The organism is Oryzomonas sagensis, from assembly GCF_008802355.1.
Classification (GTDB): domain Bacteria; phylum Desulfobacterota; class Desulfuromonadia; order Geobacterales; family Pseudopelobacteraceae; genus Oryzomonas; species Oryzomonas sagensis.
On record NZ_VZRA01000001.1, the window covers coordinates 1 to 50,000 of the forward strand.

Genomic DNA, 50,000 nt, shown 5'->3' on the forward strand with positions numbered 1-50,000 from the left:
GATCAAACTCTCCAGTTGAATACTGAAATAAGTTCGATTTAAAACTCAAAATATTACTGGTAAAATCTACTTCCACAACTTCCTGCTATTCGGTTTTCAAAGACCAGATGCGCTCCGTGACAGACGAACAAAATACTAAATCAATACCCAACTGTCAACATCTTTTTTCAACTAAAATACGAATCATCGTCACTAAAGATAGTATTCACAAAATCTGCCGCGCGGAAACGGTGGGGGCAAGGATACCCAACAGGGGCTAACATCCCGCCACATAAGCCAGTTTCCCGTTGTCCCCCCTCCTCCGTGCCCGTGGGGCTGTTCGTTTGGGACCGTTTACCCCCGCGGGTGGATTTGTTGATGCAGCCGCTTCAGCCGCTCGCGGGTGACGTGGGTGTAAATCTGGGTGGTGGAGAGATCGGCGTGCCCCAGCATGATCTGTACGCTGCGCAGGTCGGCGCCGTTTTCCAGCAGATGGGTGGCGAAGGAGTGCCGCAGGGTGTGGGGCGAGATGTTCTTGCGGATACCGGCCATCAGAGCCCGCTTTTTGACGATGTTCCAGAACGCCTGACGGCTCATGTCCGCGCCGAGACGGGAAAGGAAGAGAAAGGGGTTCGCGCACCGCGGGTCGAGCTTGGTGCGTACCGCCGCAAGATACGTCCCGACCTTATCCCGGGCCGACTCGCCGATGGGCACCAGACGCTCCTTGTTCCCCTTCCCCACGGTCATCAGGTAACCGGAGTCCAGGTTGACCTCGCGCAGCTTGAGGCCGACCAGTTCCGAAACCCGCAGGCCGGTGGCATAGAGCAACTCCAGCATGGCCAGGTCGCGAACGTTCTCGGCCGACGTGCCGGCGCAGACGGCGAACAGGGCATCCACTTCCTGGGTCGTGAGAAATCCCGGCAGTTTATGCAGGATGCGGGGCGCTTCGATAATCGAGGTCGGATTGGTTTCGGCGTAATTTTCCACCATCAGGAACTTGTGGAACATGCGAATGGCCGACAGGCAGCGCGCCCGACTGCGCGGACCGATCCCCCGGTCTTTCAGCCGTTCCATGAAGAGGGCAACATCCGCGGCTTTGACGCTGTCCGGAGATGTGGCGCCCTGCTTTTCGAGAAAATCGAGGTACCGCGTCAGGTCGCGGCTGTAGGCCTCCTGGGTGTTGGCGGAGAGGCCTTTTTCCACGGCCAGATAGTTTATGAACAGATCGAGGTAGTCGTTCATGGCATCCGCATCTCCCCTGGAGTGGCGCAAATTCGCGGTCGGAACCGATCAGATCACCTACGACTCATCCAGTTTCCACCGCAGATACAGTTCATCGACCTTGTCCCTGGCCCAGGGGGTCTTGCGCAAAAACGTCAAGCTGGACCCCATACTCGGGTCATGGGTGAAGCACCTGATATCGATACGTTTCCCCAACTCCACCCAACCGTAATGATCGACCAGTTCCGTCAGCATCATCTTCAGAGTGACGCCGTGCAGCGGGTCGTTGGCGTGTTTTTCCATCATATGCCTGCCTGATTGCTGAATTGTCTTGCCATGGTTTTCCCTGTTCTTCGCACCATCAGTGAAACACCAGCCGGCCACCGTAAAATCCAAGAACCGTGCAATCAGCGGCACAGGCGGCCAGCAGCAGCAGGTAGCCCCAGCCCGCATCCTGGATGGGATGGAGGAGCAGATCGGGATGAGAGGCACGCAACAGCACCGCCGGCAGGGCCAGGATAACCAGGAGACCCGAGCCGGCCATTTTGATCTTGAACACCCGGGTCATGGCTCCCCGGAAATGGAGCTTCCAATCGATGACCCCGCTCAGGGCAGCCACCGGCACGGAAAGCAGCCCCAAAAGAGCGCACATGTAGGCACCGGCCTCGAATTCCCGGATTCCCAGCGCCAGATAGATCAGTGCCGCGGCAAAGGCAACCGGGAAGAGGGCTTGGGGGAAGTGCACACATATGGGGTGCAGGTAAGGAATCTTCCTTTTCTGGTCGTCGCTCATATTTTCCCCCTTGGTACCATAATATCATACCCACTCGTCGATGGCCCGCATCAGGTACGGGATGATCTCCTGCAACTTCTCTTCGGATACGATCTTCTGACCAAAGATATCCCGTACATAAAAGACGTCGGCAACCTGATCGACCTTGGTGGAAATCTTGGAAACGCCGATGTAGAGCCCCAGGTGGGTCAGGGTGCTGGTGATCAGGTAGAGCAGTCCGACCTTGTCATGGGTGTAGATATCGATGACCGTATAGTCTTCCGACACCTCGTTGTCGATCTCAACCCTGGTCGGGAAACGCGGTATGGGGCGCGCGGTAAGGAGCGAGGGCCGCTGGCGGTTCTCCACCAGCTCCGCCACACTGACGTCACCATGCAGGGCCAGGCGCATGTCGTCCTGGACCTTGTGCCAGCGCTGTTCGTCGGTGATGACCATGCCTTGGGGAGAGTTGACCTGGAGGATGTCCAGAACCTTGCCGTTACGGCTTGTGTTGATCTGAGCACCCAGGATGTTGACGCCATTGGCGGCCATGACGCCGGTAATGCGCGAAAACAGGCCAGGCATGTCGTGGGTGCAGATGGTGAACTCGGAATAGCCGCTCTCCTGCTGATGGACGACCTTCATGAGCAGGTCGCTCGTTTCCAGGCCGAGCAGCAGCCGGGCATGGCCGGAGATCAGGGCCAGGTCATTGGAGAGCAAGAGCCGGACCGGCATGGCCTTGAGTTCTTCCCGGACCGTCGCCACCGGGAAATCGTCCTGCAGCAATTCCGTGACCCTTTTGATAACCCCTTTGACCCGTTCGCTGCTGGCCTCCAGGTGAAAATCGCCCCGTTCCAGAACATTGAAGGCCTTTTCGTACAACTCCTGGAACAAAAGCGCCTTCCAGTTGGTCCAGACATCCGAGCCAACCGCCCTGACGTCGGCAATGGTCAACAGGTACAGCATTTTCAGGTTCTCGCTGGTTTCCATCTGGCGTGCGAACTGGACCACCATCCGTTCGTCGTGCAGGTCGCGGCGCTGGGAGATATGGGCAAACAGCAGGTGCTGGCGCACCAGGAATTCCAGCCGCTCGGTACCTTCCTTGGAAAGCCCCATGCGCCGGGCAATGGTGGGGATCATGGCGGCGCCCTTTTCGGAGTGACCTCCCCCCTCCCCCTTGCCGATGTCGTGAAACAGGACCGCCAGCAGCAGCAGTTCGCGCTTGCCGATCTGGGAGGCGACCTCGCACGGGAAGGGGAGTTGGTCCTTCGATTGGCCGGTCAGCATCTTCTCGGCCTCTTCCACGGCGAACAGGGTATGGATGTCCACCGTATAGATATGGTAGATGTCGTGCTGCACCTTGCAGTAGATATGCTCCAACTCCGGGATGTAACGGTTGAGGAATTCCAGATGGTGCATGCTCCGCAGGGTTTCGGCCACCCCCTTGGGCGAGCGGAGGATCGTCAGAAACGACTGGTTCACCTCACGGTTGCGGCGGAATTTGTCGTTGACCAGATACAGGCTTTTGCGGACCAACGCCTTGACGCGGACGTTCAGGAGGACGCCGTGCTTCTGGGCCAGCTCGAAGATGCGCATCAGGACAACCGGATTTTTCTCCACCACCGCCTCGTCCGGGATGATCAACTCCCCTTTGAGCACGAAACAGCCGTCCCCCACCGGGCGGCGCACGAAATACCCGAGGATTTTCAGGGCTCCTTCATCACGCCAGATACATTGCGAGACCAGGCTTGAGGAAAAGTGTTCGACCCGGTTGGCGTGGCGGTAGTAGTCACGCATGAAATCTTCCACCGCAAGTACCTTGCCGTGATCCTGGTACCCCATGAACCGGGACAGGTGCACCTGAGCGTCGAAGGTGAGCTGGTCGTTCTTGCGGCCGTTGAAATAATGCAGTTCATTGCGGATGCGCCAGAGATAGTCGAGGGCTGCGTAATAGGTGTCCAGATCCTCTTCCGTCAATATCCCCTTGATGATCAATTCCTTGGGACTGGTGAACTTGTATTTGACGCGCGCCGCCCACATGGCGGTCTGCAGGTCGCGCAACCCCCCCTCGCCTTCCTTCAGGTTCGGTTCCAGCAGATAGACGGTCGAGCCGTATTTTTCCCGGCGGCTCTTCATGTCGGCCATCTTTTCCTTGATGAACTTGTCGCTGGATTTGGTCAGGATCTGGGTCAGGATCACCTTGGAGAGGTTGTCGAACAGCTGCCGGGGACCGCTCAGGTAGCGGGCGTCGATCAGAGCGGTCTTGACCGTACTGTCGGAGGCGGCCATCTCGATGCAGTCGGAGATCTGCCGTACGGAATAGCCCACGTCCAGGCGCATATCCCAGAGAAAATACAACATCTTCTGGGCCACGTCCTCCACCCGTTCCGCCGGCATGCTGCCGTCGTGCAGAAACATGATGTCGATATCGGAGTAGGGATTCAGTTCGCCGCGGCCATACCCCCCCACCGCCACCAGACTGATGTGTTCCATCATGCTGCCGCCGTCGACGTCATACAGGATACTCTGGAAGAGCTTGTTGTTCAGTTCGTCCATCATGTCGCAGATCAGATGCGCCACCTCGCTGCCGGAGGCGCCCTCGTTGTGCAGCAATTTGATCTCTTCACGGTAGTGGTCGAGAAAATTCTTGCAGCCGGAAAAATACAACGGCCGTTTCTCTTCGAATCCGGCCATACCTGCGTCGCCAACGGCGTTTATGTCATCGGGAAAATAAGGGTCTATAAAGAATTGCATGGGGCTCCTCTCGGGGGAAACGATGCCGTCCGGCATGACGGTTCATTGATACGGCAGGCATCGTCGGCGACCGTACGGGAGCGATTATACGTCACGCACGCCGGTGAGTCAAAAGCAATAAAAAGGCGGCCGACGCCGCCTGGAAGCGATCTCACTCCACTCGCATCAAACGGCCGACGCCGTTCTCGATCTCGGCGTGGGCCTTGAGGCGTTTCCGCCATCCCGGGGGGATGGCGGAAACGCCCAGAGATGCCCCCAGCCAGGCACCAACCATAGCCGCCCGGCCGGCGCTGTCACCGCCGGCGGCCGCCGTGGCCTTCAGCGCCCCCCCGAAATCGTCGGCATGGTGCAGTGCACAGTGGACGGCCGCGGGAAAGCTGCTGGCCAGGGGGCACGATTGACCGAACCGGGCCGTCGCCGTACGCACCGGCAAGGTGCGGGACGAAAAGGCCTCCGTAATTTTCCCGCTGACTTCGGCGCCCAGAAGTCCCTCCCCATCCATCATCTCCCCAGTCCTTTTGAATGCGTCGTCCAGAGGGCGCCCCAGGAACAACTCGCGCAGGATCATGGCGTGGGCCTTGAGGTAAACCACGGCCCGGTCGTTATTCTGACAGACCCGGGTGGCCCGTTCCACCTGGAGAAGGTAATCGCTGCTGCGGAAATAGCGCGCGGCCAGAGGCGCCAAACGGCTGATGGTGGCCGGCTGGTCGTCGTCGGCCCCTTCCTGGAAGCTGTAGGCCGCATCGGGATGGGCCTCCCGGAATGCCCGGTAGTTGGCCAGCGTCTCCCTGGCGGCATGATCCCGATACCCCTTGTAGGCCGGGCATTCCATTATGGCCACGAAGCGGCTCCCGAAATCGGCGGCATCGAAGCAGTCCCGTTCCAGCAACGAGCGGAGCAGGAGCAGCGCGGCGTCGCCGTAGTGGGTCAGCTCCCCCGGCTCCTTACCGAAGTGATAATGTCCCTCGGCCGGCGGGTCAAAACCTTGCGGCCCTCCGGGGAAGAGCCGTTCCAATTCATCCAGGTCGTAAATCCAGTGGCTTCCGAGACAAAAGGCGTCCCCTACAAACTGCCCCCACACCGCTCCGGCGATACGGCTGGCAAGGGAAATATCCTGACTGTTGAGCGGTTTTTTGCTATCCATACTCGCAACCTCCCCCGACGGCACAAAACACTTACTGTATATTCAGTATACCGCTTTCCCGCCACTATGGGAAAAAATGCTGCCGTGTCGCATGGGGAAGGAAGCAGTCAGTGCAAAAGAAAAGAACGCCCCGCCTCGGAAGTCCGAAACGGGGCGTTTATTTTCACACGTTACTTGTTTCCATCAGCCCATGACGATGACCAAGTCGTCCTTCTCCACCTTCTCCCCCTCTTTGAACTTCACTTCGGCTACCTTGGCGTCGGCCCTGGCCTTGATGTTGGTCTCCATCTTCATGGCTTCGGTCACCATCAGCACGTCGCCGCCCCTGACCAGATCGCCGGCCTTGACGTTGACCTTGAGCACCTTGCCCGGCATGGGGGCGCCTACGTGGTTGGGGTTACCCTTGTCGGCCTTCTCGCGCAACGCCTCGTCGCTCTTGACCGACTGGTCGCGGATGACCACCGAGCGGTTGTTGCCGTTCAGTTCGAAGTACACGGTGCGGGTGCCGTCGGCCTGCACGCGCCCCACGGCGTTGAGCTTGATGATCAGGGTCTTGCCCGGTTCGATCTCGATGGAGGTTTCCTGCCCCGGTTCCAGACCGTAGAAGAAGATCGGCGTGGGAATGACCGAGGTGTCGGAGTACTCCTGGCGGTGGCGGTCGAATTCGGGATACACGTGGGGGTAGAGGATATTGGAGACCAGGGCCTTGTCGCTGACCGCATGCTCCAGCTTCTCCTCCAGCTTGAGCCGCTCCTCGTCGAAGTCCACCGGCTCCAACAACTCGCCGGGGCGGCAGGTAATGGGCTGTTCCCCCTTCAGGATGATCCGCTGCAACTCCTGCGGCCACCCCTGGTAGGGCTGGCCCAGCATCCCCTTGAACATCCCCACCACCGACTCGGGGAAGGCCAACTCGTCTCCCGAGGTGAAGACATCCGCCGGCTCCAGGTTGTTCTTGACCAGGAACATGGCCATGTCGCCCACCACTTTGGATGACGGCGTGACCTTGACGATATCGCCGAACAGGAGGTTGACCTTGTGGTACATCTCCTTGCACTCGTCCCAGCGTTCCAGAAGGCCCAGACCGGCCACCTGGGGTTTGTAGTTGGAATACTGGCCGCCCGGGATCTCGTGGTGGTAGACCTCGGCCGTGCCGGACTTGAGGCCGGACTCGAAGGGGGCGTAGTAGTCGCGCACCGTCTCCCAGTAGTTGGCCAGTTTCTGCAGGCCGGGGGCGTTGACGAAGGGATCGCGCTCGCTCCCCTCCAGGGCCGCCACCAGGGCGTTCAGGTTGGGCTGGGCCGTCAGGCCGGAGAGGGACGACAGGGCTGCATCGACGATGTCCACCCCGGCCTCGCTGGCCTTGAGCAGGATGGCGCTGCCGTTGCTGGAGGTGTCGTGGGTATGGAGATGGACCGGGATGCCGATATTTTCCTTGAGCGCTTTTACCAGCTTGTAGGCGGCCAACGGCTTGAGCAGACCAGCCATGTCCTTGATGGCCAGAATGTGGGCGCCCATGGTTTCCAACTCCTTGGCCATGTTCACATAGTATTCCAGGGGATACTTGTCCCGTTTGGGATCGGTGATGTCGCCGGTATAGCAGATGGCGGCCTCGCAGATCTTGCCGGTCTTGCGCACCGCGTCCATGGCCACCCGCATGCCGGTGGTCCAGTTGAGGGAGTCGAAGATGCGGAAGATGTCGATGCCCGAGTTGGCGGCCTCTTCCACGAACTTCTGCACCACGTTGTCCGGGTAGTTGGTGTAGCCCACGGCATTCGAGCCGCGCAGGAGCATCTGGAACAGGATGTTGGGGATCTGTTCGGAGAGTTTGTGCAATCGCTGCCAGGGGTCCTCCCTGAGGAAGCGCATGGAGACGTCGAAGGTGGCGCCGCCCCAGCATTCGAGGGAGAACAGATCGGCCCCCAGATGGGAGGTCGGCTCGGCGATCCTGAGCAGATCGTAGGTGCGCACGCGGGTGGCCAGGTTGGACTGGTGGGCGTCGCGCATGGTCGTATCGGTCAAAAGCAGTTTGTTCTGTTCCAGGATCCACTTGGAAAGCCCCTCGGCCCCCAGCTTCATGAACAGGTCGCGGGAGCCGGATGGACGAGGTTTGGTCACGTCGGTTTCCGGCACCCGGGCCTCCAGCAGATCGGCGGATTTGAGCGGCTTGGCTATGCCGGGCGAACCGTTGACGACCACCTCGCCCAGGAATTTGAGCACCTTGCTGGCCCGGTCCTTCTTCTCCCGGACCTTGAGCAGTTCCGGGTGTTTCTCGATGAACGAGGTATCGCAATCCCCCTTGAGAAAGACCGGGTGGGCGACGACGTTCTCCAGGAAACCGATGTTGGTCTTGACGCCGCGCACGCGAAACTCCTGCAGGGCGCGGTTCATGATGTTGGCAGCGGCCTGGAAGGTCAGCCCCCAGGAACTGATTTTGACCAGCAGGGAGTCGTAATGGGGGGTGATCTTCGCGCCGGTGAAGGCGTTGCCTGCATCCAGCCGCACCCCGCAACCGGCCGCCGAGCGGTAGGTGGTCAGGGTGCCGAAGTCCGGGGCAAAGTTGTTGGCCGGGTCTTCGGTGGTGATGCGGCACTGGAGGGCGTAGCCGCGCATGTCGATGGCGCTCTGGCTGGAGATGTTGATCTCCGGGTCGGACAGCTTGTGGCCGCAGGCGATCAGGATCTGGTCCTGCACCAGGTTGCGGCCGGTGATCATCTCGGTCACCGTGTGCTCCACCTGGATGCGGGGGTTCATCTCGATGAAGTACCAGTTCCCCTCCTGGTCCAGCAAAAACTCCACGGTCCCGGCATTGCGGTATTTGACCTGGCCGGCGATCTTGAGGGCCGCGTCGCACAACTCCTCGCGGGTCTTCTGGGACAGGGACAGGGAGGGGGCGAATTCCACCACCTTCTGGTGGCGGCGCTGGATGGAGCAGTCACGCTCGTAGAAATGCACCAGATTGCCGAAGTTGTCCCCCAGCACCTGCACCTCGATGTGCTTTGGGTTGGCCAGGTAGCGTTCCAGGAAGACGGCCGGGTTGCCGAAGGCCGCCTTGGCCTCGCTCCCGGCGGCCACCAGCCCCTCCAACAACTCCTTCTTGTTGTGGGCCACGCGCATGCCGCGACCGCCGCCGCCCGCCGCGGCCTTGATGATGATCGGGTAGCCGTGTTCCTTGGCGAACCTGAGCGCTTCCTCCTCTTTCCCGATGGGCTCTTCGGTGCCGGGCACGGTCGGCACCCCAGCGGCAAAGGCCACCTTGCGGGCCGCCACCTTGTCCCCCAGGGCACGTTGCATTTCGGCGGTGGGGCCGATGAAGGCGATCCCGTTTGCCTCGCACTTCTCGGCAAACTCGGCATTCTCGGCCAAAAAGCCGTAACCGGGGTGGATGGCGTCCACATCCGCCTTGAGGGCCAGGGCGATGATCTCGTCAATCCCCAGATAGGCGTCGATGGGCGCCTTCCCCTTGCCGACCAGGTAGGCCTCGTCGGCCTTGTAGCGGTGGAGCGACAGCTTGTCCTCTTCCGAATAGATGGCTACCGTGCCGATACCCAATTCGGTACAGGCCCGAAAGATACGGATGGCGATCTCGCCGCGATTGGCGGCCATGACCTTGCGGAACTTCTGTTTCTGCATGAATGTCCTCCGAAGTGTAGGGGTGCCGTGGAACATTTAACGTGGGTGAAATTCGTGCGCCTGAAACCGCCAAACATTTAGCAAAACTAAATTTATTCAGCTATTTTAAATAGTTATACCGTAAACAATGGCGACACTAAACCAGATTGAGGGGGCTTTGTCAACTACGATTTTTCAGGCCGTGACGGCATCGGTAGGGATACGGGAAAGGTAGGGACGAGCGGAGCGGGGAAAGACGCTTGTTACGCGAAGCGGTGCGGGTGATTCGGGGTCAGAACGAAAAGAAGAACGTGGCGCCTTTGCCCGGCTCCCCCTCGGCCCAGATGCGCCCCTGGTGCTTGTCGATGATGCGCTGCACGGTTGCCAGCCCGATGCCGAATCCTTCGAAATTGCCGTCGGTATGCAGGCGCTGAAAGGTTCCAAACATCCTGTCTGCCTTGTCCATATCGAATCCGACGCCATTATCCCGGACAAAATACACCGGTTTCCCATCGGCGGCGGCCATACCGAATTCTATCTGCGGCTCGTCTTTGAGAGCGGTGTATTTCCAGGCGTTCCCCATGAGGTTGCTCAAAACGATGTGCATCAGGTGTTTATCGGCGCAACAAGAAACACCCTCCTGGATGCAAAATCCGGTCTGCCGCTCCGGCTCCTTCATATGCAATTCAGCCCTGATGCCGGAGGCAATCGCAGTGAGATCCACCGTTTCTTTGTCGATGACCTGCTGCGACAATTTTGAAAATGCGATGAGGGCCGACAGCAGATCCTCCATCTGCTTTGCTTTGTGGCTGATGATCCCGACGATCTTTTCCCCCTGCTCATCCAGGCTTGCGCCGCACTTGTCCAGGAGCAACTGGCTGTAGCTGCTGATGATGGTCAACGGATTCCGCAAATCGTGGGAGACCGTATAATTGAATGCCTCCAGATCCGCATTGGCGGATTCCAGCTCCCGGGCGCGGTCCGCCAGCGCGGCGTTGAGGGCTTCGATCTTTTCTTCGGCACGCTTGCGGGCGGTTATGTCTTCCTTTACGGCAACGTAGTTGGTAATGGTGCCGGTTTCGTCGATGACCGGAGAAATGGCGGCAGATTCCCAATAAAGCTCCCCGTTCTTTTTCCGGTTCAGAAATTCTCCGTACCATTCCTTCCCCGAAGCGATGGTGCGCCACAAGGCGCCATAAAAGGCCGGCGACATGGTCCCTGACTTGAGAATGCGCGGGTTCTTCCCCATGACCTCATCGGGGGAGTAGCCGGTAAGTTCAAAAAACTTGGGGTTTGCATATTCGATCTCCCCGCGCTCATCGGTTATCAATACCGTACTGGGGCTCTGTTCGACGGCACGGGAGAGCTTGCAGATAAAACGGTGTTGAGAGGCCACCTTCCTTTTCAGCGTGATCATGGCGATGTTCTTGTCGATGGCGGCAAAGAGTTTTTCGTAATTCACCGGTTTGAGCACGTAATTGTTTATGCCCAGCTCGATGGAGTCCAGCAGGTATCGCGTTCCGCTGTGGGCCGTCAAGACGATGATGGCCGTTTCCGGGGCGATGTCCCGTATGGAGGCAGCCATTTCAACGCCATCCATAACCGGCATGCTGATGTCCGTAATGACGATATCGTGGTGATGCTGTTTGAAGAGCGCAAGCCCCTGTTCCCCGTTCTCGGCGGCATCGAGGCGCGCGAAACGGTACTTGCTTTCAAATACCGAGCCGAGGATATCCCGGGCGCTCTGTTCATCCTCCACATACAAGACAGAAATTGACGGCTGAGCGGCCCGCATATCAAACCTCGATCGTGAATTCGGCGCCCTCGCCCGTGTTGCGGGCGCTGAGTGTGCCGTTCATATTTTTTTCTATGATGGTTTTGGCCATGAACAAACCGATGCCGGTCCCCATGTCCGGCCCCTTTGTCGTGAAATAAGGTTCAAACATCTTCTCCAGAATATGGGCGGGGATGCCGCCCGCATTGTCGCGTATGGTGACCACGGACGCCCCCGCCCTGCTGAAGCTCCTGATCACGACCCTGGCGTCCTCCATGTCGCGCTCCGCGAAGGCGTCACGCGAGTTCAGCAGGATATTGAGAACCACCTGGGAATATTCATTGGGGAAACCGAGAACCCGCACATCGCCCTCCGTGTCCGCATCGATCTGTATATGATGGGCCTTGAAGCTTTCGTTGATCAGTGAGATGGTTTGAAGGATGGTGGCATGTACGCTGAAGGAACACTTTTCCTTGTCCGGCTTGAAGAAGTTCCTGAAATCATCGATGGTCCGGGACATGTGATAGACGAGTTTCATCGCTTCCTGCGTATTCTCCCGCAGGAAATTGGCGTCGAACTTACCGGAGTTATAAAAAAGCTGCAATCTCTGGATGATGAGTCCGAGGGTATTAAGCGGTTGGCGCCACTGATGGGCGATATTGCCGATCATCTCGCCCATCGCGGCCTGACGGCTCTGGAGCAGCATCAACCGCTCCTTCTCCCGGAGAGCCTGCTCCGTACGCAGACGTTCCGCGGTCTCCGCCAGCAAGTGCTGTTCGGCCAGTTTCCGCTCGGTGATATCGGTGTGGGAACCGGCCATACGGTGGGGATTGCCGTTGCTGTCGCGAAAACAGGCGCCGCGCGTCAATACCCAGCGGTAGCTGCCGTCCTGGTGGCGCAGACGGCATTCCAGACAGAACTCGGGGGTACGCCCATCCAGATAGTTATTCAGAGACTCCAATGCGACCTGATAATCATCGGGATGGATCAAGCTCATCCATTCTTCCATGGCATTCTGTATCTCGCCCTCGCCGTATCCCAGCATCTCCTTCCAGCGGGACGAGACAAAAGCCGTATTGGTCTCCAAGTCCCAGTCCCAGATGCTGTCGCTGGCCCCCTGAACGGCAAGCATGTAACGTTCGTTACTCCTGCGCAGCGCCGATTCCGTCTGTTTGAGGGCGGTAATATCGAACGCGGTGGCCCGGCACATGACGTAGTTGCCGTCCCCGTCCCGGATGGCAACCGCATTGACCATGACCGACACGTGGCGACCGTCTTTACGAACCAACTCGAATTCGGCTCCTTTTACCTGGCCCTCCCGCTTCAACCGGGAAAAGGTCTCTTCAAACGCCTCCTTGCTGCCATCCGCGAGGATGTCGCTGAAGCTCATCTTGCCGATGACCTCATGGCTACGGTAGCCCAACCAATTGAGTTCCGTGTCGTTGATGAGCACGAAGACGCCGTGATCGTTCAGAGAGTGGTAGCCGCAGGGGGCGTTATCGTACAGGTCCCGGATCTCATCAGAGGTCCTGACGAGATATTCCTCCGTCCTCTTCCGTTCCGACGCATCGCGAAAGATGATGCACGCCCTGAGCTGCCCATCCTTGTCGGCAAAGAGCGACGAGCTTATGTCGCAGGGGACCCTGCTGCCATCCTTGCGAATAAACATGACCTCGCCGCGCGCCTTGCCGGTACGCACCCGCTCATCGAGCAGGGCCGTTACCCGCTGATCCGCCACGTCGACGACCTCCTGCCTGCTCCGGCCGCACACCTCCTCTTCGGTCATTCCGAGGATGCGGCAGGCCTCGGGATTGGCCTCCAGCACATCGCCGCCGGAGGTGGCAAGCAGGATGCCGTCGATGCTGTTGTTGAAGAGGGAGCGGTAGCGTTCCTCGTTCTCCCGCAGGGCATCTTCAACCCGCCCGCGCTCGGCGATCTCCATTTTCAGAACCTGGATCGTGTCCGCCAGTTCACAGGTCCGTTCGGCAACCCGCCGTTCGAGTTCTGCATGGGCCCGCTGGAGCTCCTGCTCCCCCCGTTTTCGTTCGGTGATATCGGCAACGATGGAAAAGAGATGATCCCTGCCCCGAAAACTGATGGTGCCGGAAGAAACTTCCACGCTCCGCAGGGAGCCGTCCGCCAGGCGGTGCTGAAACACAAAACGCGCAGAGGCGCCGTTGCCGGCATGTTTCATATTATCCCTGGTTTCGGCCTCATCATTCGTATTGACGTCGAATATGCGCATGGCGGTAAGCTGCTCTTTGGGATAGCCGTAAAACGCGACCGCCGCCGGATTGGCATCCACAATGCTCCCACTGTGGGGCTCAATTATCAGCATCGCCTCGTTGCTGCTGTTGAACAGACTGTCGTAACGCGCCTCGCTTTCCATGCACGACGCCCGCATTCGTGCATGCATTCTCAGGAAAGCGACCGATAGCCACAGGACGATTATCGCCAGGATTCTGTTGAAGAGGGACATTTCGAAATGGGTGGCCGAAGGTGCTGCCAGGAGGTCCACAAGCATCAGCACGGTGCAGGCGCCGGCCAGCCAGGTGACGGGTCCGGCCCCCAGCCACCGGAACAGGAACAGTGGCATGAAGAGGTAACCGATCCAGACCGCAGCACCGGGTGGAGTCATTAGGTCGATAACGAAGATGACGCCACAGAGTGCGACTGCTGCTGCCAATGATACAACATGTTGTCGTGTCTCAGTCATGGTCGGATCAGCTACTCCCGGAAAAGATTGCCACTGCGGCTCGCTCTTCGCCCATTAAGGACCACCTTTATCCTAAAGCCATCATGCAGTATTCATAGCAAAAGATCACAATAATTTCACCTCTATATTTTTTAATGTCGAAGCAGCAGTGAGCGAGGTGGAAATACCATGGGCGCAGACATGGCCGCCGGGGGTCCCGTTCCCACTGAAACATGCCGGTCCGATACCGGGGAACGGCGTCTATGTGTGCAATAAATCCTGCTTATTTATTTCGACAGATATCCTGGCCGATTGAAATGCCGATTGTTTTAATGTAGTATTCGGGAAAAAGCACCTCAACAGCACCGATTTTGGGAAGGACGGCACGCATCATTTGTTCCTGCTACGCGCATCAAGCTGAAAAATCCGACCATATGCGAGTTGACCATGGAAAACAAAAACAACGATAAAACGCCCATCATGATCGTGGATGACGACTCACAGGCCCTGTCACTCCTCGCGTCGTTGCTCTGCCATGACGGATACGAAAACGTCATCCCCTTTGAGGACAGCCGCAGGGCTCTCGATTACTTCAACACCCAGGAGGTACATGCGGTGGTGCTGGATCTCTCCATGCCCAGGCTCCACGGCATGTACCTCCTTGAGCTTTTTACCAAGAACAAGCCGCATGTCCCGGTAATCATCGTGACGGCGGAGAACCAGATTGATTCTGCAATCGAGTGCATCAAGGCCGGAGCGGTCGATTACCTGACCAAGCCCATATCGATCAACCGTTTCATGACCAGCATCAGCCGGGCGCTGGAACTGCGCTCCCTGAACGACGGCCTGAGCTTTCTTCAGGACCCGGAGCAGGCCGTCGGCTTACCCTCGGCCATCGCCTCCCGCCATTCTATTATTACCCACAACAAGAACATGCTCTCCCTCATGCAGTATGTGGAGGTCATATCGAATTCCCATCAGGCGGTCCTGATCAACGGGGAAACCGGCGTAGGCAAGGAGCTCGTTGCCAAGGCGATACACACCATGAGCAAGCGCAAGGGAGAGTTTGTGTCCATCAACATCTCGGGGTTGGACGACCTGATGTTTTCCGATACGCTCTTCGGCCATAAAAAGGGGGCCTACACCGGGGCGAACCAGGACCGGGACGGCCTCATAAAAAAGGCGGCCAACGGCACCATATTCCTCGACGAGATCGGCGACCTGAACGAGCTGTCCCAGGTAAAACTGCTCCGCCTTCTCCAGGAAAACGAATACTACCCCCTGGGGTCGGACAACCCGCTCCAAAGCAATGCGCGCCTTGTGGTCGCTTCAAACCGCAGCTTACGGCACTTGGTAAACGAGGGGAAATTCCGCAAGGACTTTTACTACCGCCTCTGCACTCATCAGGTGACAATCCCCCCCCTCCGGGACCGCCTTGACGACATACCGCTCCTTCTTGACCACTTCATTGATGAGACCGCCAAGATCTTCGGCAAGAAACGTCCCACGTACCGGAAGGAACTGGTAGACCTCCTGTGCAGCTACGATTTTCCCGGCAATGTCCGCGAGCTCAAGGCCATGGTCTTTGATAGCGTGACCAAGGCCGCCTCATCGAAACTGTCGTCCGAGTACTTCAGCGAACTTATCGACCGGGAGCGGGATTCGTTCCCGTTCCAGGGCGCCTCCTCCGCGTCCCAGAATCTCGTGGGGGTCAACGGCGTCACCTTCGACCGGTTCCCGACCCTGAAGCACGCCGAAACGGAACTGATCCGCAGGGCGCTGGAAATCGCCAAGAACAACCAGGGGGTAGCCGCCCGACTGCTGGGCATCACACGGCAAGCCCTCAACAATCGGTTGCAACGGCTCAAGAAGGGCTCCGCCGCATAATTCTGCATTCCGCTGACGGTGCAATGGGACCAGCACAGCGGCCGGCCCCGGGAAGAGCGGACAAAAAAAGCCCGCCTTGTGGGCGGGCCGGGAAACGCCGGATAAACACAAACTATTTTTTATGGCACTGCTGACACTCAACCGGGCCTTTGTCGTAGAGATCGTGGCAGGAAATGCAGATTTTGTGGGCGGTGTCCTTGCCCCAATTATCAATCCTGCCGCTTTCGCGCGTGTGACAGTGAAAGCATTCGTTGTTCAAATCCTTCTGGTGTTTTCTATGCTGGAACGGGAGCACCATGACCCCCATCTTGAGGTTGATGACCTCCGGACCGGGATTCGGAGCAGCCACCGCCGAAACGGCTGAAGACATCCCGTACAGCAACAACGCAATCATCGGCATCACCAATCTTTTCCTCATCAGGTCCATCCTCCTGTGGCTTTGATTCCAGCTACCCGGTCATCACCCCAAAAGAACAGTCGCCTGACGTGAAAGACCGAAGACATCGTATGTATACACCATTGTCATGGTGGAAGCTCCGATTTTAAATGACTTTTCAGAAATGAAAAGCATTTTCTCCTCCGTGGGAAGCTTTTGCGCTCCGGCCGGACAGGGAAGCGCCTCCCACTCCGCCGTTTTTCCCGATCAAACGAGGCCATAAATGATGCGCCCCACAAACACGACAAGGGCGGTTCGCGGTTGAATTTATAGATTTTACAGGTATGATACGTCCCGACACGACTACGATCCCGCAGGCACAGCCATGAAAATACACAACCTTCTCATCCATCTTCACAACAACGTAGACGCCTTTTCCCTCAAACCGCGTCATCTCGACCTGATCCGCGGGATGCTTCCCGCCACCCGTATTACCGTCGCCGAAGGGAATAGTGATTTCCTTGACCGGCTTCCGGCAGCCGATTGCGCATTGACCTGGGTGTTCAAGCCCGATTGGTACGAAGGCGCTCCACGGCTGAAGGCCCTTTTTACGCCCGCCGCCGGGCATGATTGGGTGGCTGCAGACCCGACCGGCCGGGTGAAGACCTTCTACGGCAGCTTCCACGGCCGCATCATGCGTGAAAGCCTCCTCGCCATGATGCTCCACTTCAACCGGCGTGTGGGGAAATCGCTGTCCGACCAGCAGGGCAGGATCTGGGACCGCCCCGGCTACAGCGACTGCGTAGCGCTCTTCAGCCAAAGGGTGCTGATCGTCGGGTTTGGATCGCTGGGCCGGTCCATTGCCGAACTGCTGGCGGCCTTTGGGGCACGCATTACCGCGGTCAAGCGTGATACGAGGGGGTTCGCGGGCGCCCCGCACGTTGACAAGGTAATCCCCTTCGGCAGCCTGGAAGAGGAACTTCCCTCTGCCGATCACGTGGTCCTGGTTTTGCCCGGTGGGGCGGCAACCGACGGCATCTTTACCCCGCGGCATTTCACTGCCATGAAGCCGGGGGCCTACCTGTACAATTTGGGACGCGGCAACTGCTACCGGGAGGAAGATCTTCTCAGCGCCCTCAAAACGGGCCGACTCGCCGGCGCCGGACTGGATGTCTTCGCCGAGGAGCCGCTACCCCCGGCCTCGGCGCTCTGGGATCAGCCCAATGTGGTGATCACGCCCCATTCCAGCGCCATCAGCCGGGAGTATCTCGATCTTTTCATCCATGAGTGGGTAGGGATTTTACGGGAGTTGTGAGAGTGACAGCGCGGAACGGTTTACGGCAGAAAAAAGAGTCCGACAACCGCAAAAGCAGGTAATCGGATGCAATGATGGTTGGTGCGCCCGGCAGGATTCGAACCTGCGGCCCACGGCTTAGAAGGCCGTTGCTCTATCCAACTGAGCTACGGGCGCATACTCTGTTGACGAAGAGGAAGTTGTGATATGTAGCACAAAACTCTGCCGACGGCAACCGTCAATCACGCGCCGGCAGGCAAGCGAAGACGAAAAACGCCGGGGGGAGGCCCGGCGTCCAGTACCCATTATTCCTCTGTCGGCTTCTCGCGAATCGCCGCAACGATCTTGTCGTACAGCCCATCCCCGTCACGGGCGGTGATTTTTTCCTTGTCCACCGTGGCCATGGGCATCTCCCGGCAGGCAGAGCACTGTTTTACGCATTCCTTGATCTTGATGTTGAGATCGGGGAATTCCTCTTTCAGGCGGCGGTATACCTTGCCCTTGCCCTTGTTATGTTCGCAGAAACGGATCTTCACGCTACACCGCGAGGGGGGCGCCGACGGGCTGCACAAACACACGCTGCGCCATGTCGGCATCGATCATCAGAATACCGTGACCATTGTCGCCGACCAGCTTGAGCTTGGCGATCAGATCCCGGTCGTTGTTCTCTTCCTCGACCTGTTCGGTCACAAACCATTGCAGAAAGATCTGGGTGGCATGGTCCTTCGCCTGAACCGCCTGTTCGCTCAGGTCGTTGATACACTTGCTGATAAGCTCCTCATGGGTCAGGGTCCTCTGCATCATCTCCAACAGCGACGTGTAGGTATTCGGCACAGCCTTGCTGGACAGGAGTTCGATATTCATCCCCTGGTCAACGAGGTAGGTATAGAACTTCATGAAATGGACCATCTCCTCGCGGTACTGTACCATGAACCAGTTGGCGGCGCCCTTCAACCCCATCTCGTTGGCGCAGGAGGACATGGAAAGATAGATATGCGCGGAATAGAGCTCAAGGTTCATGTGTTTGTTGAGCGAGTCAGCCACTTTTTTGCTTATCATGGGTGTCGTGCCTCCTGTCGGATATGTAGTGTGTCTAAGTATACCCCTGAATCAGACGATTGAAAGCCCTTTCAGCGACGTCCGGGGGGCGTTCGGATTCAGGCGGCCCGTCGGGAGAGCCTGAATACCATGAAACTGCCCACGAGGAACATGGGCAGGCTCAAAAGCTGCCCCATGGAAAAGAAGTTGAAGAAGAAACCGATCTGGGCATCGGGTTGGCGGAAAAGTTCGACGATAAACCGGAACAGGCCATAGCCGGCGCAGAAGGTCCAAGCCGGGATGCCGGTCACATCCGACCGCCGGGACATGATCCGCACGATGAAGAACAGGACCAGCCCCTCCAGAAAAGCCTCGTAGAGTTGCGAGGGGTGGCGCGGCAGTTCGCCCCCCCCGGGAAAGACCATCCCCCAGGGGACATCCGTCTGCCTGCCGTACAGCTCCCCGTTGATGAAGTTGCCGATCCTGCCGAGCCCCAGGCCGATGGGAGCGCACTGGGCCGCCATGTCGATCAGCGCCCAGAAGGAGATGTTCTTGCGCCGGGCAAACAGGACGAAGGAGAGGATGACCCCCAGAAAACCGCCGTGGAAGGACATGCCCCCCTTCCAGACCGCAAAGACCTGCAACGGATCGGCGAGGTAGACCTTCAGGTCGTAGAAGAGGATATAGCCGAGCCGTCCCCCCAACACCACCCCCATGGCGCCGTAAAAGACCAAGTCCGCCACGTCGTCCTTGGTCAGGGGGTACTGTTTGCGGCGCACCTCGGAGCGGAGGAGGAAATAGGTGGCGGCGAAGGCCAGAACGTACATCAGCCCGTACCAGCGAAACTGGAGCGGGCCGATGCTCAGGAAAACAGGATCGATATGGGGAAACTGCATGGGGCCGGGAGCCTCAGGCGCCGCAGCCGCAACTGCGGGTGCAGGCTCCGACGCGCATGCTCAACGCCCTGATGTAGGAGGCGTCGGCGGCGGCCTTTATCTCCTGGAGGACGTTCTCGGGCACGGCCGTGTCGAGGGAAAGCAACACCATGGCCTCGCCCTTCTTTTCGTGCCGCCCCAGGTTCATGGAACCGATATTGATGTTGTACTGCCCCAGGATGGTGCCGACCTTGCCGATTATGCCGGGGCGGTCGTTGTAGTTCAGGAGCAGCATGTGCTCTTCCGGGCTAAAGTCCATGGAATAGTCGCGCAGCCGCACGATGCGGGGAACCCCTTCGAAGAGCGTGCCCGAAACCAGCCGGCGCTTGCCCTCCCCTTCGATGATCAGGGTGACGACATTGGAAAAGGCGCCGCCCTGGGTCGTCTTGGACTCTTCCACCACGATGCCCATCTGATCGGCGATCAGCGAGGCATTGACCATGTTCACGTCCTGGTCCACCACACGGTTCAACAGGGCGGTCAGGCCGCAGACGGTCAGGGGCGAACAGTCGTAATGGGCGATATTGCCGGCAAAGCCGAAACTGACCTTTTCCAGATTGGTGTCCACCAGCTGGATACCGAAGTCGCACATGACGCTCATCAGGTTGAGGAACGGCCGCATCTGGTCCATGAGGGCAAGGTCGAAGCGGGGGATATTGACGGCGTTTTCCATCGGCTTGTCGTCCAGGTAGTTGATGATCTCGCGGGAGACGTCGATGGCCACATTGATCTGGGCTTCAAAGGTGTTGGCACCCAGGTGCGGGGTTACCACCAGTTTTTTGTTGGCGATCAGTTGTTTGAGCGTCTCCGATGAGGGCGGTTCCTGGCTCCAGACGTCGACGGCGCCGCCGAGCACCTTGCCGGAGACGAGATTGTCCAGCAGTGCCTGCTCGTTGATGATGCCGCCCCGCGCCACGTTGAGGATGATGACGCCGCTCTTCATCAGCCCGAATTCGCGGGGGCCGACCATGTTGCGGGTTTCGTCGGTCAGGGGGGTGTGAACCGTGATGATATCGCAATTCTTATAGATCTCATCGTGGGATACCAGCTTGACCCCCAGGTCGTTGGCGCGCTTGACCGAAACATACGGGTCGCAGGCCAACACCTCGCATTCAAACGCTTTGAGCCGTGCCGCCACCCGGCCTCCCACCTTGCCGAGGCCGATCACGCCGGCGACCCTGCCCTTCAACTCGTGGCCGGTAAAGGGAGCCCGCTTCCATTCCCCCGCTTTCAGGCTGGCGTTGGCAATGGTGACGTTGCGGCAGAAGGAGAGCAAAAGCGCCAGGGTATGCTCTGCGGCGCTGTTGGTGTTGCCGAATGGCGCGTTCACCACGATGACACCCTTGGAGCTGGCGTAGTCCACATCCACGTTGTCGATGCCGACCCCGGCCCGGGCAACGATCTTCAGCTTGGTGGCCGCGTCCAGCAGGGCTTTGTCAACGGTAGTGCCGCTGCGGGTGATGATTGCTTCATAGTCGCCGATGACCGCCAGCAGTTCATCTTTCTTCAACCCCAGCTTCACATCCAGTTGGATGCGCGCATCCTGGGTCAACAGGGCAAGACCTTCCGCAGATACTTCATCAGTTACGATAATCTTCATTGCAACTCCCCAGTATCAATAATTTGTGGCTTCATAGTAGCCTTGCCGGACAAAAATTGCAAGAGTCCGAAGGGTATACGGGGCTGGTTGTGTTGATTTTGGGATGCAAGTGGTCTATGGTTTAAATTTTCACTACAGAGTCGAGGAAGAGTCCGTGCCCCCAAACATACCATTCAACATCGTGCTGGTCGAACCGGAGATCCCTCCCAACACCGGCAATATCGCCCGCCTCTGCGCCGCCACCGGCAGTGTCCTGCACCTGGTGGGGCAACTCGGGTTTTCCATCGACGACAAGCACCTGAAACGGGCCGGGCTCGATTACTGGGAATATGTGACCATGCGTCGCTGGGACACTCTGGAAGAGCTCCAGTCAAGCGCGCCCCAGGGCCGTTTTTTCTATCTCAGCACCAAGGTCGCCCGCAGCTACCTGGAGGCCGCCTTCCAGCCGGGGGATTTTCTGGTCTTCGGCCGCGAGACCAGGGGCTTGCCGGAAGAGTTGCTCAAGGCCAATCCGGACACCTGCATCACGATCCCCATGCCGGCCGGCGCCGTACGGAGCCTGAACCTGTCCACATCGGCGGGGATCGTCCTGTACGAAGCCCTGCGCCAGTCGGGCCAGCTCGACCACACCGAACCGGAGGCGCCATGATCCCCACGCGTCCCTACCTGACCGCTTCCCTCCCCGGCATCGGCGGCACGATCAAGGAATCCTGCGACGACTTTCTGGTGGAGGAGATTCCGGCCTATCAGCCCTGCGGCTCCGGCGACCACGCCTACCTGATCGTGGAAAAGCGCGGCATCACCACCCTGGAGGCCATCCGCCGCATCGCCCGGCATCTCAACGTCGCGGAACGCGCCATAGGCTACGCCGGGATGAAGGATGCCGCCGGCGTCACCCGGCAGACCATCTCCGTGGAGCACGTCAAGCCGGAAGCGGCGGAAGGGGTGGAACTGGATGGCCTGAAGATCGTCTCCGCCACCCGCCACACCAACAAACTCAAACTGGGTCACCTCAAGGGAAACCGTTTCCGTATCGTTGTCCGAGACATTGGGGCGCATGCCGGGGAGGTCGTCCCTGCGATTCTGGAGATCCTGCAACAACGGGGTGTGCCCAACTATTTCGGCTACCAGCGCTACGGCAGCCAGGGAAATTCCCACCTGATCGGCGCCGCCATGCTGCGCCACGACTGGCAGGGTGCGACGGACCGGCTCATGGGCGAACCTGAGGCGGTGCGCGACGAGCAGTGGCGAGCCGGGATCGAGGCCTATCGACGGGGCGATCTGGCCGGAGCGTTGGAGCTGTTTCCCCGCCACTGTCGGAGCGAGCGGGAGGTGCTGCAACGGCTTGCCGCCCGGCCGGACGGGTTCGAGCGGGCCTTTGCCGTCATCCACCCCCGCCTGAAAAAGCTCTACCTCTCGGCCCTGCAATCCTGGCTCTTCGATCAGGTGGTGGAACACCGCATCCAGCAGATCGACGCCCTGCTGCCGGGAGACCTGGCATGGAAGCACATAAACGGCGCCTGCTTTCTGGTGGAGGATGCGGATACTGAGGCGGAACGGGCCCGCACCTTTGAGATATCCGCCACCGGGCCGATCTTCGGCTGCAAGATGAAACAGCCTGCGGGAAAACCGCTTGAAATCGAACAGCAGATTCTCGACAATGAACAGATACGGCCGGCTGATTTCGACATGGGGGGCGGCTTGAGAATGGAAGGGGAGCGGCGGCCGCTGCGGATACCGCTGGAAGCCCCCTCTTTTCGGATCGAAGGCGATAGACTGGAACTGGAGTTCAGCCTGGTCAAGGGAAGCTACGCCACCTCCCTGCTGCGGGAGATCACCAAGAACTTCTGATAGCAGGTTGTTGAAAAACAGTCATCAGGCCTTCGTCCTCGAAAGCCGCCTTGTGCGGCGTAGCGCTGCTACGCCTCCGCGAGGCTTTTTGCGGGTGCGACGATCTGACTTTTTTTGAACAACCTGAGTTTTGCAACAAAAAGGAACTTGATAGATGAATAACAACATCCTGATCGACTCCCACGCCCACATCTACTACCGCGACTATGCCGGCGACTTCGATGCCATGCTGAAACGCGCCGAGGATGCCGGGGTGGGTGCCATGCTGGTGGTCGGCACCGACATAGAATCAAGCCGCGAGTCGGTCGAACTGGCAGAGAAGTATCCCCATATGTACGCGGCGGTCGGGGTCCATCCCCAGGATGCCGGCCGGGTGACGGAACAGTGCTACGACGTTATCCGGGACCTGGCCCGGTCCAGCGCAAAGGTGGTGGCCATCGGAGAGATCGGCCTGGACTTTTACCGTGACTATTGCCCCCGCGACGAGCAGGAGGCGGTGTTCCGCCGTTTCTTGCGCATGGCACACGAACTGGAGCTGCCGGTCGTCATCCACGACCGTGACGCCCATGAGCTCATGCTGACGATCCTGCGGGAGGAGCGGGTACACAAGGGGGTGTTGCACTGTTTCTCCGGCGATGCCGCCATGGCCGCCCAAGCCATCGACATGGGATTATACATCTCCATCACAGGCACGGTCACCTACCCGTCCAACGAGGCGTTGCGCGCTGTGCTGCGTGGCGTCAGCATCGATCGCCTGCTGGTGGAGACGGACTGCCCGTACCTGACGCCGGTTCCCCACCGCGGAAAACGCAACGAGCCGGCCTATGTGCGCCTGACGGCGGAGAAGGTGGCCGAGACCAAGGGGTTGTCCCTGGATGATGTGGCCCGGATCACCACCAAGAACTGCCGCGACCTGTTCGGCATCCGCCTGTGGGACCAGTCCACCAAGATCGCCTACATGATCCGCAACTCCCTCTACCTGAACATCACCAACCGCTGTTCGAACCGGTGCAGCTTCTGCGCGAAGTTCGACGACTTCACCGTCAAGGGACACAACCTGCTTCTGGACGGGGAGCCTTCCTTCGAAGAGATCATGGCGGCTGTCGGCCAACCGGAAGGAATCGATGAAGTGGTCTTCTGCGGCTACGGCGAGTCGCTGATCCGCCTGGACCTGGTCAAACGGGTGGCGGCGGAACTCAAAGGGCGCGGCTACCGCATCCGCATCAACACCGACGGCCAGGCCAACCTGGTTCACCAGCGCAACATCCTGCCCGAACTGGCCGGACTGGTGGACAGCATCTCCGTCAGCCTGAACGCCCCGGACAGCGCCACCTACGGCAGGCTCTGCAACACCCCCTTCGGCGACGCCGGGTTCGAGGGGGTATGCGATTTCATCCGCATGGCGCGGGAGCATATCCCCCAGGTCGTGGCCAGCGCCGTAACCGTGCCGGGGGTCGATATCGACGCCTGCCGCAGGCTGGCCGAATCTCTGGGTGTGGAGTTTCGCGTGCGGGAATATAGCGAGGTGGGGTGAAGTGGACGGTGAACGGGGTTCACCGTTCTACCGACCTTGTTGGGCATTCCGGTGGCAACTTAGTGCATTAACTTAACAACTTGGAAGCCTGACCCCGGCGCCCGTTCATCGTGCATTCCACCGTCGTTTCAACTCTATCCACCGGCTGTCATTCAACAAAGCAGGCTCAGCTTCTACAATTTCTGGAAGAACCTCGCCAATGCCATACGGCCATTTTGTTGCATTATCAGGCAAAACGGCCCACAAAAGAGTCAAAACCTTTTCCGGATACTTTTGGACGATCTCATTTTTTGTCCCTCTAAGATGAGGGAGAATAAAGCCTTCCTGCTCAATTTTGGTGAGCAACGGCAAGATTGAGTCAACGACAACAGGGAAAACGATTTCACTTGAAAAGGTCAGATCACAAAGCTTCGCGGACATTTTTGGGCTCTTAACCTGCTTCTGACGCGGCCACACCTCAGTGAAGAATACGGAAAGGTTTGCTTTCCATGCACCAACTTTCTCATCAATAGCCCATCTCTCTAAATGCCAAACTATTTGCCCCCGGAACTCGTCGTCTGCGTTGAGTAAGATATCGCGCATTTCCTCATTTGTAACAAGGCGTTTTGTCCCCTTTTTACACATCCTCCCCCACCCGGACAAAAGAATCGCCGACAAAACATTCACCTCTCGTCGCCCGGAGACATGTTTCTGTACGGGAAGATCTAATAGCCAAGGTTTCAAGCGAAAGAAAAGTTTTTCTGTCGGATGCTTAGCGCCCCAGAAGAAACCATCCCAAAACGCTTCTTGATTTTCGTCTTTTTTGCCGAGAGCAGAGAGCAGATTCTTGTCGGTCCAAGATGGATCGTAATAAAAGAACCAATTCAGGTTAAAGGCAAAAATTACCAATGCATATCGCCGATGGTCATCCGGTAAGCCCAGCAAATCCTCAACATGGGAAAGCCACGAAACAGGAAATCCTTTCCCAGCTTTCAAACCTTCTTTCTGTGGATCATTCATTAGTCCTTGTGCCAATTTCCCAACCGGAGAGTTCAACGCTTCCGTTACCCATTCTGGTTCCTTACTGCCACGAACCAGAGCAGTTTTGGAAATTTCTGTATCCAATTGTAATGCTGAAATCACCTTTTCCCAAATACGATCAAATTGCTCACGATAGGCAGTGATCAAATTTCTACTAACCTTCGACAACCAGTCAGATACCGGATGAATGACAGTTGTAATCGCTTGAATCGGCATACCGGTAACTCTCTGGGCAATTACTGATGAAAATCTTGGTTTATCCTTCTCCCTTACTTGAGAGTAGAGAAACGTCTGCCAAGCCCATCCCGGCCACTCACCCCGCTTAGCCGCAAATTTTAATGCCGACAGAGCACGGACAGGACGTTCACTAGCCAAACCGGCAAAAGGGTCTTTATTTATCATTCGCTCAATTTCTCGTCCGCTAAGTTCTCTGGCTTTGTCGAGAATTCCGCACAACGGCTCACCAAGAAGCTCTGAATATTCAGTATCAGTTCCAACAAAGCCTCCTCTACTTTCTCTGGAAGACGCGGCCGTAGCAGCATACTGATGCTTCCATTCAGGAGCCAGCCTTTGAAGTTTATCCGTTACTTTCTGGACATCGAAACTAAAGTTACATCCCTTTTCCTTCAGCCAATGGATGAGGTTCAAAGAGTTCCATGCTCTATGTTCAAAATACTTATCATCTTCTTCATTTTCGTATTTTGATCTTCCAGCAACTAGCCGCTTTTCTATCTTTTTTCTGATCGATTGAGGGAAATCGTTCCAGCGGTTGTATAGGACCAATAGAAGGTCCCTTTGATGGTGGCCATCCCAAAAGACCTGGTCATTCAAACTACAAAGCAATTGACCTCCTTCCGTAGCGGTTAACAATTCCTTTCTGCCTGCTACCCATATCCTCAATTGTGCAAAAACTTTGTCGTCTTCCCACCATGATTGGAACTCCTTTTTTGCAGCAGCAGAATCAAATACCACCAACCTCTTGAACAACTCCCAAAATTTAAAAAATAGCCTCGCAATCCCAAAATCCCGATCCGAAGACTCGCCTTCCAAATCTGCGTCTGGTTCTATCGGGGGAAGGCTGAGATACTCGTAGCTATCCAGTTCTTTTTCAAGATTTAAGGCTAATTCCAGATTTTTTCTAAATTCCCGAACGGCGTCCACTAGATATTTATCCGGTATATTTGTGCGCTCGTGCAGTGTGGGATATTGAACATCTAGACTTGCCATATCATTAATGCAAATTCCTTCCTGAGGTTCCGGTGGTTTTGGCCCCCGGTGATAAGGCCATCTTAGGCTTAGGTAAGGACGATAAATCCCGGCGAGTTCTCTGACGGCGGCACTTGACCAACCGTCAAGTTTTATCGACGCTTGTAGCAGAAACCATTGATGGTAACTGTCGTTCTTTCGCATTTTCCAGGCTGTAAAAATGAATCGCCAAGCTCTGCGGATTGTTGGAGAAGGCGCCTTCTCAATTTCCTGAAGAATTTGCATCTGAATGCCTGGGTAAATACCGATCTGATGAGAAGCCCACCAGACAGCAGCCGGCTGGTTGGATACCATGCATATCCAGTGTCCGAGACATGACAATCTTGCCGGAAGCGCGGGGACATTAACTGACAAATGCCCCATCAAAGCCGCATAATTGCCGATTTGAAGATTGAGGAGATCGAGAGGCGTGGGGGCAAAGCAGTTCCATGCATCTGCTGGTACTTCTCTCTTTGCGTAAAAATTTGGGGGGGGAATTTTCGCCGGGACCTGATCGCATTCCAAACCGTACACATCAAAGGGATCAAAAAATGGACCTCGTTCAAGATAACTGCCAAGATGATTGGGTTTGAGATAACGTATGGCCGGATCGAATACACAGAGCCACTCAGCAGGTGGGGGGGGATTTGAACCGGCAAACTTCCTTGCTCCTTCCAGTGAGGAAACCAGATGGGCTACCTGTCCCCGTTCATGCGGTTGAAGCTTTTCCGGCCCTTGCCGCGCCATATCGATAATTTTTTCGCACCAAAAATCGGGGTTTACTGCTCTTACCGCCCATGCCGCCAGAGTATCCCATAATGATTGATGTGCTTCGGTGTTGTCATAGGCTATTGGAACAACTCCCTTGTGGCCCCATCTGGCTTCTGCATCGTTTTGGCTACCAACCTGAAAGGCATACATCTTTTGCAATGGATTTGACCGTTTATTAAGTGCTTCGAGAAGGTAGTGAACCGGAGGGTCGTCAGCAGCGTAACCGACAAATACAACAACATATTTTTCCAGAATTGATCTAATGAACTGAGTGGCCCAACCATCAGCAAGATAGGCATCACCGAATTCAGAGCTCGACAGGACAAAACCGTCGCCGCTCGCGCCTTGATAGTCATTATCCACATGACCGTGCAAATGGATAATGCCTGCAAACTCTTCAGGACGGTTTGGGTCTGGTATTCGGGGATTTCTGTGCTTGGGAAGGGAATTGTCACATGACTCGAAAAGGAGATCGAAGTTAGTTGTGACAAGCCTGATTTTACCTTCGGGAGATCTGGCCAAATCAAGCATGATCCGATGTGCGGAAAGATCTGCATTCGGACTAGGTTTGAGGGCAGCGGCAACCTTTGCTTCGATGTCTCGGGTGAGGAATTCCCGTTCCAGAAGACCGAAAACCCTGTCGGCAGAAATCAAGCCGGGAATTTTGGTTTTAATTTCCAAAGCCTTTGCTTCATCGATCAGCTTCCGTACAGGATCATCAGCAGTCACACCAAGAGCTTCGACGACCCTTTCAGCCAATCCAAAGAAATCGGAGAGCCCTGCACGGGCATATGAGACGCCTGCACCGCAAAAGAAAATTACTCTCCCCTCGTCTCTAGCGATCAGCAATTCATCTGGTATTGATGGACCGTCTGCGAGGAAGCGCATATATCTAAGTCTCCGAGGGTATACCCACAAGGGTCAGGTCTACAGAACACAGATTTTAAGCAGTTCCTTAATTTTTTCAACACGTTCTACAAGCTTTTCATTCTTATCCATCGTACCCGGAAACATGCGTGCCGCTTCAGTGATTGCCGATTCACTCACCTTCTACTCCACACAAAAATGAATTTCAATGTAAATTCAAGGTGTTAAAAAAATTAACACGCTGGATCAATTTGCTTATCCTCCTGTTTTCACATTAAAAAAGGCGCTTGGAACATGTCCAGGCGCCTTTGCTTGCGTCATTTTGATACAAAAATTTTACGACAAGGGGAGTGTGGGTCCTGTTGCCTTACCCTCTGGTGCCGCAAACCGGGCAACCTTGCATTGAGAGTGGTTTTTCCAGCCGGCATTCGGCCAAGAGGGCCGCGTCGGCGAAAATGTCGCGGGTCGGGCCGTCGGCCTTGACCTCCCCCTCATGGAGCACAATGGTCCGCTCGCAGAGATCAAGGACCATGTCCAGGTCGTGACTGGTGAAGATTCTGGTATGGCGGAACTCCCTGAGCAGTCCCATCAACTGGCGCCGGGCAAAGGGATCGAGCCCGTTGGTCGGTTCGTCCATGACCAGGATGTCGGGCGACATGGACAACACCGTTGCGATCGCCACCCGTTTCTTTTCGCCACCCGACAGCCGGTATGGCGGTTTTCCCTGCAAATGCGCCGCCCCGACCTTCGCCAGGGCCGCCCGCACACGCTCATCCACCTCCCCGGCAGGCAGGCCGAGATTGAGCGGACCAAAGGCAACGTCGTCGTAGACCGTGGGCATGAACAACTGGTCGTCGGGATTCTGGAAGACCATGCCCACCGTGCGCCGGATATCCGGCAGGGTTTCCCGGGTGAGGGGAAAATCGCCGATACGAATCTCGCCCGCCGTCGGCGTCAGATACCCGTTGAAATGCTGCAACAGGGTGGACTTGCCCGCACCGTTGGCGCCGATGACCGCCACCGACTCCCCATGGGTGATGCGCAATGAAATATTCCGCAGGGCCAACGTCCCGTCGGGATAGGTATGGTGCAGCCCTTTTACTTCAACAATGTGATGACTCATAGTATTCCCGTTACGAGCGACCCGAGCAGATGGGCCACCGGTACCAATCTCGCGGTAATGAAGAACAGGCTCCAGCCCAGGACGAACGCCGTCTCCCTGATGCCGAAACAGAACTGCCGGCGGGTGTGAAACGCGCCGGAAAACCCTCGCGCCAGCATGGCCATATGGATGCGCTCCGCCCGCATCCAGGTCCTGAGCAGCAGATGGCCGATCATGGAGCCATAGACCCTGATGCCCCGCCCCCGGCCCCCGAAGGTCCGCAGCTCCCGCGCCCGGGACACCTGCGCCCCCTCTTCCGTCAACACGAAGATATAACGATAGAGAAAAAGCAGTTGCACGGCAAAGGGCTGGGGCATACCCATACGCTCCAAAGCGGCACAGATGGCGGGAAAGCCGGTTACGGCCACCAGAACCAGGGCCGAACTGACCGTGAGAACGGCCCGCACCACGATGGATGCAAAGGAGACCCACCCTCCCGAGATGCCCAGCGCTCCCACATGCAGCACCACCTGCCGGTCCAGCAAGGGATTGAACATGCCGACCATGACGGCGAACGGGATGATGACGGCGATCTTCTTCGCCAGGTACAGGGCCGGGATGTCGGCGAGCGTCACCATGAATACCGGGAACAGGAAAAAGGGGAGCAGCGCCGCCAGTTCGTATTTGCCGCATGAAACGACACAGACGACGAAGACGAGCGTCACCACGACCTTTGCCCGCGGGTCGAGGCGATGGATGCCCGTATCACCGGCAGCCAGTCGGTCCAGATTTTTAAAGTCCAGCAGTGTGCCGTCGATACTGCACATCGATCATCTCCCGCAAAAAAAGGAGAGCTGCACGCTCTCCCCGCTCATCATTGTCCGAATCCCGCCCCGGACGAGAGGATTCAGGCCGTCGGGCGCCGTCGCTTCAACAGGAACCCGCTCAAAAAGACGATAGCCAGGGTCAGCACGCCGCCGACAACCCCCGAAAGGCTGGTGCCGAGGCTGTCGGTTGCGTTACGCCCTCCCCTGTTGCCGTCTTTTTTGAATCCATAGTCGGGCAGGAAAGCGGTTTTCTTCTGGAGGGCGGTCATGGCGGCATGCAGCCCCTGTTCGGTCCCCGGCAACGCCTCCGCTCCCGTGACCTTGGCGATGGCCCATTCGAGGCCATCGGGATTCTTCGAGGCAAACCCGGAGAGGACGCCCCCGGTCAGGATGGCCGCCGCGAAAACGGCAACAAGCACCGCGCGAAACGGGCGCCGGCCCAAGGGACGTGCGCCCATGGCTCCCGGAATAATCTCCGGCCGGGCCGCATGGACAAAGGTCACGATCGCAACCGTTACAATCCCTTCCACCACACCGATGGCCAGGTGGATGGGCTGCATCAGCAGCGCAAAGGTCGAAAACGGCAGGGCCGAGATCCCGGAGAAGACGGTTTCCAGCACCACGCACAAGGGACCCAACTGCAAGCCGATAACGGCCGAGATCATGGTAGCCGCCACGAGGCGCTTCCGGCCCGGTGCAGAGCCGGCGACCCTTGTATAGACCAGGGGGTACACCAGGAAGGCGGGGATAAACCCCATGTTGAATATATTACAGCCCAAGGCCAGCAAACCGCCGTCGGCAAAGAAGAGCGCCTGGACCATGAGGACCGACGAAATGGTGAGAAAGGCCGCAGAGGGACCAAGCAGCATCGCCAGAAGGAGTCCTCCCCCCAGGTGGCCGCTGGACCCGGTGGCCGGAATGGTGAAGTTGATCATCTGGGCGGCAAAAAGAAACGCCCCCAGCACGCCCATGAGCGGCACCTTGCGGTCATCCAGCTCCTTGCGCACCTTGGCGGAACTGTAGGCAATCGCCCCAGCGGAAACCGCCCACATCGTACCCCCGACCGCCGGGGATAACAGTGCGTCTGCCATGTGCATGGCACGTCCTCCGTGTTACGAAATCATATTTGTGTAGCACGGCAAATATACGATTACCAAAGAGGAGGTGTCAACAAAAAAACAGCCCCATTTTCCCTCCCGTTGTGGCTGAATCAGTGCAACAAACTTGACTCATCGGGAGCAAATCTGCTATTTGTATAAATTCGACCCAACAAAAAGGAATCTCATCATGTCGTATACACACATCACCATTGACGAGGCGCGCTGCAAGGGATGCGGACTCTGCACCATCGCCTGCCCGCAAAAGCTGGTCACACTGAGCGATACCCCCAACAGCCACGGGTTCACCGTTGCGCTCTTTTCCGACTCGGGGAAGTGCACCGGCTGCGCGCTGTGCGCCGAGATGTGCCCAGATGTGGCCATCATGGTTTTCAAAGAGAAATAGATACGGAGGCACGGTTGTCCGAAAAACTTTTCGTCAAGGGAAACGAAGCGGTTGCCATGGCTGCCATAGAGGCCGGGTGCCGCTACTACTTCGGTTACCCCATCACGCCGCAAAGCGACATCCCCGAATACCTTTCACGCGAACTACCTCCCCTGGGGGGGGAATTCATCCAGGCCGAGAGTGAAATCGGCGCGATCAACATGCTGTTGGGGGCGTCGGCCACCGGTGTGCGCGCCATGACCTCCTCATCCGGCCCCGGCATCTCCCTCAAGCAGGAAGGCATCTCCTATATGGCCGGCTCGGAGTTGCCCGGCGTGATCGTGGATATCATGCGGGCCGGTCCCGGCCTGGGCGGCATCGACGCATCCCAGGCCGACTACTTTCAGGCCACGCGGGGCGGCGGTCATGGCGGCTACCGTATCATCGTGCTGGCCCCGGCCTCGGTGCAGGAGATGTACGACCTGACCATGCTGGCCTTCGACCTGTCGGACCTCTACCGGATACCGGCCATGGTGTTGGCCGATTCGGTCATCGGCCAGATGAAGGAGTCGCTTACGGCGCATCCCCGTCCCCAGACCGCTTTGCCCGCCAAGGAGTGGGCGGTGCGCGGCCGGGAAGCGGGAGAACCGCAAAACGTCGTCAAATCCCTCTACCTGGGCGACGGCGAGATGGAAGCGTTCCACTGGAAGATGCATGCCCGCTATCAGGAACTGGCTGAAAAGGAAAACCGCTGGGAAGAGGTCCAGACCGAGGACGCGAAGCTGGTGGTGACCGCCTTCGGTTCAACGGCCCGCATTGCCAAGACCGCTATCGCCATGGCGCGGGAGGCGGGCATGAAGGTCGGCCTGCTGCGGCCGATCACCCTCTTCCCGTTCCCCAGGCAGGCCTATGAGGCCATCTCGAGGAACTGCAAGAATTTCCTGACCATTGAGCTCAGCACCGGCCAGATGGTGGAGGATGTGCGCCTTTCCGTGGCCCGCGACGCCGAGGTATCATTCTACGGCCGCCCGCCGGGCGCCGGCTCGCTGCCGACGCCGGAGGAACTTTTCGAACAGATAAAAAAACGGTACTAAGAGGTTGTGTAAAAGTTCAGGTTGTTCAAAAATAGTCAGATCGTCGCACCCGATAGACAAGCCCTGAGGAGGCCCTCACCCGGCCTTTGGCCACCCTCTCCCGGAGGGAGAGGGTAACGGTATCCCTTCTCCCTTGGGGAGAAGGATAGGATGAGGGGCGCTACGCCGCACGAAAGGGCTTTCGAGGACGGCGGCGATATGGCTGTTTTTCAACAACCTATAATGAGGAATTCATGAAACAGGTATTCACCAGGCCCGAGAGCCTGAAAGATGTCCAGACCCACTTCTGCCCCGGCTGCCACCACGGCTCCATTCATCGTTTGGTGGCCGAAGCCATGGATGAATTCGATATCAGAAGCAAGACGATCGGGGTCGCGTCCGTGGGCTGTTCGGTCTTTCTGTACGGCTATTTCGATATTGACGTCATCGAGGCGCCCCACGGCCGGGCGCCTGCTGTCGCCACCGGGGCGAAACGCTCCCGCGACGACCGGATCGTCTTTACCTATCAGGGGGACGGTGACCTGGCCGCCATCGGCACCTCGGAGATCATCCACGCCGCCAACCGGGGCGAGGATATCACCGTGATCTTCGTCAACAACACCACCTACGGCATGACCGGCGGCCAGATGGCCCCCACAACCATGGTGGGGCAAAAAACCTCCACCTCTCCCTACGGCCGCAACCAGGCCAAGGACGGCTATCCGATCCGCATGGCCGAACTGCTGGCGCAATTGGAAGGGGTTGCTTTCTCGGCCCGCGTGGCGGTCAATTCTCCCAAAAACGTCATGCAGGCCAAAAAAATGATCAAGACCGCCTTCCGCTACCAGGTGGAAGGGAGGGGATTTTCCTTTATCGAGGCCCTGGCCGCCTGTCCTACCAACTGGGGCATGAAGCCGCTGGCAGCCAATGAGCGGGTGGGCAGCGAAATGATCCCGTATTTCCCGCTGGGCGTGTATCGCAACACCGCCAACCTTTGATTGATCTGGAGCTATCATGCGTCACGATGTCTTTATAGCCGGCTACGGAGGCCAGGGGGTGCTGCTTGCCGGCAACCTGCTCTCCTACGCCGCCATCCATGAAAACAAGAATGTCTCGTTCTTTCCCGCCTACGGCGTGGAGAAACGCGGCGGGGCGGCTATGTGTACCGTGGTCTTTTCCGACGGCGACACCGGATCGCCGGTGGTGGGAAGCCCGTCGGTCGCCATCGTCCTCAACCAGCTATCCTTCGACAAGTATGCCGCCAAGGTCAAGCCGGGCGGTATCTGTATCGTCAACTCGACCCTGGTGGAGGCCGACTACAGCCAATTGCCGGGGGTGGAACTCGTGGCGGTGCCCATGAACGATATCGCCCTTGAACTGGGAGATATGCGCATGGTCAACATGGTGGCCTGCGGGGCCTACGCCGCAAAGAGCGGTTCCCTGGCCCTCGAATCCCTGGAAGACGCATTGAAAAAGGCTTTGCCCGAGCGCAATCACCGCCTGATCCCGGCCAATATCAAGGCGATCCGGGCTGGGGCTGCGGCGGCAATGCAAAGAAACACTTGACGCGCCCCCCTCCTATTTGCTAAAAGAAGAATTCCAAATTATTGGGGTGTCGCCAAGCGGTAAGGCATTGGACTCTGACTCCAACATTCCGAGGTTCGAATCCTCGCACCCCAGCCAAAAAACACAAGGGTTTGCAGATATTCTGCAAACCCTTTTTTTGTGCCAAAATTCGAGGCTGTTCGGGGACAGCCAGATGCCTGCCATACACGCCTCCTCGTTCAAGGATCGCGTAATAACGGTTCCAACCGGTAACGGAATGGTTTGGTGCGGGGCCTTGGGTCAGTTCATGGCGACAACGGCAGCCCCGTCCGCCAGCGACAGCGGATCTATGGGCAGCAGGATATGGAACGTGGTTCCTGGGCACGTGCTTTGATCGTAGCCTTGGGATTCCACCCAGATGGAGCCGCCATGCATTTCGGCAACGCCCTTTGCGATGGAGAGCCCAAGGCCGGCCCCCCGTGATTTGAAGGCGACCTTGCCGGAGCTGTGCTCTTCGATATTGCCCACCTCGTAAAACTTGTCAAAGATGCGCATCTGGTCATCCAGATCAATGCCGATCCCGGTGTCCGACACGATGATTTCCAGAAAAGCCTGCTGTTCCTTGTCGGTATTCAACGAAAAAACGCCGTCGAATCCGGCGACCTGGGGATCCCGCCGTAAGTATCTGAGGGAGGTCTTGACGGATATGTGCCCGCCATCGGGCGTAAACTTGATGGCATTGCCCAGGATATTGGACAAGAGTTGGAGAAGCCGTGTCCTGTCGCCGTGGATCATGGGCAGCGAATTATCCAGCGCGACGCCGATCTCCTGTTTGCGCAAGGCGAAGAAAAAGCGCAATTCCCGTATGGTTTCTTCCACAAGGCCGTTCACATCGACCTGTTCAAGATGAAGGTCAAGCTGTTTCTGGTCGATTTTCGATACGTCGATCATATCCTTGATGACCGTATCGAGACGTGCGGCGGCGTTGGAGATATTCTGGACCATCTCGCGGGCGGCGACGGGCAGCTGATCCTTCAGGTCGGATTGCAGCAAATCCGCATACCCCATGACAACGGTCAACGGGGTTTTCAGCTCGTGGGAAGCGAGCCCCAGGAACGAATCCTTCATCCGGTTCAGCCGCGCCAGGCCGGCAGCGCTCTTTTCCAGGTTGGTGATGATTTCCCGTTCCTTCGTGACATCCCGTATGATGACCTGCAACAGGCTGTTTTCCCCCATGGCGACGCAACTGGCGCGGATCATCCCCACCAACTGTTCCTGGCGGCTGTTGAAAATGACAACCTCCCTTGTTACATGGTTCCCTTGGAAGGCATCGGCAATATCCCGCAAAAAGTGCTGGATGTTTTCGAGCTTGAGCAACAAGAGCAGGGCGGTAACATGCTTGCCGACAAAATCGGTGGCCGGATAGCCGAGGAACTCCTCGGCCATCTTGTTGGCGATGATAATGGTTTCACTCTGATCGAGAATGATGATCGCATCCCCGGACTCCTCCAAAAGCTTTTTGTAAACCTTCTCCGACTTTTCGAGCTCCAGGCTGAGCATCTCCAACCGCTGGTATGAATCGTGGAGCTGGGAGTGTGTCGCCGACAGCTCCTTGTAATTGTCCCGCAACGCCGTATCGCGGGTTTCGAGCGCGGCCGCCATTGCATTGATCTTGACACTCAGTTCATTCAGCTCATAGACGGGCAACTCCTGCATGGGAGTGGCGAAATCACCGCGGGAAATCCGGGTAACGCCCTCGAGCAGACTGGAAATGGGCTCCATGATGCTGCGTTTGAGGAAATAGACGACAAGGGCAAAGGAGGCGATGAAAAACGCAAAAAAGACGATGATGGACCTGAGGACAATGGCATGCACCTTCTGGTCGATGACCTGCTGCGGGAAACCGATATGGATGGAGGCCGCCGTTTCGCCGTCAAAGGTTCTGACGGGAGTCTGGGTATCGTAGTAGCTGCCCTTGGGGCCTTCTATGGTGGTGCCGTTCAGCGCGCCCTTGTCCCCTTCCCCGCTCCCGGAGCGCGAGAAATCCAACTGGGCAAAGGAACTGTCGCTGACGAACAGTACGGCACCGTCTTTCCCTTTTATGGCGCAATAGGCCATTTCAGGGTCGGACTGAACGATCTCCCGGCATTTATCCGCCAACCCGGCCACATCGCGAATATTGATCCCCAAGGCAAGCACCTTCTCGATGTTTGCCTTAAAGGCCGCAGCAAGACCTTGGGAACGCAACTCCATTTCCTGGATGTAGTCCCTGCGAAACACGGCAATATCCATTCCGGTGTTGGCAAGGGTGGTCATCGAAAGGATGACGAAGGAAAACAGAATTATGCGTTTCTCAAGTGATTGCTTCATCGGAGTAAAAGGGCCCTATTTGGTGGTCCGGGTAAGTTGCTTTGAAATAAAAAAAATTATTATATCATGATATAAAAAAAACTGAATCGCTATTTCCGAATTTCCATCATTGCGATCCGCATCATGAGGAAATTAATGGTTGACGATTTGTAAAGATGTTTTATTATTAAACGACTGTGCAGTTTATGCAATGAATCAAGCAAGGGCAAAGCATCATCCATATACCACCCAAAGGAGGGGAGCATGGCGTTACGGGTTGCAATCAACGGCTTTGGCAGAATCGGAAGGATGGTTCTAAGAGCGGCGTGCAAGGACAAAGACATCGAGTTTGTGGCGATCAATGATTTGACCGATGCGGCAACCCTAGCGCACCTGTTCAAATACGATTCCGTGCATGGCACCTTCCCCGGCAAGGTGGAAGCGAAAGACAATCAGCTGATTGTCAATGGCAAAGCGATTAAGATCTATGCGCTCAAAGACCCGGCGGAACTCCCCTGGAAAAAGGACAAGATTGATGTTGTCCTGGAGTCAACCGGCCTGTTCACCTCAAAGGAAAAGGCGGAACTGCACATAAAGGCCGGTGCCAAAAAGGTCGTCATCTCTGCGCCGGCCACCAACGAGGATATCACCATCGTCATGGGTGTCAATGAACACCTCTATGATCCCAAAAAGCACCACATTATTTCCAATGCTTCCTGCACCACCAACTGTTTGGCGCCGGTGGCAAAGGTGCTCAACGATGTCTTCGGCATCGAGAAGGGACTCGTGACCACGGTGCACTCCTACACCAACGACCAGCGCATCCTCGACCAACCCCACAAGGACCTGCGCCGCGCCCGCGCCGCCGCCCTTTCCATGATCCCCACGACCACCGGAGCCGCCAAGGCCGTCGCCCTGGTCCTCCCCGAGCTCAAGGGCAAACTGGACGGCATGGCCATCCGTGTCCCAACCCCGAACGTCTCTGTTGTCGATCTTGTCGCCACTCTGAAGAAGAAGGCCGATGCCGTCAAAGTCAACGCAGCGTTGAAGAAAGCGTCCAGGGGGCCGCTCAAGGGAATACTGGACTATGTAGAGGAACCGCTGGTCTCCGTCGATTTCAACGGCCGCCCGGCCTCCTCCTCCGTCGACGCCTCCTGCACCAAGGTAATCGGCGACAACATGGTCAAGGTCATCAGCTGGTACGACAACGAGGCCGGTTTTTCAAATCGGGTGGTTGATCTCTTCAAGCTGATCGCTTCCAAGAAATAACACATTAACGAGGCAGTCACCTGGGGGGGAATCCGATTCCCCCTCTTTTTTTGCCAGCACATCGTTGCGCCATTTTTGAGGAGGACCATATGCCGATCCGCTATATCGACCAGATCAAGGATCTGAAGGACAAAAGAATTTTTATCCGGGTCGACTTCAACGTCCCCCAGGACGACAAGGGGAATATTACCGAAGACACCCGCATTGCCGGTGCCGTACCGACCATCAAGTATGCCGTGGAACAGGGGGCAAAAGTAGTGCTGGCCTCCCACCTGGGGCGCCCCAAGGGTGAAAAGAATACGAAGTACACCATGGCTCCGGCCGCCAAACGCCTGTCGGAGCTGCTCGGCAAAAAGGTCAGGCAAGCCCCCGATTGCTTTGGCCCGGAGGTGAGCGCACTGCTCGACGCCATGAAGCCGGGCGACGTGGTGATGCTTGAAAACGTCCGGTTCTATCCGGGCGAAGAGAAAAACGATGTCGCCTTTGCCAGGCAACTCACCAATGGTTGCGAAATTTACGTTAATGACGCTTTTGCGGTATCCCATCGCGCCCATGCCTCGGTGGAGGCCATCACCAGATGCATTCCGACCATTGCGGCCGGATTCCTGATGCGCAATGAAATGACCTTCTTCGACAAAGCCATGAGTAATCCGGTTCGTCCGCTGGTTGCCATCCTTGGCGGAGCCAAGGTGTCCGGCAAACTGGAAGTGCTGCAGACACTGGTCAACAAGGTCGACAAGATCGTGATCGGCGGCGGCATGGCCTTCACGTTTCTCAAGGCCATGGGGTACTCTGTCGGCAAGTCGCTGGTGGAAGACGAACTGATCCCCACCGCCAAAAAGATCATGGACAAGGCGCAAAAGCGCGGCGTTACCTTCTACCTCCCGGTGGATTGCATCGTGGCCAACGCCTTTGAAGCCACGGCAACCAACTTCATCACCCCCGTGCAGGAGATACCCGAGGGGTGGATGGCCCTCGACATCGGCCCCGCCTCGGCGGCCCTCTTTGCCGAGACATTACGGGATGCCAAAACCGTTATCTGGAACGGTCCCATGGGGGTATTCGAGATGGACGCCTTTGCCCGGGGCACCTTTTCAGTGGCCGAGGCGGTGGGCAACTGTTACGCCACCACGATCATCGGCGGCGGTGACACCGATGCGGCCGTTCGCAAGGCCGGAGTTGCCGGGAAGGTCAGCTACATCTCAACCGGCGGCGGCGCATTCCTGGAGTTGCTGGAAGGCAAAACCCTGCCGGGAGTAAAAGCTCTCGACATCAAGGCCAAAAAATAGGGGGGACCATGCGCACGCCTGTTATTGCGGGAAACTGGAAACTGTTCAAAACCATCGGCGAGGCGACCGGCATGGTCAATGCCCTCAAACCGCTTGTGGCCGCGGCCAAAGGGACCGAGATCGTCGTCGCTCCGCCATTCACGGCCCTCAGCCGGGTGGCGGACGCGCTTGCCGGGTCCAACGTCCACCTCGCCGCCCAGGACTGCTACTGGGAGGAGGAAGGTGCCTTCACCGGCGAGGTGGCCCCAAAAATGCTGAGAGACGCCGGTTGCAGCCATGTCATTATTGGACATTCGGAACGGCGCCAATACTTTGGCGAGACCGACGCAACCGTCAACAAGAAGGTCAAGGCCGCCATCAATGCGGGCCTGACAGCGATCGTCTGCGTTGGCGAAACCCTGGCCGAGCGCGAGGCGAACAAGACCTTTGCCGTTATCGAGTCGCAGGTGTTGGGCGGCCTGGAAGGCCTCCCGCCGGAAGCCCTGTCCAGGGTGATCATCGCCTATGAGCCGGTCTGGGCCATAGGGACCGGAAAGACCGCCAGCGATGCCCAGGCGCAGGAAGTGCACGCCTTTATCCGCAGCCTCATGGCACGGTGTTTCGGCCAAGTCAGCGCCGACGGCATGCGCATACTCTACGGCGGCAGCGTTAAACCGGACAACGTCAGGGGGCTGATGGCGCAACCCGATATCGATGGCGCCCTGGTGGGCGGAGCAAGTCTCAAGGCGGAATCGTTTGCCGCCATAGCCAATTTTGCCGAATAGGGCCGCAGCCCTGACAAAATCAGCGAACCTGCCAACGGCCGTTAGGCACAGAGCGCAAAAAATACAGAGAACGTCACGGTATTTTTAATAAAAACATTCGCCGCAACGAAGAAGCGCCAAGCAACTCACTTATGATGCAACAGTATGTTTTTGTTACCTTCGTGCCCCTGCGGCTCTGTGGCAAATGCTTTTTCTAGGATAAAGACTTTACAAATTCGAAATTGCTGTGGTATAAAATTTTTTCGCATTAAACTTCCAGAGGATACGAGATGATTATTGCCCTTACGTTACTGCACGTTCTGGTCAGCATATTCATGATTGCCGTTGTCTTGCTGCAATCCGGCAAAGGCGCCGAAATGGGCGCATCATTCGGCAGCGGCGGCAGCCAATCGGTTTTTGGTGCCGGCGGCGGCACCACATTCCTGAGCAAAATCACGACGGGTGCTGCCGTTATTTTCATGTTGACCTCACTGACATTGGCCTACATCTCAGGCCAACCATCCTCATCCTCGATCATGTCAGACAAAGGTAAATCCGCCACCACCACGAAAATGCCGGTTCAGATGCCGCAGCCTATGGTTCCGGCCCAGCAGGGCAAACCGGCTGGCATGCCGAGCGCACCGGCAGCGCCTCCTCAGCAGCAAAAATAAGTTTGTATCTTAGTTTGTACTTGATTACACATCGTGGTTATGCTATTAGAGTAAATTCAATTGCCGGAGTGGTGGAACTGGTAGACACACCATCTTGAGGGGGTGGCGGGCAACAGCCCATGCGAGTTCGAGTCTCGCCTTCGGCACCAACCCACAATTAAGAAAACATCGACATAAGAATAACCTTGAAACCGTTTTTACTACTACGTCAGTCAGTGAGTAAAAACGGTTTTTCGTATATTTAAAGCGTTATTTGCCCGTACGATGTATTCAGCCATTGCACGACAAATAGCCATTGCCATGGTTTTGGATTGCTTTTATCCCCCGCGAAATGGTATAAGTTTATATTTACATAGACAAATATGACTGTGGGGTTTTTAAAAATGTCGCGAGTAACATATTTATTGGGGCAGGTGTTTCTGACAACGGCACTGGTAACGGCCTGCGTGGGGACAAATGCTTGGTCGCTGGACTCGTATGATGGTCTTACGGACCAAACAGACAGTATCTTTCAAGAACAGACTTCAAGAAAAGCACCCCAAACAGACCCCTACCAACAGAACGCCTACTCCCCTCAGCAGAACAGCGGCACCTATTCCGGCAATCAGCGTTTCCCCTTGAACAATACTTTTCAGGATGATCAACGTATCCAGCCTGACGGCAGCATGCGGGAGCAGGAACTGACACCCGAGGAAAGTTTTGACAACGATCTTCTGGGGGGGGCCCAAACCGACGAGAAAAAAATTTCCGATAGCGGCAAAATCATCGCTGACAAGAACAGGCTGAAGACCCGTTTAGTAGTAAAGGCTGAGCCGGGCGACGGCCTGGCGCGCCTCAGTTGGCAGCCGTCAGGATATCGCAAGCCCCAGGAGGATGAAGCGGTTCAATATCGAATCCAGATAGGTCTTGCTCCAAACAAACCGATCAAATCCATCGATGTCGGAAATGACACGACCTATACCCTGCGCGATTTGAAAAATCACCAGGTTTACTTCATTCAGATCATTGCCATAAACAGAGAGCAAAAGCGCATCACCAAATCGGAAGAGATCAAGATCATTCCCCTTCCCGCTGAAGAGCTCGGTTCTTCCCTGGAGAAAGTCTTTTCCCGTAAAAATCAAACATTGCAGGACAAACTCACCCCCGAACCGTTCAAGCGTGAACTCCGGCAATTCGGCTACGACTTTTTCAAAAACAGCGCCCAGTTGCTGGAAGCGACGGACAACCTCCCCGTGGGGGATAATTACGTCATGGGGCCGGGTGATAGCCTCAACCTCTCCCTGTGGGGGTCCATCAATGCCCGGTACACCCTTACCGTAGATCGCAATGGCGAGATCATGATTCCCCGGGCAGGGGTTGTTAAGGTATGGGGCCTCTCCTACGAAAAGGCCAAAGAGGCCATCGAGAAGGTCGTATCGCGATACTTCAAAAACTACAGCATGAATATTTCGCTTGGAAAATTAAAGACCATCCAGGTTTTTGTGGTGGGTGAAGTCGAATTACCCGGCAGCTACCCCATCAGTTCCCTTGCCACGGTAGTCAACGCCCTGTCGGCGGCGGGCGGCCCCACGAAAAACGGGTCGTTGCGCGCGATCAAGCTCACCCGCACCGGCAAGCCGGCTGGGAATATCGATCTCTATGACATGTTCCTTTCCGGGGACCGCAGCAAGGATGTCCGCCTCCAAAACGGCGACACCCTCTTTGTCCCGGTTATCGGCCCGATCGTGGCCGTTGCGGGGGAGGTAAAGCGTCCCGCAATTTACGAAGTGAAAGGCCCCCAGACGCTGGCCGATGTCATTCAGATGGCGGGCGGCATCACCGCCAGCGGATTTACCGGCAGGATCCAGATAGAACGCTTCTCCGGCAACAGCGCCAAGATCGCCCTTGATTACGAACCCAAGGATGGCCACATGGATCGTGTGACAGCCGGCGTAGGGATACAGGATCGGGATATGGTCAAGATATTTCCCGTTCAGGAGGCGGTCCGCCAAGTCGTCAGCCTCACGGGAAATGTCGTCAGGCCGGGCGAATATCAGTTCCGCAAAGGCATGCGCGTAAAGGACCTTATCTCCTCCTTTGCGGATCTGCTGCCCGAATCGTACCTGGAATCCGCCGAAATCACCCGCCTTGCCCTGCCCGATTACCATAAGGAAATGCTGCATTTCAACCTCCGCAAAGCCCTGGAAGGCAACGAGGCCGAAAACGTTCCCCTCCAGGAGCAGGACACCATCAAGGTAGCTTCACGCTGGGAGATGCAGGAAAAACAGAGTGTCATCATAAACGGTTTTGTCGTTAATCCGGGAAAATACGAATTTCACCCCGGCATGACGGTGCGAGACCTCGTCTCCGCCGCCGGCAGCGCGAAACGAAACGCCCTGCTCGACATGGCCGAACTCAGCCGCGTGGAGGTCGCCGGCGACAAGGCGACCGCGTCGCGCACGCAGATTGACCTGGGCAAGGCCATCAGCGGCGACCCCGCCCACAACCTCCCCCTGAAATCGGACGATGTGCTGATTGTTCGTGGCATTGTCGGGTGGACCGATTCAACGGATAAGTTCATTCGACTCAAGGGCGAAGTGCAGTATCCCGGCGTCTACTCCGTGGCCAGAGGCGAGAAACTAAGTTCCGTTATTGCCCGTGCCGGCGGTTTCACCGAGAAGGCCTACCTGAGAGGGGCAAAGTTTACCCGACGCTCCGTCCAAAAGGAACAACAGAAGCGGATGGACGAGATCCTTGTCAAGACGGAAAAGGAAATCAACCAGAAACAGGCCGCCCTTGCCTCTGTCGCCGCCTCCAAGGAAGAGCTTGAAGCCACGAAATCCGCCCTGGACGGCCTGCAAAAAGACCTTGAGCGGATGAAGCTCTTGAAGGCCGAAGGCCGCGTGGTCATCCGGCTTGCCCCGTTGGGGGAACTGCAGAAGAGCAGCTATGACCTGGAAATGGAAGGCGGGGACATCCTGGAAGTCCCGACCCGGACCAATGTGGTCAACGTCTTGGGGCAGGTCTACAACCCCATCTCTTTCGTGTATGTTCCCGAAAGCAGCTCCGTGGAAAACTATCTCAACAAGGCCGGCGGAGCCACCAGTGATGCCGAAGTCGACGAGATGTTCATCATCAAGGCCGACGGTACGGTTTTCAGCCGGCAACAGGCGTCTTTCGGCATAAAGTGGAGTGACGATGCCAAGCAGTGGACCCTCGGCAGCTTCATGTCATCCTACCTGGAGCCGGGCGATACCCTGGTAGTACCGCAAAAATTGGAGCGCACGGCGTGGCTCCGCGATATCAAGGATATCACCACGATCATATCCCAGATCGCCCTTACGGCAGGCACGGTCCTGATAGGGCTCAAATGATGAGTGACCCCATGAATGCAACTCAAGAACAATGTCCTCTTCCCGAAGAAGAGGAAATCAACCTCCTCGAACTCCTGCAGGTGGTCGCCAGGCGCAAATCGGTCATTATCAAGATATGCACTGCCGCCGTGATCATAGCGGTCTGCTATTCGCTGGCACTGAAAAACATCTACACCGCCAGCGCAAAAATACTCCCCCCTCAAAAGGAGTCGGGCGGCGGTCTTTCCGCTCTGCTCAGTCAGGCCGGCGGCCTGGCTTCCCTGGCGGGCGGCATGGGTGGTTTGGGAGGCTCTACCGACCTCTACCTCGGCATCCTCAAGAGCCGCTCAGTGGCGGACTCCGTCATTAAGCGGCTGAACCTTCAAAAAGAATTCGAGGCCAAATCCATCGACGAAACCAGGAAAAAACTGGAAGGCGCTGTCAAGTTCAAAGCCGGCAAGGACGGGATCATCAGTATCGACGCCGAAAGCCGGGATCCCCAAAAGGCAGCGCAGTTGGCCAATACCTTCGTGGCCGAGTTGGGGCGACGCAGTGTCGAGCTCAACCTCTCCAAGGCGGGAGCGGAGCGCGTGTTCCTGGAGAAACGGCTGGAAGTGGTAAAGCAGGACCTGCGCAACGCAGAGAACGATATGAAGGCATTCCAGGAAAAATATAAAACCTTCAAGGCTGATTCCCAGGCAACAGCCGCCATTGAAGGGATAGCGCGCCTGAAAGCGGAGATCATCACCAAAGAGGGGCAACTCGCCACGCTCCGCAATTCCATGACCGATGAGAGCAGTGAAGTAAAGGCGCTCCAGGCCGGCATCTCCCGTCTCAAGAGTCAGCTCGGCTCAATGAGCGGCAGCGGCGGCACCGATGTGATTCCGGCGGTCGGCAATATCCCGGCCCTGGGAGTGGAATACGTCCGCAAAATGCGCGAATTGAAGACGCAAGAAGCCATCTTTGAACAACTCACCAAGCAGTACGAGGTGGCGAAGATCAGCGAAGCCAAGGACTCCTCTTCGGTGCAGGTACTGGATGAGGCGGTCGCCCCCTTGAAGAAGAGCAAACCGAAACGCTCCATGATCGTTATTCTCGCTGCCGTTACGGCCTTCTTTGCCTCCATATTCGTCGTATTTATCCAGGAGTATCTTTCGAAACTATCCCCTGAAGATGCCGTTATTATCCGCGACATCAGAAATTCACTCCGGTTCAGGCGCCATGACCGTTAACCGTCATACCTCACCATTTTTCCCGGAAGATAGCCATTGTTTTGTCGCCGACTTTGCCGGCTCGCTGTGTACCGCGCCATCCGGCCGGTCTATTTCGCCATTTGTGGAGCAACCTTGAGAAAATCTATCGCAGGTCTGATAACGTTCCTCCTGCTGATCCCGGCACTGGGGCGTGCGTCCGAAATTGGGGATATCACCATCGGTAATGAAATCGGCAGCGGTGTCTCGAGATTGGGGCACGAGACCGTTGAACTGGTCCGGACGCCGTTCCAAGTCGATAACGGCAATATCCTCGTAACAATCGGGGTGGCGGGGGCTGTCGGCCTTACCTACGTGTTTGACAAGGACATCCACGACAAACTCCAGACCCGCAGGGGCAAGGCCCTCGACAAGGCCGCCGATGCCGGTTCCCTGGCAGGCGATCCTTTTCTTCATCTGGGATTTGCGGCACTGGTCTACGGCGGCGCCATCGCCGCGGACTCGCCGAAGTGGAAGGAGGTCGGCGAGATGATGGGGGAATCGCTTATCCTGGCCGATGCCTCGACCTTCCTGATCAAGGAGGCGACCGGCCGGGGGCGCCCCGATGCCACCACATCCAAGGGTGACTTCAAACCGTTTCGGTTCAAGAACAATTACGATTCATTCCCGTCCATGCACACCTCCAGTTCCTTTGCCCTGGCCTCCGTCATGGCATCGACCTCCGAGAGCCTCACCCTGAAAACCGCATATTACACGGCGGCGACGTTTGTCGGATTCTCACGTCTGTACCAGAACAAGCACTGGGCCAGCGATGTGATTATGGGTGCGGCGTTGGGAGAGCTGTGCGGCCGGGTCGTCACCCATTATCATGCAGCGGGCCAGAAAGTGGCGATAGTACCTCAGGCCTTTGAGAATGGAGCAGGGCTGGCAATGGTGGGGAGATGGTAGTTTTTCCGGTGGGCCTGGAGGCCAACGCCGTCATCTTCGACTTCGACGGCGTTATCGTGGATACGGAGCCGTTGCACTACAAGGCGTTCCAGCGCATCCTGGAACCACTCGGGCTCGGTTTTTCGTGGCAGCAGTACGTTGACATCTATATGGGCTTTGATGATCGCGATGCCTTTATAGAGGCATTCGCCACCCAAAACAGGCCGCTCGATACCGCTACACTCTCCTCGCTCGTGGAGCGCAAGGCTGAGATCTTCCAGACCGTCATCCAGGATGGCATTACAAGCTACCCAGGGGTCGTAGAATTGATCAAAAAACTGCACCTGATGAAAGTACCCCTTGCCATCAGCAGCGGTGCCCTGCAGTCCGATATCGCTCCTATAGTGGAGCAGCTTGGCATAGCCAACTGTTTTGACGTTATCGTGACCGCCGATGATGTTACGAAAAGCAAACCAGACCCGGAAACCTATCGTCTCGCATTCGAAAAGCTCGCCTCACATGCCGCCCTAACACCTGGCCGAACCGTCGCCATTGAGGACACGCCGGCGGGAATTACCGCTGCAAAGGGTGCCGGTCTGCAAGTCATCGGCCTGACTAACAGCTACCCGAAGGCGCTCATCTCTGAAGCCTCGGTCGTCCTCGATTCACTCGAAGAGCTTATCCCCTTCACGGTACATCCTTAACATCCCTAATCATCGGCAGGATTGCGGCAAAGTTCGCAGCATAGCAGCAGCACTGCGACATCATACGGCGACATTCGAGGCGCTGCTGGAGGATGCGGTACCGGACGGCAAGGGCGGCTACATTTTCACGTTGGAGGGGAAGAGCTACACGCTCAAGGATAAGGACGAGGTTCGGGGGATAGCGGAGTCTCACGGTTACATCATCATTTACTAGCGGCGGGGAATATTTTCTGTGAATGACAGAAGAGTCTATGAATGGTGAATGGTAAGCGGTGAATAAAGGCTGCGCCATTCACGCTTCCCGATTCCTATTCCCGTTTCATGATTTTTGTGAGTGAAACGCAATCGAGCCCTTCAGGAATGCTCCTGAAGGGCTCGTTGTTTTAATTATTCCCGGCGGCGACCTACTTTCCCACACAGCTACCCGTGCAGTATCATCGGCCCTGAGGGGCTTAACTTCCGTGTTCGAGATGGGAACGGGTGTGACCCCCTCGGCATTGCCACCGAGAAATCATGTGGGCTTCGGCTTTTGGTCATCTGCGGAGTTGCCTTCGTCGTGTGTCGCTCAACGTAGCGCTGCTACGCCTCGCGCCCCACTCCTTGGCTGCCTTGCATATGACACAAAATCCTGTGCCCATATCGGTTATCCAATTGCATTGTGGTTTAGGTTTTTGTGCATGATTTGCGATTTATATCCGGCCTGGGGGAAGGAGGACCTTCCCCCGGACCGTATTTTATTTTTATGGTCAAGCCTCACGGCCGATTAGTACTGGTAAGCTAAACACATTGCTGCGCTTACACACCCAGCCTATCAACGTTGTGGTCTACAACGGGCCTACAGGGGTTGTTACACCCAGGGATACCTAATCTTGAAGGGGGCTTCCCGCTTAGATGCTTTCAGCGGTTATCCTTTCCGTACATAGCTACCCAGCGACTGCGCCTGGCGGCACAACTGGAACACCAGAGGTACGTCCATCCCGGTCCTCTCGTACTAAGGACAGCTCTTCTCAAGTATCCTGCGCCCACGGTAGATAGGGACCAAACTGTCTCACGACGTTTTAAACCCAGCTCGCGTACCGCTTTAATTGGCGAACAGCCAAACCCTTGGGACCTACTTCAGCCCCAGGATGCGATGAGCCGACATCGAGGTGCCAAACCTCCCCGTCGATGTGAACTCTTGGGGGAGATCAGCCTGTTATCCCCGGAGTACCTTTTATCCGTTGAGCGACGGCCCTTCCATACAGAACCGCCGGATCACTAAGACCTACTTTCGTACCTGCTCGACTTGTGGGTCTCGCAGTCAAGCTCCCTTATGCCTTTACACTCTACGGTTGGTTTCCAATCAACCTGAGGGAACCTTCGCGCGCCTCCGTTACTCTTTGGGAGGCGACCGCCCCAGTCAAACTACCCACCAGACAGTGTCCCCGACCCGGATGACGGGCCAAGGTTAGACATCCAAAACAACCAGGGTGGTATTTCAAGGGCGACTCCACCGACACTGGCGTGCCAGCTTCAAAGTCTCCCACCTATCCTACACAAGCTATTCCGAATGTCACTGTCAAGCTATAGTAAAGGTTCACGGGGTCTTTCCGTCTTACCGCGGGTACTCGGCATCTTCACCGAGAATTCAATTTCGCTGAGCCACTGGTTGAGACAGCGCGGAAATCGTTACGCCATTCGTGCAGGTCGGAACTTACCCGACAAGGAATTTCGCTACCTTAGGACCGTTATAGTTACGGCCGCCGTTTACCGGGGCTTCGGTTCAAAGCTTCGGATTGCTCCTAACAAATCCCCTTAACCTTCCGGCACCGGGCAGGCGTCAGTCCCTATACATCGTCTTGCGACTTAGCAGAGACCTATGTTTTTAGTAAACAGTCGCTACCGCCATTTCTCTGCGACCCTCTTCAGCTTCACGTGCGTATCGCTACACTTAATGAGGGCACACCTTATCCCGAAGTTACGGTGTCATTTTGCCGAGTTCCTTAACCAGTGTTCTCTCAATCACCTTAGGATTTTCTCCTCACCCACCTGAGTCGGTTTACGGTACGGTCACCTGCTGTCTGAAGCTTAGAGGCTTTTCTTGGAAGCATGGGATCAACGACTTTGTGAGCATACGCTCTCGTCATCACGTCTCGGCGTTAACGGAGCAGTGGATTTACCTGCCACTCCCGCCTACACGCTTGAACCGGGACATCCAGCACCCGGATCGCCTACCCTTCTCCGTCCCCCCATCGCAACAACAGGTGGTACAGGAATATTAACCTGTTTCCCATCAACTACGCTTTTCAGCCTCGCCTTAGGGACCGACTAACCCTCCGCAGATTACCTTTACGGAGGAAACCTTGGGTTTACGGTGTGCGGGTTTCTCACCCGCATTTTCGCTACTCATGTCAGCATAATCTCTTGTGATACCTCCAGCCGTCCTCACGGTCGACCTTCGCAGGCTTACACAATGTTCCTCTACCACCGACGCCTTAAGGCGCCGATCCGCAGCTTCGGTACTACGCTTAGCCCCGTTACATTTTCCGCGCAGACCCACTCGACCAGTGAGCTATTACGCTTTCTTTAAAGGGTGGCTGCTTCTAAGCCAACCTCCTGGTTGTCTGGGCATTTCCACATCGTTTTCCACTTAGCGTAGATTTGGGGACCTTAGCTGGCGGTCTGGGCTCTTTCCCTTTTGACGACGGATCTTATCACCCGCCGTCTGACTCCCACGCTCTTCGTTGACGGTATTCGGAGTTTGATTGGGTTTGGTAATCTGGTGAGACCCCTAGCCCATCCAGTGCTCTACCCCCGTCACGCATACGTGAGGCTATACCTAAATATATTTCGAGGAAAACCAGCTATCTCCGAGTTTGATTAGCCTTTCACTCCTATCCACAGCTCATCCCCTGGCTTTTCAACGCCAGTGGGTTCGGGCCTCCACGAAGTGTTACCTTCCTTTCACCCTGGCCATGGATAGATCACCCGGTTTCGGGTCTACTCCTACTAACTAGACGCCCAGTTAAGACTCGCTTTCGCTTCGGCTCCATTCTATGAACTTAACCTCGCTAGTAAGAGTAACTCGCTGACTCATTATGCAAAAGGCACGCGGTCACACCTGATATACA

35 protein-coding genes, 3 tRNA genes and 2 rRNA genes (1 of these 40 running past the window's edge) are annotated in these 50,000 nt (G+C 56.8%); 19 read left to right on the forward strand and 21 right to left on the reverse strand.

Features of this window, described 5'->3' with window-relative positions:
• Positions 1-333: 333 nt before the first annotated feature.
• The 8 genes from xerD to F6V30_RS00040 all read right to left on the reverse strand — a co-directional run bounded on the left by xerD (position 334) and on the right by F6V30_RS00040 (position 13,849).
• Entirely contained in the window at positions 334-1,221 is an 888-nt protein-coding gene (xerD, locus tag F6V30_RS00005) for a site-specific tyrosine recombinase XerD (protein ID WP_151154507.1), read from the reverse strand.
• Positions 1,222-1,278: 57 nt separating this feature from the next.
• Positions 1,279-1,506 (reverse strand): VF530 family protein, encoded by a 228-nt coding sequence (locus F6V30_RS00010; RefSeq protein ID WP_218043293.1) that lies wholly within the window; start codon positions 1,504-1,506, stop codon positions 1,279-1,281.
• Between the two features lie 55 nt (positions 1,507-1,561).
• Positions 1,562-1,993, reverse strand: coding sequence for a DUF2231 domain-containing protein (locus tag F6V30_RS00015; protein WP_151154508.1), 432 nt, complete (start codon positions 1,991-1,993; stop codon positions 1,562-1,564).
• A 24-nt stretch (positions 1,994-2,017) separates the two neighbouring features.
• Positions 2,018-4,726: a [protein-PII] uridylyltransferase gene (gene glnD, locus F6V30_RS00020; RefSeq protein WP_151154509.1), complete on the reverse strand. Its 2,709-nt coding sequence runs from the start codon at positions 4,724-4,726 to the stop codon at positions 2,018-2,020.
• Between the two features lie 151 nt (positions 4,727-4,877).
• Positions 4,878-5,870, reverse strand: a complete 993-nt coding sequence (locus tag F6V30_RS00025; protein ID WP_151154510.1) for an ADP-ribosylglycohydrolase family protein — start codon at positions 5,868-5,870, stop codon at positions 4,878-4,880.
• A 183-nt stretch (positions 5,871-6,053) separates the two neighbouring features.
• Complete coding sequence (locus tag F6V30_RS00030) at positions 6,054-9,500, reverse strand: pyruvate carboxylase (protein WP_151154511.1); 3,447 nt, start codon at positions 9,498-9,500, stop codon at positions 6,054-6,056.
• Between the two features lie 271 nt (positions 9,501-9,771).
• Positions 9,772-11,274, reverse strand: coding sequence for a sensor histidine kinase (locus tag F6V30_RS00035; RefSeq protein WP_151154512.1), 1,503 nt, complete (start codon positions 11,272-11,274; stop codon positions 9,772-9,774).
• A 1-nt stretch (position 11,275) separates the two neighbouring features.
• Positions 11,276-13,849, reverse strand: coding sequence for a PAS domain S-box protein (locus F6V30_RS00040; RefSeq protein WP_191965529.1), 2,574 nt, complete (start codon positions 13,847-13,849; stop codon positions 11,276-11,278).
• A 546-nt stretch (positions 13,850-14,395) separates the two neighbouring features.
• Here F6V30_RS00040 and F6V30_RS00045 point away from each other — a divergent pair.
• Entirely contained in the window at positions 14,396-15,835 is a 1,440-nt protein-coding gene (locus F6V30_RS00045; protein ID WP_151154514.1) for a sigma-54-dependent transcriptional regulator, read from the forward strand.
• Between the two features lie 112 nt (positions 15,836-15,947).
• Here the strand turns inward: F6V30_RS00045 and F6V30_RS00050 are convergent, their stop codons facing one another.
• Entirely contained in the window at positions 15,948-16,253 is a 306-nt protein-coding gene (locus tag F6V30_RS00050) for a cytochrome c3 family protein (RefSeq protein ID WP_151154515.1), read from the reverse strand.
• 343 nt (positions 16,254-16,596) lie between these two features.
• Between F6V30_RS00050 and F6V30_RS00055 the strand changes: the two genes are divergently transcribed.
• Positions 16,597-17,526 (forward strand): D-2-hydroxyacid dehydrogenase, encoded by a 930-nt coding sequence (locus F6V30_RS00055; protein WP_151154516.1) that lies wholly within the window; start codon positions 16,597-16,599, stop codon positions 17,524-17,526.
• 79 nt (positions 17,527-17,605) lie between these two features.
• Here the strand turns inward: F6V30_RS00055 and F6V30_RS00060 are convergent.
• From F6V30_RS00060 to serA, 5 genes are all read right to left on the reverse strand, one after another.
• A tRNA-Arg gene (locus F6V30_RS00060) sits at positions 17,606-17,682 on the reverse strand.
• Between the two features lie 128 nt (positions 17,683-17,810).
• Positions 17,811-18,041, reverse strand: coding sequence for a DUF1450 domain-containing protein (locus F6V30_RS00065; RefSeq protein WP_191965530.1), 231 nt, complete (start codon positions 18,039-18,041; stop codon positions 17,811-17,813).
• A gap of 1 nt (position 18,042) precedes the next feature.
• Positions 18,043-18,564 carry a ferritin gene (locus F6V30_RS00070; protein ID WP_151154518.1) on the reverse strand — a complete coding sequence of 174 codons (522 nt, stop codon included), beginning with the start codon at positions 18,562-18,564 and terminating at the stop codon, positions 18,043-18,045.
• 98 nt (positions 18,565-18,662) lie between these two features.
• Positions 18,663-19,439, reverse strand: coding sequence for a prolipoprotein diacylglyceryl transferase (gene lgt / locus F6V30_RS00075; protein WP_151154519.1), 777 nt, complete (start codon positions 19,437-19,439; stop codon positions 18,663-18,665).
• Positions 19,440-19,452: 13 nt separating this feature from the next.
• Positions 19,453-21,078: a phosphoglycerate dehydrogenase gene (gene serA / locus F6V30_RS00080; RefSeq protein WP_151154520.1), complete on the reverse strand. Its 1,626-nt coding sequence runs from the start codon at positions 21,076-21,078 to the stop codon at positions 19,453-19,455.
• A gap of 154 nt (positions 21,079-21,232) precedes the next feature.
• On the opposite strand from serA, the gene F6V30_RS00085 reads away from it, so the two are divergent.
• From F6V30_RS00085 to F6V30_RS00095, 3 genes are all read left to right on the forward strand, one after another.
• On the forward strand, positions 21,233-21,727 hold the full coding sequence (locus F6V30_RS00085; RefSeq protein ID WP_151154521.1) for a tRNA (cytidine(34)-2'-O)-methyltransferase: 495 nt from the start codon (positions 21,233-21,235) through the stop codon (positions 21,725-21,727).
• Positions 21,724-22,929: a tRNA pseudouridine(13) synthase TruD gene (gene truD / locus F6V30_RS00090; RefSeq protein ID WP_151154522.1), complete on the forward strand. Its 1,206-nt coding sequence runs from the start codon at positions 21,724-21,726 to the stop codon at positions 22,927-22,929. The genes F6V30_RS00085 and truD overlap by 4 nt, the downstream gene beginning before the upstream one ends.
• Positions 22,930-23,083: 154 nt before the next feature.
• A complete protein-coding gene (locus tag F6V30_RS00095) occupies positions 23,084-24,463 on the forward strand; it encodes a TatD family hydrolase (protein WP_151154523.1) in 1,380 nt (459 codons plus the stop codon).
• A 105-nt stretch (positions 24,464-24,568) separates the two neighbouring features.
• Here F6V30_RS00095 and F6V30_RS00100 read toward each other — a convergent pair whose 3' ends face one another.
• From F6V30_RS00100 to F6V30_RS00115, 4 genes are all read right to left on the reverse strand, one after another.
• Positions 24,569-28,387: an SIR2 family protein gene (locus F6V30_RS00100; RefSeq protein ID WP_151154524.1), complete on the reverse strand. Its 3,819-nt coding sequence runs from the start codon at positions 28,385-28,387 to the stop codon at positions 24,569-24,571.
• Positions 28,388-28,733: 346 nt separating this feature from the next.
• Positions 28,734-29,489: an energy-coupling factor ABC transporter ATP-binding protein gene (locus F6V30_RS00105; protein ID WP_151154525.1), complete on the reverse strand. Its 756-nt coding sequence runs from the start codon at positions 29,487-29,489 to the stop codon at positions 28,734-28,736.
• Complete coding sequence (gene cbiQ, locus F6V30_RS00110; RefSeq protein WP_151154526.1) at positions 29,486-30,295, reverse strand: cobalt ECF transporter T component CbiQ; 810 nt, start codon at positions 30,293-30,295, stop codon at positions 29,486-29,488. Before cbiQ ends, F6V30_RS00105 begins: the two co-directional genes overlap by 4 nt.
• Before the next feature lie 80 nt (positions 30,296-30,375).
• The gene (locus tag F6V30_RS00115) at positions 30,376-31,392 is read right to left on the reverse strand and encodes an energy-coupling factor ABC transporter permease (RefSeq protein WP_151154527.1); all 1,017 of its coding nucleotides are present in this window, start codon (positions 31,390-31,392) and stop codon (positions 30,376-30,378) included.
• A 190-nt stretch (positions 31,393-31,582) separates the two neighbouring features.
• On the opposite strand from F6V30_RS00115, the gene F6V30_RS00120 reads away from it, so the two are divergent.
• The 5 genes from F6V30_RS00120 (at position 31,583) to F6V30_RS00140 (ending at position 34,533) form a co-directional block, all read left to right on the forward strand.
• Positions 31,583-31,798, forward strand: a complete 216-nt coding sequence (locus tag F6V30_RS00120) for a 4Fe-4S dicluster domain-containing protein (protein ID WP_149309868.1) — start codon at positions 31,583-31,585, stop codon at positions 31,796-31,798.
• 14 nt (positions 31,799-31,812) lie between these two features.
• Positions 31,813-32,871, forward strand: a complete 1,059-nt coding sequence (locus tag F6V30_RS00125) for a 3-methyl-2-oxobutanoate dehydrogenase subunit VorB (protein WP_151154528.1) — start codon at positions 31,813-31,815, stop codon at positions 32,869-32,871.
• Positions 32,872-33,104: 233 nt separating this feature from the next.
• Positions 33,105-33,848 carry a thiamine pyrophosphate-dependent enzyme gene (locus F6V30_RS00130; protein ID WP_151129727.1) on the forward strand — a complete coding sequence of 248 codons (744 nt, stop codon included), beginning with the start codon at positions 33,105-33,107 and terminating at the stop codon, positions 33,846-33,848.
• 16 nt (positions 33,849-33,864) lie between these two features.
• On the forward strand, positions 33,865-34,416 hold the full coding sequence (locus F6V30_RS00135; RefSeq protein ID WP_151154529.1) for a 2-oxoacid:acceptor oxidoreductase family protein: 552 nt from the start codon (positions 33,865-33,867) through the stop codon (positions 34,414-34,416).
• A gap of 42 nt (positions 34,417-34,458) precedes the next feature.
• Positions 34,459-34,533: transfer RNA gene (locus F6V30_RS00140), tRNA-Gln, on the forward strand.
• A gap of 162 nt (positions 34,534-34,695) precedes the next feature.
• Here the strand turns inward: F6V30_RS00140 and F6V30_RS00145 are convergent.
• Positions 34,696-36,765, reverse strand: a complete 2,070-nt coding sequence (locus F6V30_RS00145) for an ATP-binding protein (RefSeq protein ID WP_151154530.1) — start codon at positions 36,763-36,765, stop codon at positions 34,696-34,698.
• 243 nt (positions 36,766-37,008) lie between these two features.
• Between F6V30_RS00145 and gap the strand changes: the two genes are divergently transcribed.
• From gap to F6V30_RS00190, 9 genes are all read left to right on the forward strand, one after another.
• Positions 37,009-38,013, forward strand: a complete 1,005-nt coding sequence (gene gap / locus F6V30_RS00150) for a type I glyceraldehyde-3-phosphate dehydrogenase (protein ID WP_151154531.1) — start codon at positions 37,009-37,011, stop codon at positions 38,011-38,013.
• An 89-nt stretch (positions 38,014-38,102) separates the two neighbouring features.
• Positions 38,103-39,302: a phosphoglycerate kinase gene (locus tag F6V30_RS00155; protein ID WP_151154532.1), complete on the forward strand. Its 1,200-nt coding sequence runs from the start codon at positions 38,103-38,105 to the stop codon at positions 39,300-39,302.
• Positions 39,303-39,310: 8 nt separating this feature from the next.
• Complete coding sequence (gene tpiA / locus F6V30_RS00160; RefSeq protein WP_151154533.1) at positions 39,311-40,066, forward strand: triose-phosphate isomerase; 756 nt, start codon at positions 39,311-39,313, stop codon at positions 40,064-40,066.
• Between the two features lie 269 nt (positions 40,067-40,335).
• On the forward strand, positions 40,336-40,716 hold the full coding sequence (gene secG / locus F6V30_RS00165; protein WP_151154534.1) for a preprotein translocase subunit SecG: 381 nt from the start codon (positions 40,336-40,338) through the stop codon (positions 40,714-40,716).
• A gap of 62 nt (positions 40,717-40,778) precedes the next feature.
• A tRNA-Leu gene (locus F6V30_RS00170) sits at positions 40,779-40,865 on the forward strand.
• A 516-nt stretch (positions 40,866-41,381) separates the two neighbouring features.
• Entirely contained in the window at positions 41,382-44,069 is a 2,688-nt protein-coding gene (locus tag F6V30_RS00175) for an SLBB domain-containing protein (RefSeq protein ID WP_151156355.1), read from the forward strand.
• A gap of 11 nt (positions 44,070-44,080) precedes the next feature.
• Positions 44,081-45,280, forward strand: a complete 1,200-nt coding sequence (locus F6V30_RS00180; protein WP_151154535.1) for a GumC family protein — start codon at positions 44,081-44,083, stop codon at positions 45,278-45,280.
• Between the two features lie 114 nt (positions 45,281-45,394).
• Complete coding sequence (locus F6V30_RS00185; RefSeq protein WP_151154536.1) at positions 45,395-46,207, forward strand: phosphatase PAP2 family protein; 813 nt, start codon at positions 45,395-45,397, stop codon at positions 46,205-46,207.
• Positions 46,201-46,890: an HAD family hydrolase gene (locus F6V30_RS00190; protein ID WP_151154537.1), complete on the forward strand. Its 690-nt coding sequence runs from the start codon at positions 46,201-46,203 to the stop codon at positions 46,888-46,890. Before F6V30_RS00185 ends, F6V30_RS00190 begins: the two co-directional genes overlap by 7 nt.
• A 391-nt stretch (positions 46,891-47,281) precedes the next feature.
• On the opposite strand, the gene rrf is transcribed toward F6V30_RS00190, so the two are convergent.
• Together rrf and F6V30_RS00200 are read right to left on the reverse strand one after the other, a co-directional pair.
• Positions 47,282-47,398: ribosomal RNA gene (gene rrf / locus F6V30_RS00195) — 5S ribosomal RNA — on the reverse strand.
• Between the two features lie 234 nt (positions 47,399-47,632).
• A 23S ribosomal RNA gene (locus F6V30_RS00200) occupies positions 47,633-50,000 on the reverse strand (it continues 587 nt past the right edge of the window).

Coding starts and splice junctions, on each gene's coding strand:
- xerD (WP_151154507.1), bottom strand. CDS start 1,221: ATGAACGACTACCTCGATCTGTTCATAAACTATCTGGCCGTGGAAAAA.
- F6V30_RS00010 (WP_218043293.1), bottom strand. CDS start 1,506: ATGATGGAAAAACACGCCAACGACCCGCTGCACGGCGTCACTCTGAAG.
- F6V30_RS00015 (WP_151154508.1), bottom strand. CDS start 1,993: ATGAGCGACGACCAGAAAAGGAAGATTCCTTACCTGCACCCCATATGT.
- glnD (WP_151154509.1), bottom strand. CDS start 4,726: ATGCAATTCTTTATAGACCCTTATTTTCCCGATGACATAAACGCCGTT.
- F6V30_RS00025 (WP_151154510.1), bottom strand. CDS start 5,870: ATGGATAGCAAAAAACCGCTCAACAGTCAGGATATTTCCCTTGCCAGC.
- F6V30_RS00030 (WP_151154511.1), bottom strand. CDS start 9,500: ATGCAGAAACAGAAGTTCCGCAAGGTCATGGCCGCCAATCGCGGCGAG.
- F6V30_RS00035 (WP_151154512.1), bottom strand. CDS start 11,274: ATGCGGGCCGCTCAGCCGTCAATTTCTGTCTTGTATGTGGAGGATGAA.
- F6V30_RS00040 (WP_191965529.1), bottom strand. CDS start 13,849: ATGCCACTGTTCCTGTTCCGGTGGCTGGGGGCCGGACCCGTCACCTGG.
- F6V30_RS00045 (WP_151154514.1), top strand. CDS start 14,396: ATGGAAAACAAAAACAACGATAAAACGCCCATCATGATCGTGGATGAC.
- F6V30_RS00050 (WP_151154515.1), bottom strand. CDS start 16,253: ATGAGGAAAAGATTGGTGATGCCGATGATTGCGTTGTTGCTGTACGGG.
- F6V30_RS00055 (WP_151154516.1), top strand. CDS start 16,597: ATGAAAATACACAACCTTCTCATCCATCTTCACAACAACGTAGACGCC.
- F6V30_RS00070 (WP_151154518.1), bottom strand. CDS start 18,564: ATGATAAGCAAAAAAGTGGCTGACTCGCTCAACAAACACATGAACCTT.
- lgt (WP_151154519.1), bottom strand. CDS start 19,439: ATGCAGTTTCCCCATATCGATCCTGTTTTCCTGAGCATCGGCCCGCTC.
- serA (WP_151154520.1), bottom strand. CDS start 21,078: ATGAAGATTATCGTAACTGATGAAGTATCTGCGGAAGGTCTTGCCCTG.
- truD (WP_151154522.1), top strand. CDS start 21,724: ATGATCCCCACGCGTCCCTACCTGACCGCTTCCCTCCCCGGCATCGGC.
- F6V30_RS00095 (WP_151154523.1), top strand. CDS start 23,084: ATGAATAACAACATCCTGATCGACTCCCACGCCCACATCTACTACCGC.
- F6V30_RS00100 (WP_151154524.1), bottom strand. CDS start 28,387: ATGCGCTTCCTCGCAGACGGTCCATCAATACCAGATGAATTGCTGATC.
- F6V30_RS00105 (WP_151154525.1), bottom strand. CDS start 29,489: ATGAGTCATCACATTGTTGAAGTAAAAGGGCTGCACCATACCTATCCC.
- cbiQ (WP_151154526.1), bottom strand. CDS start 30,295: ATGTGCAGTATCGACGGCACACTGCTGGACTTTAAAAATCTGGACCGA.
- F6V30_RS00115 (WP_151154527.1), bottom strand. CDS start 31,392: ATGCACATGGCAGACGCACTGTTATCCCCGGCGGTCGGGGGTACGATG.
- F6V30_RS00120 (WP_149309868.1), top strand. CDS start 31,583: ATGTCGTATACACACATCACCATTGACGAGGCGCGCTGCAAGGGATGC.
- F6V30_RS00130 (WP_151129727.1), top strand. CDS start 33,105: ATGAAACAGGTATTCACCAGGCCCGAGAGCCTGAAAGATGTCCAGACC.
- F6V30_RS00135 (WP_151154529.1), top strand. CDS start 33,865: ATGCGTCACGATGTCTTTATAGCCGGCTACGGAGGCCAGGGGGTGCTG.
- F6V30_RS00145 (WP_151154530.1), bottom strand. CDS start 36,765: ATGAAGCAATCACTTGAGAAACGCATAATTCTGTTTTCCTTCGTCATC.
- gap (WP_151154531.1), top strand. CDS start 37,009: ATGGCGTTACGGGTTGCAATCAACGGCTTTGGCAGAATCGGAAGGATG.
- F6V30_RS00155 (WP_151154532.1), top strand. CDS start 38,103: ATGCCGATCCGCTATATCGACCAGATCAAGGATCTGAAGGACAAAAGA.
- tpiA (WP_151154533.1), top strand. CDS start 39,311: ATGCGCACGCCTGTTATTGCGGGAAACTGGAAACTGTTCAAAACCATC.
- secG (WP_151154534.1), top strand. CDS start 40,336: ATGATTATTGCCCTTACGTTACTGCACGTTCTGGTCAGCATATTCATG.
- F6V30_RS00175 (WP_151156355.1), top strand. CDS start 41,382: ATGCGGGAGCAGGAACTGACACCCGAGGAAAGTTTTGACAACGATCTT.
- F6V30_RS00180 (WP_151154535.1), top strand. CDS start 44,081: ATGAATGCAACTCAAGAACAATGTCCTCTTCCCGAAGAAGAGGAAATC.
- F6V30_RS00190 (WP_151154537.1), top strand. CDS start 46,201: ATGGTAGTTTTTCCGGTGGGCCTGGAGGCCAACGCCGTCATCTTCGAC.